Genomic DNA, 57,671 nt, shown 5'->3' on the forward strand with positions numbered 1-57,671 from the left:
TTGTGTTCATAAGTGTCGGTGACGGCAAACACAATGGCGAAGTCGGCATGGCCGGCATGGCTGATGAAGTGCTTGCTGCCATTGATCACGAAGTCATCGCCACTGCGCACGGCGCGGGTCTTGATGGCGTTGGCATCCGAGCCGGCACCCGGTTCGGTCAGGGCAAAGCAGTCGATTTTCTTGCCTTGCACGCATGGCAACAGGTAGTCGCCAATCTGCGCGCCGGTGCAAGCCATCAGGATCTTGGACGGGCGCGCGACAAACACATGCAGCGCCCACGAGACCTTGGACAACTCCCGCTCGATCAACGCCTGGGACAGGTAATCCAGGCCACCGCCCCCCACCTCTTCCGGCATGTTGAACGCGTAGAAACCCGCGGCGATGGCGGTGTCGCGAATCTGCGCGGCGAGTTCCGGGGGAACCGCGTCGGCACGGTCTACCGCCTCCTCGTGAGGCAATAATTCCCTGGCAACAAAACTGCGTACCGCGTCCACCAACATGTCTTGTTCTTGGCTGAGTTGGAAATTCATGGCGCTACCTGTTCGGGGTCTTGTTATTGGCCGCAGAAATTCGCCGGGCGTTTTTCCAGGGAGGCGCGCAAGGCTTCGGCACCATCGACACTGCGCCCACACAACAAGCCTGCCGCGCGTTCTGCCTGGAGTTGCTCGGGCAGGCTGCGGTGGGCGCCCTCACGGATCAACGTCTTGGTCAGGGCGAAGGCGAGGGTCGGGCCGTTGGCCAGACGCGTCGCCAGATCGAGGGTGCGGGCGTGCAGTTGATCGTCAGCGACCACTTCGCCCACCAGCCCTGCCGCCAGGGCGCGATCGGCGCTCCACAGCTCGTCGAGGAACAGCAGCCGCTTGGCTTGTTCGTTGCCAATCAGGCGCGGCAAGTGCCAGCTGGCACCGGCGTCCGGGGAGTAGGCCATGCTGGTGTAGCCGGCCTTGAAGCGCGCCGCTTGGCCGGCGATGCGCAGGTCGCAACACAGGGTCAGGTCCATGCCGGCGCCGACGGCGGTGCCGTTGATCGCGGCAATCGTAGGTTTGTCGAGGGTGTGCAGGCGGGTCATCAGGGCGTGGGCGGTTTCGGTCCAACCGTAGGTTTCCAGGGCGCCACGAGCATCTGCCTCGGCCCATTCGGCGAGGTCGGCGCCGGCGCAGAAGCTGCGACCGCTGCCGGTCAATACCACCGCGCGCACAGCCGGGTCGCGGTTGAAGCCGTCGAGCAAGGCCTGCAGGTATTTGAGCGTGGGGATATCCAATGCATTGCGCTGGGGACCCCGATTAAGGGTGATCCAGGCAATGCCGGCTTGCACTTGGGTGAGCACGGGCGCATCGGCAGTCATGGCTTCCTCGAATTATTTTAATTGGCTTGAGGGGTGCGACATGGGGCGATACTAAACGAGTGTTCAACAAGGTTGCAATTGGCAGGCTGTATAATTTTCCAAAGGCCAATACCGACCCGGACATTGCATCCAGGCGGCGCAAAAACTCAGGGTTTGAGCTGGTAGCGCTGGCGACCGGCGCCTTGCAGGCCGTCGACCCAGGCTTCACAGATCTGGATGCCCTGCTCCGGCGTGAAGGTGCCGGGGTTGAGCCCCGACTCCAGCCACAGCCCGTCAAGCAAGGCACTCAGGCCGATGGCCGCAAGGTCGGCGTCGAACGGCTCCCCCCCCTCCTCCCGGGCCATGTCGGCCAGGGCTGAACGCATGATGGTGCGGTACTCGGCATAGGAATGTTCGTGGGCCAGGTTGATGGCCGGCGCAGTCTTGACCGCGCCCCAGAACACCAGCCAGGCGTCGAGCAATTGCGGGTCGAGCAGCTCGGCGGAAAACGAGCCACGGAACAACGCCGACAACCGCTCACGGGGGCTGGACGGGGCCTTGGCCATGGTCTCGCGCAGCAGGTCCATGACCTGGCCGGTGACGGTGCGGTAGGCCTCGGCCACCAACTCATCCTTGCCGGAGTAGTGATGGCTGATCAGCCCCACCGATACCCCGGCCTCGGCGCTGATCTTGCGGATCGAAGCGCCCTGGAAACCATCGCGCTTGAGACAGGTGAGCGTGGCCTGGACCAGATGGGCCTTGCGCAACTCCGGGTCCATCCGGGAGAAACGGGTTTCCTGGGTCATGGGGGTATCCTTCGGTTGAGTCGGCCGCACGACTCTACATCAGTCGCGGTAGCCCGGCGACAGCCGATCCAGCGTGCGCAGCAACGCCGCCCACGCTTGTCGCCCAGGGCCACGGCTCACGCCCTTGCCCACCCATCCAACCGGAAATGCTGCATTCGTGACTTGCAGTCAAGACTCCTTTTCGGATTCAACGGTTTTTCCGAAGGAACGACGGGCGGATACTCGGCGCCATTGTTTACCCCCTTCAGGAGTCACTGATGTCTATCCCCACGCACACCGTACCCGCCTTCGGCCTCGGCACCTTCCGCCTGCAAGGCCAGGTGGTGATCGACTCGGTCAGCACCGGCCTTGAACTGGGCTATCGCGCCATCGACACCGCGCAAATCTACGAAAACGAAGCCGACGTCGGCCAGGCGATCGCCAACAGCGGCATCCCCCGTGAAGAGCTGTTCCTCACCAGCAAGATCTGGATCGCCAATTTCGCCGAAGGCCAGTTGATCCCGAGCCTCCAGGAGAGCCTGCGCAAGCTCAAGACCGATTATCTGGACCTGACATTGATCCACTGGCCATCGCCGGAAGACCAGGTACCCGTCGCCGAATTCATGGGCCAGTTGCTGGAAGCCAAGCGCCTGGGCCTGACGCGCCAGATCGGGATTTCCAACTTCACCATCGACTTGATGAAGCAGGCCATCGCGGCGGTCGGCGCCGACAACATCGCCACCAATCAAATTGAACTGCACCCCTACCTGCAAAACCGCAAGGTGGTGGCGTTCGCGACAGCCCAGGGTATCCCGCTCACCTCCTACATGACCCTGGCCTACGGCGAGGTGCTGAAAGACCCGGTGATCCAGCAGATCGCCGAACGCCACCATGCGACCCCGGCGCAAGTAACCCTGGCTTGGGCCATGCAGAGCGGCTATGCAGTGATCCCATCGTCGACCAAGCGCGCCAATCTGGAGAGCAACCTCAAGGCCCTGGAGCTGACCTTGAGCGATGCCGACATGGCACAGATTGCTGGGCTGGAGCGCGGCCATCGCCTGACCAGCCCCAAGGGCATCGCACCGAAGTGGGACTAGACCCCAGCCACCGGCACGCGGGACAACTCCCGCAGCCACGGCAATACCCGAAGGCCCGTAGTGGCCTCGGGTGGATCAATGATGTCCATGAAATGTTCAAGGTTGATGGGGTCCGGCACGCCGGGCAGGCGAACCAGCACCGCCGGTGTGGCGCCGGTCGGTTGGCCCAGGTCCTGGTGGTCGTAGACCAGCACATGGCGTACCTGGGGTTGCGGCTCGCTGGCATGGGCCGCCAGCCCCGCATTGATGATCAGCACATCAAAGGGCTCGGCCGGAATGGCGGTGAGAATCTTGACTTCTTCGAAGGTCTGCACCGGAACGATCCGGTGGTACCCCAGCTGATTGAGCATTTTTTCGATGTATAGGCGTTGCAGGTGCTGTTCATCGGCAATCAGGATAGTCAGTGCTTTATTCGGCATGGCGAACCCCTGGGAGGCAGTCAGTGCTCGTCAGTGAGCGCCGCCCATTTTCCAGACATATCCCGAAGACAAAATCAGGCATATTCCCTCTTCACGTAGGATTTCTCCCAAACCCACCGAGTGGCACTCAACCCCAGTCAAGGCTGATTGCAATAACGGCTCAGATGCTGATGCAAATCACCGATCGCTTCCCCGACCGCTTGCGTCGCCGCCTCCAGTGCAGTGTGATCGCGCTGCTCACACACCCTCTCCAGCGTCTCGCAGACCTCGATCAGCGCCTGTGCCTTGACCATCCGCGCGCCACCCTTGGCGCGGTGCGCAAGGTCGTGCAGCCCGGAAAAGTCAGCCTGGTGCTGCAGGGACGACAACCGTGCACGATCGGTTTCCAAACTCTCGAGTAATGGTATCAATAGCTCTTTCAGGGCGGCGTGATCATCGCCCGTCAAGGCGATCAGCGCGCTCAGATCAAACAGGGGTTCAGCCTCCGGCGGGGAAAAGCTGGCGCTGCGCACGGCCAACGCCGCGCGTAAATCTTCCAGACCGGTGGGCTTGAACAGGCATCCGTCCATGCCCGCCTGGCGACAACGCTCGACCTCCTCAGGCTGGGCATTGGCGGTAAACCCCAGCAGCAGGCACGGCACCAACCCACGCTCACGCTCTTGCGCACGAATATCCCGCGCCAATGTGTAACCGTCCTTCAGGGGCATATTGCAATCGGTGATCACTCCGTCGAAGTGACCGGTCTGCCACAGCGCAAGCCCCTGTACGCCGTCTTCCGCCGTGGTAATGCGATGCCCGAGGAAACTCAATTGCCGAGTCAGCAGCACGCGATTGGCCGGGTAGTCATCCACCACCAGGATGCTCAAGGCACACGCCGGCGGCAGGTGCGCGGCGGGTGCCAATCCCGGGGCCGGCATGGCGTCGGTGGTGACCAGTGGCAGGCTCACATCCACCCGTGTGCCCTGCCCCAGCACGCTGGTCAAGTGCAATTGCCCCCCCATCATTTCGCACAAGTTACGGCTGATCACCAACCCCAGGCCAGACCCGCTGCGCGCCGATTGCTCAGTGTTGCTACCTTGGATAAACGGGTTGAACAAGCGCTGCTGGTCTTCGGCACTGATACCGATACCGGTGTCCTGCACCCAGAGTTTGAGGGTCAGTTGCTCACCCGCTAACAGCCCTTGAGCGCCGAGCTGCACCTGGCCTTGGGCGGTGAACTTGATGGCATTGCTCAACAGGTTCGACACCACCTGCTTGAAGCGCAGCGGGTCGATCAGCACCGGGCGATCGAGCGCCGGATCGAGCTCCACTTTCAACGCCAGGCCCTTGGCTCGCGCCAGCCCTTCGAACACCCGCGCCACCGACGCCAGCAACTCATGCAGGTTGGCCGGTGCCTGGTCCAGGGACAGATGGCCGGACTCGATGCGGGCAATATCGAGAATGTCGCCAATCAACTCCAACATGCCGCGCGACGCCACCGACGCCACCTCCAGCGCATCACGGTCGGCCCGGCCCTGCTCAGCGTTTTTCAGAGCCAGCTCGATCATGCCGATCACTGCGTTCATCGGCGTGCGGATCTCATGGCTCATCGTTGCCAGGAAGGTGGTCTTGGCGCGGTTGGCGGCGTCGGCTTCGTCCTTGGCTTCCTGCAACTGGCCGAGCAGGCGCTGGCGTTCGCTCACGTCCACCCAGCCGGCGATCATGCCCACCACATGGTCGTCGCCATCACGATACGGCAACATCCATTGATAAATGGTCAGGACCTCACCACTGGGCACCCGGAGTATGCGGTCATGAATCTGCGGCTCGCCCCGCGCCATCAGCCGCAGGTAATCGTCATGATAGGACTGGGCTTGCGGCCGGTTACCCGTATCGGTTTCCACCACGGTCTTGCCGATCACGTCTTCCAGCTTGAAGCCGAATACCTCGAGGTAGGCGTTATTGCAGGCCATCAACCGCCCCTGGCGATCGCGCACATAAATCGGATGGGGCGTACCGTCGATCAATACACTCATAAAGCGCATCTGGTCGCTCAACGCCCGTTCGGCCTGGACCCGCTTGCGAATCAGATTGCGCAGGTACATGGCCCAGCCCAGGGTGACCAGCAACAACAATGCAGCCAGCCCGAACCCCTGGATGATTGCATTGCGATGGCGCAGCCAATAGCTGTCTTCGATGATCACTTCACTGCGCCAATGGTTGGTCAGTTCGTCCATTTCCTCGGGCGTGATGCTCAACAACGCCTTGTCGAGGATCGAGTACAGCTCCAACTGGCTACGGTTCACGCCAAAGGTGATGCGTGCCGGTTCGGCGCCGACCGTGCTGGTCACCCGCAGGCGGTCGCGGTAATAGCGCGCGATCATGTAGCGCGCGCTGATCAATGACAGCACAGTCGCGTCGGCGGCGCCGCTGGCCACCATCGCCATGGCTTGTTCAGGGTTCTCGGTGTCGACGAACTCGACACGCGGGAAGTCGCGGGCAATACGCTCGCCCAGCGTATTGCCTCCGATAAAGGCCAGGCGTTTTCCAGCCATGTCCTCCAGGGTGAGCGGGCTTTTTCCATCAAGACGGCTGACCAGCACATAGGGATTGGTCAGGTAAGGTCGGGTAAAACGGACCTTTTCGGCGCGCTCATTGCTGGGGGTGATCACCGCGATCATATCCACGTCGCCCATACTGGCCGCGTCGATCTGGCGAGGCAGCGAACTGCCTTTCACCACATCGAATTTCAAGCCGGTGCGCAGGCTGATCCGCGACAGCACTTCGGCGCTCAACCCCTCGAATTCGCCCTTGGCATTGAAAAACGACAGGGGCAGGAACTTGTCGAGCACCGCGACTTTCACTCGGGGATGTTTCTCCAGCCAGCGTTGCTCACCCCGGCTCAGGCGCAGCCGGTCGGCCTCCAGGAAACCACTGCTGCCCGCACTCCAGCGGCGCAGGATCTCCAGCTGCGTATTGACGGGGATGGTCGCCAGTGCCGCATTGAGGATGCGCAGCAATCGATCATCGCCCCTGGCCACGGCAAACGCGAACGGGTTGACCTCCAGGGCGGAAAAATCCGCCATGCGCACATTGTTGAGGTGGTTCTTGCTGATCAGATACCGGGTGCTGATGGCATCGCCCAGGTACACATCCGCTTGCTCGAAGGCTACGGCGCCAATGGCTTCGAAGGTCGAGGCAAACAGCTGCAGGTGGGCCCGAGGGTAAAACGCCTGCACGGCGGCGGGCTGCATGTAGTGATAGAGCATGGCCACGCGCTTGCCGGCCAGGTCGGCACTCAGGGCCTGGCTGTCCCCGGTACGCGTGACCAGGGTCGGCTGATCATTGGCATAGGAGCGCGACAGCACCAGTTGCGGGTCTGCGGCCTCGTAACCATTGGCCGAACCGAGGAAATCCACCTGGCCTTGCTTAAGGGCTTCGATCACCTCATCGCGCGTGTCATAGCGCCGTACCTCGACGGTGATATTCAGCGCCTGGGCCACCAGCGCCGCGTAATCGGCGGTGATCCCTTCCAGCTCGTCATTATTGTTGCTCAGGTCGAACGGCGCGTAGTCCGGCGCGGAGACGCCCATCAACACGCTGCGCCGCTCGCGCAGCCAGCGCCAATCGGCTTCGTCCAGCTCAACGCCGGGGTTTTCAAGGTGGGAGTGGCCCAGCAGCCGCAACGGGTGCGCTTCATCCAGGGCCACCGCGAACAGGGGCAACAGGGCCGCCAACAGAATGGCCGCGAGTCGGGCAAACGCGGAGGCGATCATTTCAAATCAGATGATTGCGCTGGGCAAATTTGGACAGGTGCACCACCGATGACATACGCAGTTTCTCCTTGAGACGCGTCTTGTAGGTGCTTATGGTCTTGTGGCTCAGCAGCATGTCTTCGGCGATTTCCTTGTTGCCCAGGCCCAGGGCCAGTTTCTGCAACACCGTCAACTCACGATCCGAGAGCGCCTCCACCATGGCTTGCTCGGTAGATTGCAAATCATCGCGCCGTACCGAACTGGTGGGCAAGCTGGGGAAGCAGCTGTAGTTGGACATCACCGCCTTGATAGCCTTCTGCAGTTCGTCCAGCTCGCCGGTCTTGGCGACAAACCCCATGGCCCCGGCGCGCATGCAGCGGGTGGAAAAAAACACCGCCAGGTAGGAGGTCAGCACAAGGATCTTGCACGGCAGGCCAAGCGCCTTGATCCGAGCGATCACCTCCAGCCCGCCCAGCTTCGGCATTGCCAGGTCGAGGATCACCAGATCCGGGCGCCCTTCCCTGGCCTTCTGCACAGCATCTGCACCGTTGCCCGCCTCATCGATCTCAGTAAAGCCTTCCTGCTTCAACAGATACCGGACCGTGGCCCGGATAAATGGATGATCATCGACAATTAACGCTTTACTCATATAACTCCCCTGGGAGGACAAAGTACGCTGACACATCACACGGGACTCGGGTACCTGTGAGAAATGACAGTTCCGACAAGCGGTACTGCCTTTCCCCTCAGGACGCCAGCCAGGCAGTGCCTGGTCCCTTCAATTGAAAAACACCTTGACCCTATAAAGCCGTACCTTTGCCGCCGGCCAGCCGCAAGCGCGCAACCTTAGCAATGAGGTGGCGTATTATTTGAAGGGATACTCCTGACTGAATGTAGGACTTTTCCTCACAAAAAAGCATAGCCCCGTGGGCCTGGCTATGCCTGGCGGGGGGTCAGTCAGTGGTACTCGGGCTCCAGAAGGCCTGTACCACCAGCGTCGAGGTGGAAATGCGCGCAACCAGGGCATCCAGCTCGTCGCCGTCTACCGAGGTGGCCACCAGCGTGGCCTCGATTTCCACTTCGTCGCTGCCGAACGGCCGGACGTCGACGTCGCTGGCCGGGTAGTTGCAGCGCGCCAATTCGGCCTCCAGCAAAACCATGACCGCCTGCTGCTGGCTACGCCGCGCAATGACATAGAGGATGTTGGTCACCTCCGCCGACACCACGTCCAACGGCTGGCGGTTGATGTTGTTCACGATCGGGCGCAGCAACGTGTTGGCCGCCAGTACAAACAGCGTCCCCAGCAGCGCTTCGAGGATCAGGTCGGCGCCGGCACATGCCCCCACCGCCGCCGAGGCCCAAAGCGTGGCGGCGGTGTTGAGCCCGCGCACATTGCCTTCTTCGCGCATGATCACGCCGGCACCCAGAAAGCCGATACCCGATACCACATACGCGACCACTCGCACCGCGCCCTCCGCGCCGCCCAGGCGGTTGGCCATGTCGACAAATATCGCTGCGCCCACCGCCACCAGCACATTGGTGCGTAAACCCGCCGTACGCTGGCGATATTGGCGCTCGAAGCCGATCAGCCCACCGAGGATAAACGCGGCGGTGAGGCTGATCAGGGTATCGATCAGGGAATTGAGGTTGATGTTGTTGATTGCCTGCATAAAAAACTCCATGAATGCCTGAGCAAATTGAAACCACCGTTGCTCCCGATGGAGGCCCGTCAGCCGTCCCTCACAAGGGCCAGGGGTGGTCGATACAGCGTGTTACTGCCAGCCAAACTTACGGATGCGGCCCCCCTTTACTGCCGGGGCCAGGCCCCTATACGCCAGCAGAATCAGCGGCAGGAACACAACGTACAGCGACGGCAGCGCCTGTAATGCCAGGCGACGGAAGTGCCGGGCGATATGCCGGGTCTCGCAGGAAGCCGGCGAAAAACGCTTTCACCAGAGTGAGGTTCATGGTGTGACTCCTGCGTGAGGAAAAAACCGTCATGCAGGTACTGCCCATCCGCGCCACGCCTGTCAGACAGGCATAGCCGGCGGGGCCCGCCTGCCGTAACAGGCAAGCGCGTCCGTAGCATCCCGAGTCAACTCAGGTGCAGGTCAGCGTCGATGAGAGGGATCAGGCAGGCGCCAGGACTGGCCGCTGCCGGGATGCCGCTTCTCGCTAGGTGGCGAGACAACGGCATCTGGAAAATGCGCGTTACCTTGCCAAGTATGGGCCGGTTACCGAGACCGGCTGACAACTGTCACTCGAACAAGTACCCACTGAGGGTCTCCGCTATTGATGAAAACGCGCGAAGCTTACGCGCCGATTACAGGAGAGTAAACCGTAGGAAATTTTCCGCATGGGGAATAAGAATATTCTTCAGGACGGGTTCAGGAAGCGATTTTCAACCCTCCCCAAAGCCCGCTCCCACAATGGAAGAGTGGACAACCATGGCTACTGCGCCTCGGCCCGATCCCGCGCCACGCGCCTCAAGTAATCATCGACCTGCCCACCGGCCAGCGCCTTCACCTGGATCGCCACGCGGTTCACCTGGCGCCCCATCCTGATCCCCTCCCGAGTCCGCACCGTCACGTACCCCAGCTTGGGCCAGAAGCGCTCAGCCTTGGCATTGCCAAGTACCACGGTCAGCCGTAGCCACTCGGCGCCCTGTGTCACCGCCCATGCTTCAAGATCCACATGCAGCCGCTGCGCCAGCCCTGTGCCGTGCAGGCGCGGGTCCACCAGCAGCAAGCCGATATGCCACACGCCCAACGCGAGCAGGTCCGCGGCGATATTGACCACGGCGACGAGTTGGCCTTGCCCATCACGGTAGCCCAGCCAGTACATCCGGCGGCAGCGCCAGCCTGGCGGCAACTGGCCCTGCAGTTCCTCGCGGGCCTCGTTGGGCGTGGCCGGTTCACCGTTGACCGCCAGGAAGTAATCCGGCGCCTGCGCAAAAAACCGTTGCAGCTCAGCCTCATCGCGGCCCCGCAATTCAACCACCCGAATGCCCTCGATGGAGCAACCCGGTAACGCCTGTGGATCAACGTCCCTGTTCATGGCCTTTCAATCATCGCGCGTCAGTACTTCCAGCAATTCAATCTCAAAGCGCAAATCGCTATGGGGTTTGATATGCGCGCCCATCGAGCGCTCGCCGTAGGCCAGGTGCGCCGGCACGAACAACTGGCGCACGCCCCCCACCTGCATGCCCATCAGGCCCTGGTCCCAGCCCTTGATCACCCGCCCGGTGCCAATCACGCACTGGAACGGCTTGCCGCGCGCCCAGGACGAATCGAACACCGTGCCATCGACCAGGGTGCCAGTGTATTGGGTGGTGATCAGCGCGCCCTTGACCACGGCCTTGCCGGTGCCTGGGCGGATATCGGTGACTTGGAGGGTGTCGTCGCTCATGGAGGCTCTCGTTGAATGCGCAAAGGCTGGGGTTTTCCCAGAATCAAACGCGTTTGGCAAGGCTGATCGCCAGCCGCCCACTGCGCGAACGATGCACCAGCAAGGTCTCCCGTGGATACAGGCACGCGCTGTAAATGCAGCGGCTCCACGCGGGCGGGCTGCTTCGGCAACAGCGGTGCAGCCTGCTCGAACAACTGTGGGCCGATCGCGCTCAGGTAACCCTCGACTTCACTGAACGAAGGCGCGGGGTCGATGGGTTGAACGTGCTCATGGCACTGGCTCCATGTTGATGAAAGAGGCATCAACATGGAGAGCGACAGGGGTTATTCGGTGTTAGACAGATAGCGTGGCAATGCGCCCTTCACGACACCAGACACTCCCCTCCTCAAGGCTCGAGCATGGCCAAAAAGGTCTTCGACTTTGCCAGCATCCCCAGGTCCTGCAGTACATCATTGACGGCATCGAGGGTCCCCAGGTCCTCTGGACTGCCGGCCCCATCGACCACATGTTTCAACGCGGTCAAAAACGCCACCCTGCCCGAATCCATGCGGTCTGACTTGGTCATCTTGGACGAGATTCGCTTACGGGCAGCAGCCATTTTTTCCTCTAGATGAACGCTAAACTCATTTTTTGTCATGGCCAGGCTCCTTACTCATCTATGCGGTGGACACATGCACCAGCCTACGGTGGGTGTAAGGGCTTGCCTACTGTCAGAGTTCACAGGTCCATACCAGTTGGTTTTTAGATACGTAGCGTCGTGAGCGACTACGTTAATTGATAATAACGTGTCGAACACATTCCGTTGTGGCAAGGAGGCTTACTATCAGGAGCATGTCACGCCAACTACCCTTAATTGAATGGCATGTTGGTCCAGCCCCTCATAACAAGGTGTAAATCCCACTCATAGCTTTGCTTCCCGACCGTGACTTTCAGATCAAGTAGTTTTCACCTACAAAACAACGCGACCTTCCTTAGCCAAAAATTACAACCTGCCTATTCCCGCCCCGCGAAATCACGTTCACGCTGTAAAAAGCCAATCAATTATTAATGGACAATACCAAAATGACTATCGGATCAGACTTCAATTACCCTGCAGACATCGCCACAAAACTCCATAGAAAAAAACGCTCTTCCAAAAGTAAGTGGACGGCAACCTTTCCAAACCCGCCAGATCTGTGTTTTGACTACCGCACTCTATTAGAACAAAAAAACGGAGTGGCACAAGCAACAGAGCCCCGTCATAAAATCTGTGTGATAGGCGCAGGAATTACAGGCCTAACAACCGCACGAGAATTACACAGGTGCGGGTTCACCAATATCACCCTGATTGAAAAATCAACGCGTATTGGCGGAAGACACCTTACGGCACTTGGAAGCAACAACACCAACACCCTTGGCAGACCCCCATTTGAAATGGGTGCAATGAGAATGCCTTTCTTCAACAAATCAAATGAACAACCAAAAGATGGGCGCTCGCTTATGGCGTATTACGCAAATGAGTTCGAACTGGCCCACTCAAATTTCCCGAACCCTGGTAGTCCATGGGTCCGATCAACTGGAATCTACCTCCAAGAAGGATGCATAGATGACAACGATCAACCAATAATGCTGATCTGGAAAAACACGGATGGAAGAACACCACCCCCAGGCAAGACCTTAGGGGTTGTCTTCGCAAAATGGACGGCATTCGCCGAGCACATGACATCAACAATCGCCCACTACTACGGCACTGACAAGTGGGAAGACTATTGGGCAGCTATCGTAAAGAGATACGAAGGCATTACATTTCGCGACCTTGTCAAAACACCAACGATTAACGCTTGGAACGCTAACGATCCTGGTAATTTTGGAGGTATGGGAATGACGGCAGAAGAATCAGCAATTTTTTACTCTATCGGAATCGGTGACGGTAGCTGGGGAGCATTCTATGACATATGTTCTCTTTATCCGATACGCACAGCCATATTCGGATTCAGCAGTCATCTCCAATTAATTCATGGGCGTGTAAATCCCGATGGCACGCCTATACCGTCCCCCTATTTGAATGCTCCTGAAGTTGTCGATTCAAAAGGACTAAAATTCAATAAGCCAAATTATATAGGCCTTGCATCTTTGGCAGAGTCTTTACTATTTATAAAACCGACCGAAACCCAGGAGTCTCTATACGAACACTTGATAAAACGAGAATCCGGATTACTCACCAGCAGTTCAGTAACGAAACTGGAAAAACTAAAAAACGGGCAAATCCGAGTTCACTACACCTGGCATCCCATTCAATCAAAAATCACAAACTCATATTTTATCGACTTCGACTCAGTGGTAATGACGCTACCTTCATGGATAATAGAGACGCAGATTCTTCTTGAAAACTTCAATCAGGACATGCTTCCATTTGAAATTATTGCAGCGTACAAAACCGCGCACTGGGAGACCAGTTGCAAGGTCTACGCCCCCCTCAAAAAAACGTTCCTATCAAATAACAAAAACATCCCACAAGCGATAGTTACCGACAGTTTCATACATGACGTATACACTTACCGCTACAACGAAAACAGCACCTATGATTGCATACTTCTCAGCTACACATGGGAAGACGACGCCACAAAATTGTCTTCATTCAGCGACAACGAACTCGTCGAAAAATGCATAGAAGAACTTGACAGAATCCTCCTGAAATCAACAAACATAAAAGAACGAATATCTCCCTACATAGGGCACAAACAAGCACTTGTTCAACGCTGGATGAAAGACAAGCACTCCTTGGGTTGCGCAAAACTCTATCGTGCGGGCACGTATTATGATGCTGTCAGCCTTATGAAATACAACAGAGACTTTTCATACACGTCGGGACTGTATCTTTGCGGCGAGTCATTTTCCGTTGACGCGGGCTGGACAGAGCCATGCTTCAGAGGCGCTATAGACACAGTGATAAATATTTGCAACAAAACCCACGCAAACTTCAACGGCGATTTCACAATGCAAGATTACCCCGAGTATATAAATAAAAATTAAAGACTCAACAGAATCAGACTACATCACGACAGGAATCATCTGACTTCCATTTAAACACTTCATCACTTCTTATAAACATTCAACCATCCCGGTTGCATAATAAGAGGTCACCCCCATGCAAGAACCGACAAGCCCTACCCGCGTTGCTGTTATTCAATTTGCTCCGCAAGTCGGCGTTTTCAATAGAGCCGAAAACCTGCGTCAGAGCCTCGAACTAGCAAACGAAGCAGTGAACGGTGGCGCCAACCTGATCGTTCTGCCCGAACTCTCCAACTGCGGGTATTTTTTCTGCAGTCGCAAAGACGCGTTCGATCACGCTGAAGCGATACCGGACGGGCCAAGCGTGCGGGCGTGGATTGATTTTGCATGCAGGCATCAGGTTTATCTGGTGGCAGGCCTGAGTGAGATTGAAGGGGTGCAGTTGTTCAACACTGCCGTGCTGTTGGGACCCGACGGATTCATAGGCAAATATCGGAAAGCACATTTGTGGAACCTGGAAAAGCTTTGGTTCACTCCTGGCGATACAGGCTTTCCGGTATTTGAAACCCCGATCGGCCGAATCGGTCTGCTGATTTGTTGGGATATCTGGTTCCCGGAGGTGCCGCGAATTCTCAGCCAACAGGGCGCCGATATCATTTGCAGCCTGAACAACTGGGTGTGGACGCCACCACCGCTTTTTGACGAGGCAGGCAAATGCATGGCGTCGTACCTGACCATGACTGCAGCCCATGTAAACAACGTGTTTATCGCCGCAGCCAGCCGCATCGGTGAAGAACGGGATGCTCGCTACCTCGGATGCTCGTTGATTGCTGGAACCAACGGTTGGCCGATTGGCGCCGTAGCTTCGGCCAATCGGCAGGAAATTCTGTTTGCCGACATTGACCTCACGAGTGCCCGTAGCGCCCCTATATGGAACAGCCTCAATGACCTGCAACGGGACCGGCGCAATGACTTATACGATCAGATGCTCGGGTATTCCCGACACCCAGCCCTGCCGCGCTGATCAGAGGGGACGTCATGGAAACTTCATTTACCAAGACAGCTCGCCCCCGTTCGTGGACAGATATAACAGTCCTTAGCCTCGCGTTGACCAGCATTCTATTGGTGATATGGGTTGTATTCAGTTATCGGGGGTCATGGCCTGGATACGATGAGATGGTCGTCAGCTTGCCGCATCCAGCAGCCTGGCTGCGCTGGGTGCTGGGAGATATCAGCGAGGTTGCCTTCTACAAGCATGAACTTGCTTCACTTGGTCTATTAGGCGGTGCTTACCTGGCTTGGTGGGCGAGCAAGCGCAATAAAGCCTGGCAGGGTTTTCCCATTTCCTATGGCACTGGATTGTGGCCTTGGCTTGTGACCAGCTCCCTGTTAGGGCTGCTGTTGAGCAATCTGCTATGGGGTTGGAGCATCACGGCAGAAACATGGCAACCGACGTTTGCAGCATTCGTTTCGTTGCCGGCAGCGATGGTGCTGATGTTTGGCGGTGGCTGGAAGGTCACACTCAACGCCGCGGTGCTTGGGGCATTGCTGGTTACGCCGATGTGCTTGTTGATCGTCAACTTTGTATGCGTGCCACTCGGCTTGCCGGTGGTCATCGGTAATGTGCTGGGCATGGCGGTGGGCAGCGTCATCGCGTTCATGCTGCTTCGCCGAGCCCCCTCAATAGTGCGCTCGGATTACGTCGCCCCAACCAAACCATTGCCGACCAGTCCACCCACTTATGGTGTCGTATGGAGTCTGCGCCGAGTACTAGCAGACTTCTCCGAAGCACCATTCTTTGGGAATGAACTTGCCAGTCTTGGTCTGTTGGCGGGAGTGTTGCTGGCCTATGCCCTGAACCCCATGAGCCCGGCGTACGGATCGGGACTGGTGTTGCACATGGTCGCCGCGCAGGCTCTGACGTCAGCGCTGGGTGTAGTGATATGGAGGCATCAATGGATCAAGCAAGGCTGGTATCCGACTTACGTTCCACTGGTCTCGGTGGTGCCTGCAGCAGTATTGACCCACGGCGGTAGCGGCGCCGTGATTGCCTTAAGTGCAACACTGGGTGCGTTAATCGCACCGCCGTTGGCGTGTGCTATCACCCAGCGGTTACCTGGACACTTTCACCCCTATATCGGCAATGTAATTTCAATGGCGATCAGTACGCTATTGGTTGTGCCTCTGATCGGTAAATTAATCACATAAGCTTGAGTGGTGAGGGGGTTCTACACCCCCCTCCCCTGAAATGGCGTAGATCCCCCCTGTCAGCAACCGACAGACCTTTACCGACCACATTGCCGAAGGTCCTGCTCGATCCTTTCCGCGCAATTGATCATTTGAGCCTGGCGAACAGCGTGCACGTCGTCCTCGCAAAAATGCACCACCCCCTCTAGTGCATTCGCACTCCGTGACGGGCAATTGATCTGCACTATCTTTAAGCCCGGGTGTCGTACTTCCCATGCGCCCCTCCCCCGCCCGGGACACGGATCGCCAACCACGGAGAAACCATGAGCCAGGACGTCTTAGCCAAAGAAACCAACCGCCGCCAACTGCAGCAGATCATTTCCGGTCTGTCCGACGGTGTGATACTGGCCGAGGTCGACCAGACCATCCTCTGGGCCAATGAAGCCGCGCTGACCATGCACGGTGTCAGCGACGTCCTGGCGCTGGGCGCCAACACCGAGCAGTACGCCAAGCGCTTCGCCCTGCGTTATCGCAACAACCACCCGCTGCCGCTGGACAGCTACCCGCTGAGCCGTGTGGCGGCCGGTGAAGAATTCAGTGATGTGGTGGTGGAAGTCACGCCCCTCGACGACGACCACCGCAGTTGGGTGCACCGCCTGCGCAGCCTGGTGCTGACCGATGCGCGCGGGGAGCCGGAGTTGCTGGTGCTGATCCTCAGCGATGCCACCGAATGGGCCAGTGCCGAACAACGCTTCGAGAAAACCTTCAACGCCAACCCGGCGCCCGCCGTAATCTGCCGCCTGAGCGACCTGCGCTATATCAAGGTCAATCAGGGGTTCCTGGAGATGACCGGCTACAACCGCGACCAGGTGATCGGCCGCTCGGTGTATGAACTGGATGTGCTGGAACAGGCCGAGCGCAAGGACCTGGCCATCCAACGCCTGAGCGAAGGGGCGACCATCCCGCAGATGCAAGCCGAACTGCGCCTGCCCGAAGGCGGCAGCAAGTTGGTGATCGTCGCTGGCCAGCCGTTGGACATGAATGAGGAAGACTGCATGCTGTTTTCCTTCACCGACCTGGAGCCACGACGCAAGGCGGAAATCGCCCTGCGCCAGAGTGAAGAACGCTTCGCCAAGTCGTTTCGACTGACCCCGGTGCCCACCCTGGTATGCAGCGCCGCCAACCGCCAGGTGGTGGATATCAACGAGGCGTTCATGAACATCACGGGCTACATCAGTGAAGAGTTGATCGGCAAGGCCATCGAAGACATCGACTTTATCGACAGCGCCCAGGCCTGCGCGCAGCTGTTCACTACCTTGGAAAAAGCCGGCAACCTCGATGGGCTGGACCTGAAGGTGCGCAAGAAAGGCGATGAGGTGATCGACTGCGTAGTCTCCGCCGACACCGTGATCATCCAGGACGTGCCCTGCTACCTGATGGTGTTGATGAACATCACCGAACGTAAACGCTCGGAGCTGGAACTGGTGGCGGCCATCGAAGAAGTGATGCAGGACGCTTCCTGGTTCAGCCAGACCCTGATCGAAAAACTGGCCAATGCCAAGAGCGTCAACAGCCCCAACCTGCCAAACGTTACCTTCACCGACCTCACTGCCCGCGAGCGCGATGTGCTCGGATTGATCTGCGAAGGCCTGGCCGACAAGGAGATCGCCTCACGCCTTAAACTGGCGCCGAATACCGTGCGTAACCATGTGGCGACGGTGTACTCCAAGCTGGGGGTGCACAGCCGTAGTGCAGCCATCGTCTGGGCCCGTGAACGCGGGTTGTTTGCCGGAGAAATGCGGGTCAAGAACAAGCGCTAAAAGTGCAAATGCACTAGTGAGGCTAGTGCGAATTCGCCTTATCGCGTGTCGTTGCAGTCCTTAACCTTTCAGGGTGAGCACAGGTCTTTGAACCTGTGCAGTCGCAAAACGACCCCCTTGAAGGAACCCACATGTTCACCCTCTCTCAACTGCGAAATTGCATCGAAGAAGGCCTGGCGCCGCTGACCTGCGAATTCACACTGTGCCGGGACGCATCGCTGACCCTCAAGGTCTACGACGCTCAAACCGGTCGGGTCGACCTGGTCGTGACCGGCATCAACACCAATCGGCTGCAGACCCCACAAGAAGTGGAAAAGATGGTCGAAGAGCTGCGCTACGAACTGCAAAGCAACAACATGGGCAAGCTCATGATCGATGACTTGCCTTCAACGACGAACCAATGAAATAGAACACCCCACCCGCGACGATAAACGCACCGAGCATGTAGAACATGTAGTGTGCCGGCAGGCTGGCCAGCACCAGCCCACACAATACCGGCCCCAGGGCGGCACCGAGGTTCGACAGGTTCTGCGCGCCGTAGTACATGCCCCGCAGGTGGTCCGGGGCAATCCGATCGATAAACATATACTCGGCCGGGAACACGATGATTTCCCCAATGGTGAACACCGCCATCGCCAGCACCCACCACCACACGCTGGTGGACAGCGCGAAACCGACCAAGCCCAGCATGAACATGCTCAGGCCGAAGATCAGCCAGCGGCTCAGGTGACGGTGGGAAATACGTCGGCCAATCACATACTGCAAGGCAATCACCAGCACGGCATTGGTGGTGAGTACGGCGCTGATCACGGTGTAGGTATATTCCGCCGTGGTGGTGGTCACCAGGTACTGCGACAGGTACGCGGTGAACTGGCCGAACACCACCGCACTGAGCAGGCCACCCAGGGTGAAGCACACCAGGCGATGGTCGCGCAGCAGCACGCCGCCAACGGCCAGGAATGACACCGGTTTTTGCATCGCATCGGCGGTAGCCAATGAGCGATCACCCCAGCGCCAGTACAGCAGGAAAAACCCCACCCCCAACAGGGCCGACAGAATGAACGGCAGGCTGATATCCAGCTTGGCCACCATCGCGCCAAACCACGGCCCCACCGCATAGCCGATATTGGTCAGGGTGTACTTGATGGAAAACACTTCACTGCGCGCCTCTTCCGGCAACAGGCTGGCGAAACCGGCCTTGACGGCAATGTCGATCACCGCATAAGCAAGGTTGATCAGGATCAGGCAGCTGTAGAACGTCCAGATATTCTGCGCGAGTACCGTGCCGACAAAGCCCAGCGCAAATAGCACGCTCAACCCGAGCAGCAGCCGATAGCTGTTGATGCGATCGACCAGAAACCCGCCATAGACGCTGAGCAGCGAACCGACAATCAGCGAACTGCCGATGACCAGGCCGACCTGGCTGATGTCCAGTGCAAAGTGGCTGGTCAGGTAGATCACGAGGTAGGGGAAGGTGATGGCTTTGGCCAGCGTCAGCATCAAGGTAGCCGACAGCAGCAGGTTCACGGTGCGGGGGTAGTTTCTTATTGTGGCAAGCATCCTGCTCTTTTCCTTGAAGGTAACGCGACCATTTCAGCCGGTTACCTTAACCCAGGAATCTCGAAAAAAGCAGGTGCTGCCACCGGCTTATTTCTTGACTGGGGTGATCTCGAGAATGGTGCCGTTGGTGGTTTTGAGCAGCACGAACTTGTCACCCACCCGTGCCCACTGGCTGTCTTCTTCGGGTTGCTTGAGGCCGCGCTTTTTCCAGTCGCTGACGGCCGACTCCTTGCGCATCAGGATATCCGGAGCGCGGTCGCCCTCTTTCAAGTCGCGGGTGTTGATGTTGGACGGCTGCACAGTTTCCTGCGGGGTATCTCCAGCCTGCACGACAAAGCTGGCGGTGGACAGGCTGGCGGCGACCAGCAGGCAAGCAGCGAGTGTTCTGGACTTCATGGGGGCTCCTTCAATGAATGACGCGTACCCAGGTTCCGACCGCAGGCACGGGGAATCATTCAGCCAGAAGTGAGCAGCACGAACTCCTGGCGCCGTCGAGGGCGAACAAACACGGCTCCGACTGCATGGGCATTGCCTGCGTGAAATTAATCCTGTAATTTTTCATGAAATTATTCGACATAAATTTCATGAGCCAACAAGAAGAACTCGCCACCCTGGCTGCGCTGATCCACGACCTGCGTAAGCACAAGAAGCTCACCCTCGCCCAATTGGCGCGAAAAATCGAGCGTTCGGTGGGCTTCCTGTCCCAAGTTGAGCGTGGCCTGTCGCGCCCGACCGTGGCGGATCTGACCGCCATCAGCCACGCCCTCGATGTGCCAACCACTTACTTCTACAGCCGGCCCAAACCCAAGGCCGTGGACTGGGTGACCCGCCCGAATGAGCGGCGCACGGTGTATTACGCCAATGGCATCACCGACATCCTCGTCTCGCCCAGCATGAACGGCGCGTTCTCGATGCTCGACAGCCTGCTGGCCCCCGGCGCCAACAGCGGCGAACAGAGCATGAGCGACCGCGCCGAGCAGGCCGGTTTTGTACTGGAAGGCGAGTTGACGCTGTGGGTGGAAGGCGAAGCCGAATCGGTGACCCTGGGCCCCGGCGACAGCTTCCACTTGGCCAGTTACGCCCATTGTCGCTATGCCAACCTGACCGATCTGCCCGCCCGCGTGCTGTGGGTCTACAACTAGGAGCAACACCCGTGAAAAGCCATGCCTCCACGTTACTGGCCGAAGTACGGACCTTTCGCCAGAACCATCCCGACGTGCGTTACGTCGACCTGATCGCCCTGGACATCCCCGGGCATTTCTACGGCAAGCGCTACCCGGTGGAGATGCTGGAAAAAGTCGCCGCCGGCGGCCCATTGAAATTGCCGCAAAATGCCGTGCTGCTGGGAACTCAGGGCGGGCTGTTCAAGATCGGCGACTACTGCTTCAACGACGGCGACCCCGACGCCAACCGCCGCCTGGTGCCAGGCACGCTCAAGCCAGTGAGCTGGGAGAGCCAGCCCCTGGGGCAGATGCTGATCACCTCGGACGGCACCGAGGCGCCCATCGAATTCGAGCCTCGGGAAGTGTTGGCCAAGGTGCTGGAGCGTCTGCACCACAAAGGCATTCACCCGGTGGTCGCGTTTGAGCTGGAGTTCTACCTGTTCGACCGCAAGCTCGACAATGGCCTGCCGCAATATGCCCGTGACCCGTTGAGCGACGACGCCGATGACCAGCCCAACCTGCATATCGAACGGCTGTCACGTTTCTCGCAAGTGCTCGACGATATGGCGCAAACCGCCAAGGACCAGGGCATCGACATCACGGTGATCACCGCCGAACTCGGCCCTGGCCAGTTCGAGATCAACTTCGGCCACTTGGACGATGGCCTGCGTGCCGCCGACTGGGCCGCCCTGTTCTGCCGCAGCACCCGTGGCGTCGCGCTCAAGCATGGCTACCGCGCCAGCTTCATGGCCAAGCCCTACCTGCAATTTCCCGGCAGCGGCATGCATGTGCATGTCAGCCTCTATGACGGCGCCGGCAATAACTTGCTCGCGGCGCACCAGCAGCAACCCCTGCGCCATGCCGTTGCCGGCTGCCTGGAGTTACTGCCGCACTGCATGCCGATATTCTCACCGAACCACAACGCCTTTCGCCGCCTGGGCGGTACGGTCAACGCGGCAACCCGTGCGAGCTGGGGCTTTGAAGACCGCGATGCGTGCGTGCGCATTCCCGAGTCCGACCCACGCAACCTGCGCATCGAACACCGCCTGGCCAGCGCCGATGCCAACCCGTACCTGGTGCTGGCGGCGATCCTGGCCGGGCTGGAACATGGGCTGGAGGCCAAGCGCGAACCCATCACACCGCTGAACGAGGACCGCACCAGCGGCGCCGACTTCCCCCTGGAAATGCTCGACGCCGTGCGCGCCATGCAACATCACCCCGTGGTACGCGATAAGCTGGGGGCGGAATTTGTCGACGTGTACTGCGAAAACAAGCGTCAGGATCACTTGGCGTTTCAGCAAGAGATCAACGCGCGGGAGTACCGCTGGTTTCTCTAACCCCCACAGGAATCACCGATGACCGACCAAAGCGCCCCGGCCCTCAAGGAAATCTTCAACGTCGAACGCCTGCAACACATCGCCACCGAAATGAGCGCGGTGTATCCGGCGTTCGACGCCAAGGGTTTCCTCAAGCATGCGAAGGCCGGGTTGGCCGAGTTGTCGGTGATGCAGCGCATGGCGCGGGTCAGCGAGAGCCTGCACGCGGTAATCGCGCTGGATTACCCGCAGACCCTGAAATTGCTCTACGCCTTGGCGCCGCGCCTGAACAGCGGGTTTGTCAGCCTGTTCCTGCCGCACTACGTGGCGAGTTACGGCCGGGATGACTTCAAGCGCTCCATGGCCGCGCTCAAATACTTCACCACGTTCGGTTCGGCCGAATTCGCTATCCGGCACTTCCTGTTGCACGATTTCCACCGCACCCTGGCGGTGATGCAACAGTGGTCGCGGGATACCAACGAACACGTACGTCGCCTCGCCAGCGAGGGCTCGCGGCCACGCCTGCCCTGGTCGTTTCGCCTGGCCGAAGTGCAGGCCAACCCCGAGCTGTGCGCGTCGATCCTAGACAACCTCAAGGCCGACAGCAGCCTCTACGTGCGCAAGTCCGTGGCCAACCATCTCAACGACATCACCAAGGACCACCCGGACTGGGTGCTCAGCCTGATTGAAGGCTGGAACCTCGACAACCCCCACACCGCCTGGATTGCCCGCCATGCACTGCGCAGCCTGATCAAGCAAGGCAACACCCGGGCACTGACGATCATGGGCGCAGGGGCCAAGGCCGAGGTGAAGATTCATCATTTGAACGTCTCCCCGGCGGTCATCAAACTGGGCGAGCGCATCAACCTGTCGTTCAGCCTGGAGTCCACCGCCGCCACCGCGCAAAAGCTGGTGGTGGACTACGCCATCGACTATGTCAAAAGCGCCGGCCACAGCGCGGCCAAGGTGTTCAAGCTCAAGGCCTTCACGCTGGCGGCGGGTGAACATCAACGCATCAGCCGCGAGCAGCACATCCGCGAACTGACCACGCGTAAGCACTACCCTGGCAGGCATAAGGTGCATGTGCTGGTGAATGGGGAGCGATTGGGCAGTGCGGAATTCGTATTGCGCGATTGACTCGATTCAACCAACGCCACCCATCAAAGTGGGAGGGGGGCTTGCCCATGACCGAATTTTTGTGGCGAACGGGCTTGTTGTGGCGAGCGGGCTTGCCCCGCGTTGGGCTGCGAAGCAGCCCCAATAAAGCAGAATGCGGTGTATCAGATATTGCCGGGGCGGCTGGTCTTGGGGCTGCTTCGCAGCCCAACGCGGGGCAAGCCCGCTCGCCACAACAAGCCTACTAGCCACAACAAGCCCGCTTGCCACAATAAGCCTGCTAGCCACAACAAGCCCGCTTGCCACAATAAGCCCGCTCGCCACAGGGGCTCCAGTTTGCTGCGCGACAGCGCCAAGTTGGAGATTTAGCGGAGCCTCCCACATTGTTGATCCGGTTTCTTCAGTTGGATTCGCCGAGCAGCAGCGGCTGCTCCCGCGCGCACAACTCCACCACGTAATCCCACAACACCCGCAGCCGCACCGACTTGTGCAACTCCCTGCGCGAGCTGATCCAGTAGCTGCGCTGAATCCCCTCCCCCGGCAGCAACGGCACCAGGTCGGGGTCGCCGGCGGCCATGAAGCACGGCAACACGGCAATCCCCAACCCCGAGCGTGCCGCCTGGTGCTGGGCGATCACACTGGTGCTGTGGAACACCACCTTGGGGTTACGGCAGAAACTGCTAAGGAACTTCAATTCCTGGCTGAACAGCAGGTCGTCGACATAATCGATCCATGAATGGGCCGCGAGGTCTTCGCGTTTTTCAATCGGTGGCGTGCGCGCCAGGTAGGCGCGGCTGGCGTAGAGGGCCAGGCGGTAGTCGGTGAGCTTGCGCGTTACCAGTTGGTCGACGCTGGGGCGTTCGAGGTGAATACTGATTTCCGCTTCGCGGTTGAGAATGCTGACAAAGCGCGGCACCGCCACCAGCTCGACTTCCAACCCTGGGTAGCGCTCGAACAGCCCGCCCATGCGGCTGGCGAGGAACATCACGCCCAGGCCCTCGGCCACGCCCAGGCGGATCTTGCCTAGCGGGGCGGCGCTGTGGGTGAGTTCGTCTTCGGCCAGCAGCGCGACGTTTTCCATGGCTTCGGCGTGCTTGAGCAAGGCTTCGCCAGCAGGCGTCAGCTCGTAGCCCTGGGCGTGCTGCACAAACAACGCCGTACCCAGGCTTTTCTCGATGGCCTCGATATGCCGCGCCACCGTGGCGTGGGTAGTTTTCAGGCGCTGTGCGGCAGTCAGCAGGCGGCCGCTGCGCTGCAACTCCAGGAAATACCGCAGGTCATTCCAGTCGAACATGTCGCCTTTCTCCCTTGGGCATAAATAATGACTTAAGCCTCGCCACAACAAGCTCGTTCGCCAAAGGGGCTGGCGCCTACCGGCAGCGCTGTTTAAAAACGCACAGCAGCTGGGTAAAAACTAACATTTTTAAGACGAAAACTAACAACTAGGATGGAGCCAATAAGAAAAACAAGCGAGACCTCAGATGCCCATTGCAGCTGCGCAATACGATTACGTGGTAGTAGGCGCCGGCCCCGCGGGTTGCCTGCTGGCCAATCGACTGTCCGCCAACCCCGCCCACCGCGTGCTGCTGCTCGAAGCCGGTGGTCGCGACAATTACCCCTGGATCCATATCCCCGTCGGCTACCTGTTCTGTATCGGTAACCCGCGCACCGACTGGTGCTTCAAGACCGAAGCCCAGGAGGGCCTGCAAGGCCGCGCCCTGAGTTATCCACGCGGCAAGGTGCTGGGGGGCTGTTCCTCCATCAACGGCATGATCTACATGCGCGGCCAGGCCCAGGACTATGACGGCTGGGCGGCGGCAGGCAACGCCGGCTGGGCCTGGAAAGACGTGCTGCCGCTGTTCAAGCAGAGCGAAAACCATTTTGCCGGCGGCTCGGAATTCCACAGCGATGGCGGCGAATGGCGGGTAGAACAACAACGATTGTCGTGGCCGATCCTGGATGCGTTTCGCGACGCCGCGGCGCAGAGCGGCATTGCCAACATCAGCGACTTCAACCAAGGCGATAACGAAGGCTGCGGCTACTTTCAGGTCAATCAGAAGGCCGGGGTACGCTGGAATGCGGCCAAGGCATTTCTCAAGCCGATCCGCCAACGGCCTAACCTGACCGTGCTGACCGAGGTGGAGGTCGACCGTGTGCTGCTGGAGAACGGCCGCGCCTCCAAGGTACTCGGGCGCCAGCACGGCCAGCAGGTCAGTTGGGAAGCCCGCAAGGAGATCGTGCTATGCGCCGGCTCCGTCGGTTCGCCGGGTATCCTGCAACGCTCGGGAATCGGCCCCGCCCATGTGCTCAAGCCGCTGGGCATTGACGTGGTGCATGAACTGCCGGGTGTCGGCGGCAACCTGCAAGACCACTTGCAACTGCGGCTGATCTACAAGCTGGAAAACGCCCGCACCTTGAACCAGATCGCCGGCACCGTGTGGGGCAAGATGGGCATGGGCCTGCGCTACCTGTATGACCGCAGCGGCCCGCTGTCGATGGCGCCCAGCCAGCTCGGTGCGTTTGCCCGCTCCGGCCCGGAACAGACCTCGGCCAACCTTGAATACCATGTACAGCCGCTGTCCCTGGAGCGTTTTGGCGAGCCGCTGCATGCCTTCCCGGCCTTTACCGCGTCGGTCTGCGACCTGCGCCCGCACAGCCGTGGCCGCATCGATATCCGCTCAGCCAACCCGGCGGATGCACCGCTGATCCAGCCCAATTACCTCAGCCATCCGGAAGACTTGCGCGTCGCTGCCGATGCCATTCGCCTGACCCGGCGCATTGTGGCGGCGCCGGCCCTCAGCCAGTTCAAACCCGTGGAGTACCTGCCCGGCGATGCGTTGCAAACCGAAGAGCAACTGCACGAAGCCGCCGCGCGCATCGGAACGACTATCTTCCATCCCGTGGGCACCTGCCGCATGGGCGATGACAAGGACGCGGTGGTCGACGCGCAACTGCGCGTGCATGGCGTGCCCGGCCTGCGCATCGCCGATGCCTCGATCATGCCGCGCATTACATCCGGCAATACCTGTTCACCGACGCTGATGATCGCCGAGAAAGCCGCGCAGTTGATCCTTTCACCGAATACTGCAGGAGCCAGCAGCCAACTCGAGAAAAATGCAAAGGCGCCACGTTCAGCCAGGTTTCCCGCGTAATCGTTGACGATTTTCGCGAGCAAGTCCGCTCCTGCTGAGGAACGGAAAACAGACCGGCGCCGAGGTTGGCGCCGACAGTGGAACAACAATAAATAATCACTGTGAGGGATACCCGATGTCAGAACATGCTCAAGTCCTGGGCTCGGCGGTCAGCCCGAGTACCGCCAGCGAATCAAGGAAAGTCATTTTCGCCTCGTCCCTGGGGACGGTGTTCGAGTGGTATGACTTCTTCCTCTACGGCGCCCTGGCGGCGGTGATCAGCAAACAGTTCTTTGCCGGGGTCAACGACACCACGGCGTTTATCTTTGCCCTGATGGCCTTTGCTGCCGGCTTTGTCGTACGACCGTTCGGCGCCCTGGTATTCGGTCGCCTGGGCGACATGATCGGACGCAAATACACCTTTCTCGTCACCATCATCCTGATGGGCGTCGCGACCTTTTGCGTCGGGCTGTTGCCCACTTACGCCAGCATCGGCATCGCGGCGCCGATCATCCTGATCGTGCTGCGCATGCTGCAAGGCCTGGCGCTGGGTGGTGAATATGGCGGTGCGGCCACCTATGTCGCCGAACATGCGCCGGTCGGCAAACGCGGTCTCCACACCAGCTGGATTCAATCCACTGCCACCCTCGGCCTGCTGCTCTCGCTGCTGGTGGTGCTGGCATGCCGTTACTTCACCGGTGACCAGTTCGAAGTCTGGGGCTGGCGCATTCCGTTCCTGTTTTCCATCGTACTGCTGGGCATTTCCACCTGGATCCGCATGAGCCTGCATGAGTCACCCGCCTTCCTGAAGATGAAAGAGGAAGGCAAGGCGAGCAAGGCGCCGATCCGTGAGTCCTTCGGCAAATGGGAAAACCTCAAGGTGGTGCTGATTGCGCTGTTCAGCATCAACGGCGGGCAAGCGGTGACCTTCTACGCGGCGCAGTTTTATGTGCTGTTCTTCCTCACGCAGTTCCTGAAGATGGACCCGGCCCTGGCCAACATGCTGTTGATCATCAGCGTCGTGATCGGGGCGCCGTTCTTTATCTTCTTTGGCTGGCTCTCGGACAAGGTTGGACGCAAGCCGGTGCTGATGCTCGGCCTACTGCTGGCCACCGCGTTGTACTTCCCGATCTTCAAGAGCCTGGCGCACTACACCAACCCGGCGATGGACCAGGCCAGCCACCAGGCGCCAATCACCGTACTGGCCGACCCGGCCACCTGCACCTTCCAGTTCGACCCGGTAGGCAAGGCGCGTTTCGACAGCCCCTGCGACAAGGTCAAGACCTTCCTGGTCAAGCAAGGCCTGCCCTACAGCAGCGCCGCCGCCCCGGCCGGCAGCCCGGTGCAAGTGAGCGTGGGTGAAGTGCGTATCGATGGTTTTGACGAAGCCGCCCTGCGTGGCGCGGTGGCGCTGGCGGGTTATCCGACTTCGGCGGATGTGGCCCAGGTCAACAAGGTGATGGTGGTGGTGCTGATCGTCGCGCTGATCCTGATCGCAGCCATGTGCTACGGCCCGCTGGCGGCACTGATGGTGGAACTGTTCCCGACGCGCATCCGCTACACCTCGATGTCCCTGCCTTACCACATCGGTAACGGCTGGTTTGGTGGGTTCCTGCCAACCGTGTCGTTTGCCCTGGTGGTGTACACCGGCGATATCTTCTATGGCCTGTGGTACCCGGTAGCGGTGACTGGCGTTAGCCTGATCGTGGGGATGTTCTGCCTCAAGGAAACGCGGCATGTGGATATCGATAACAACTAAACCGATCTTCTGAACACAGGAGATCCCCTGTGGGAGGCTGCCCCTCCCACATTTTTTCCAGCGCCACACAAATAGCTGTATATCCATCCATATAAAGGTTGATCATTTCCCGTCTTTTGCCCATCCTGCTCCCCATTCAACTCTGTATCGAATGGGCTGACCATGCGGCTGTTCCTCTGTGAAAAACCCTCCCAGGCCAAGGATATCGCGGCCGTGCTCGGCGCCAGTCGCCGTGGCGACGGTTGCTGGCTGGGCAGCGGAGTCACCGTCACCTGGTGCATCGGCCACCTGCTGGAAACCGCCCCGCCCGACGCCTACGACGCCAAGTACAAACGCTGGGTGCTCGCCGATCTGCCGATCGTCCCGCAAACATGGAAAATGCGGGTCAAGCCCAAGACCGCCAGCCAATTCAAGGCGGTCAAGCGCCTGCTGGGGGAAGCCCAGGAACTGGTGATCGCCACCGACGCCGACCGTGAAGGCGAAATGATCGCCCGGGAACTGGTGGAACATTGCCGTTATCGCGGGCCGATCCAGCGGCTATGGTTGTCGGCGCTGGACGACGCCTCCATTCGCAAGGCCCTGGCCGCACTCAAGCCCGGTGCCGAGACCTTCAGCCTGTATCACTCGGCGTTGGGCCGCTCCCGCGCCGACTGGCTGATCGGCATGAACATGAGCCGCCTGTTTACCTTGCTCGGCCGTCAATCCGGCTACCAAGGCGTGCTGCCAGTGGGGCGCGTGCAAACCCCGACGTTGCGCCTGGTGGTGGACCGCGACCGCAGCATCGCCGACTTCGTGCCGGTGGCGTACTGGGCGATCGATGTCGACCTGCGTCATGAGCACATGACGTTCACCGCCCAATGGCGCGCCGCCGAGGACGCCTGTGACGACCAGGGCCGCTGCCTCAACCCGCAACTCGCCCGGGACGCCGCCGACGCCATGACCCAGGCCGCCCGCGCACAGTTGGTGAAGTTGCGCACCGAACGCATGCGCGAAGTGGCCCCCCTGCCCTTCGACCTGGGCACCCTGCAGGAAATCTGCTCGAAGAAGCTCGGGCTCGGCGCCCAGGAAACCCTGGATATCGCCCAATCCCTCTACGAAACCTACAAGGTCATCACCTACCCGCGCAGTGACTGCGGCTACCTGCCATTGAGCCAGCACAGCGAAGCGCCGAAGATTCTCGCCGCGCTGGGCCGCGCGGATGCGGCAGTGAACGAGTTGATGCCGCATATCGACCCCCAGCGCCGCTCACGAGCCTGGAATGATGCCAAGGTCAGCGCCCACCACGGCATCATTCCCACCGGGGCAGGCAAGGACGTTGGCCAACTCACCGGCAAGCACCGCGCGGTCTACACCCTTATTCGCGCGCGCTACCTGGCGCAGTTTCTGTCCAACCACGAATACGATCGCACCCAGGCGGATTTCGACTGCGCGGGCCAGGCGTTACGCGCGGTGGGCAAAGTCGTGATCGAAGCGGGGTGGAAACGGGCCTTGCCCGAAGCCCTCGCACCGGCCAAGGGGCGCGAAGCCCCGGCCCCCCAGGCCTTGCCAACACTGGTGCAAGGCCAGGAATACGCAGTGGCCAAGGTCAACCTGAAGGACCTGTGGACCCAACCGCCCAAGCCCTTCACCGAAGGCGACCTGATCAAGGCGATGAAAAACGTCGCGAAACTGGTGGAAGACCCACTGCTCAAACAAAAACTCAAGGACACCACCGGCATCGGCACCGAGGCCACCCGCGCCGGCATTATCCAAGGGTTGCTCGACCGGGGTTACCTGGTGAAGAACGGCAAGGCACTGTCGGCAACCCCGGCAGCCTTCAGCCTGATCGACGCGGTACCCCGCGCCATCGCCGACCCCGGCACCACCGCGATCTGGGAGCAGGCGTTGGACATGGTGCAAAGCGGCGAGATGAGCCTGGAAGAATTCGTCGCCAAACAGGCGGCCTGGATGAGCAAGCAGGTGGCGCGCTGCAACGGCATGCGCATGACCATCATGGGGCCGGCCAGCCCGGCGGGCCGAGGCGCCGCACCGTGGAAAAAGAAGCGCAAGGCCGCACCCCGCAAGACCGCCGGCAGCCCCAAGCGCGGCAAAAAGCCGGCGAATGCGGGATGAAAGGTAAAAAAAACCGGCGAATGACGTTTTTCGACGGGTTTAACGCCGCTTTGGACCTTGCCGCCGCGCGGGCCGTCTAGGATTCTGTAGGGGGAGCCAGACTAACTAAAAAAAACCGGAGTGGTCGCCATGAAAACCGTTGCACAAGTGCTCAAAGCCAAGGACCAGAAAAACCAGGAAGTCCATGTCATCAAACACGACCACACCGTGTTTGAAGCACTGGTCCGGATGTCGGAGAAAAACGTCGGGGCCTTGCCGGTCGTTGAGGATGGCGTGGTGGTAGGCATCATCAGCGAACGTGATTACGCGCGCAAAATCATGCTCAAGGGTCTGTCGTCGGTCACTACAAAGGTCCATGAGGTGATGAGCTCTCCGGTGATCACCGTCGACACCCATAAAAAGGTCGATGAGTGCATGAACATCATGACCGACAGTCACCTGCGCCACCTGCCGGTTGTCGAAGACGGCAAACTGCTGGGCCTGCTCTCCATCGGTGACTTGGTAAAAGAAGCCATTGCCGACCAGGCCGACCTGATCAAACAGCTGGAGCAATACATCCGCGGCGAATAGGGGACCCCATGCTCGACACGCTGGAACATCAAGAGGATCACCTCGACACCCTGCACCGGGCCCTGGCCGAACGGCGCTTTCTGGTGTTGACCGGTGCAGGGATCAGTACGTCGTCGGGGATACCCGATTACCGTGACAGCGAAGGCGTACGCCGGGGCAAGGCGCCGATGATGTACCAGGAGTTCCTGGCCACACCGCAAGCGCGACGCCGTTACTGGGCGCGGGCAATGCTGGGTTGGCCGCGAGTACGTATCGCCCAACCGAACAACGCCCACCGCGCGCTGGCGACCCTGCAGCAACGCCAGCGCATCAGTGGCCTGATCACGCAAAACGTCGACACCTTGCATGATCAGGCCGGTAGCCACGATGTCATCGAACTGCATGGCAGCCTGCATCGAGTACTGTGCCTGGATTGCCAGCTACGCAGCCCCCGCGATGGCGTTCAGCGGCAAATGGAAATCGCCAATCCCTACCTGGCGCAGGTGCATGCCGTCCAGGCGCCTGATGGCGACACCTTGCTTGACCCGACCTTCGAAGAGCAGTTCCAGGTACCCCACTGCCCCCATTGCGATGGCGAACGACTGAAGCCGGATGTGGTGTTTTTTGGCGAGAACGTCGCGCCGGCCACGGCGGCCAGGGCGATGGCCGCAGTGGCGCAGGCCGAGGGCTTGCTGGTGGTAGGCTCTTCGCTGATGGCCTATTCGGCATTTCGCCTGTGCAAGGCGATGGTCGAACAGGGCAAGCCGGTGATCGCCATTAACCTGGGCAAGACCCGAGGGGATGAGCTCTTGCAGGTGAAAATCCAAGCCTCTTGTGAGCGGTTGTTGCCTTTGCTGGCCGAGCGGCTGGGAGCCTAAAGACACCACAGATCAACCCGTCGAAGGGGGCGGTGCGACGATTCGACTTACCCCCTCCCACCAGGGTCAAGTGCTGAATGGCCACTTGGCGCCGGCGACTAATCAGCACAAAAAATGACGCCCAAGTCACCTTCTCCTGCATCCTCCCGTCCCCACGGCGATTTATGTAGTGATCGAAAATAATCACTACATAACCGTTGACGTAACCTTTTTGTCCTTGCATGATCTAGACGTCTCCCGGATCGGGAGCGTTGGCAACAAGCGTTTTGAACAAGCTCGTCTGACCGCCGAGCTGTTTTTTCCGGATGTGCACTGCCCACAAGGCAGATTGATGAAGCTGACCGGCCCGAAAGGATCGGTACAAGGAGCTCAAACGCTGCTTGTCTTCGTTATGAAACCATTGCGTAGCAGTTCATCAGCAAGACTACATGCATCAGGTTCAAGACCCTGCCCGTATTCGGCAGACAGTCGCTGACGCCCGGTTTTCGGAACCGGAGACAACTTAAACGTGTATTAACGAATCAATTGATAGATCGCCAACTGGTCAAGGGGCTTACACATGAATCTGAACAACCAACCAACTATCGATGAATTGGCTGATATGTTCGCAGCGCAGAAAGACAAACTCGACGACCATATCCTGTGGATTGGTAAATCGGGCGAAGTCAAAATTGACTGCCTGGCGCCCCACACCGAAGAAGCGGAGTTCGACCGCAATAACCGTGAACTGGCGGCGCGCCTGCGGATGTACCGCCGCGGCCAGGGTTATGTCGGTAAAAAAGCGGCTGCCGATCGTAACTTTATCGAGCAGGTGTTCCATACACTTAATACCGAATGGCAGAACATCAAGGGCCAATCGCAAGTTAAAGTGATTGATAAATACTGCTGATAAAAAATCATTACAACATTAAGTCCGCCCGGTTAGCCGAGCGGACTTTTTTATGCGCGCGATTATTTTTTATTCATATAAACCGGCGCTGACGCAAGCGTCACAGCGGGAACCGGCCCTTCCCCGCCTCATCGCGAAAGATGTCAAACAACGCCTGCGCGGCGGCTGACAGTTCATACCCCGGCTTGGTCAACACCCCAATCGGCCGCTCTATCACCGGGTCGGTCAAGGTAATGCAATGGGCTCCCGCCTCCCGCATCTGCTGCGCACATAACGCCGGTACCGCGCTGACGCCCAAGCCGCTGGCAACCATCTTGCCCACGGTTGCCAATTGGTGGCTCTCCAATGCCACCGGTAGCTTGCGTTTTAAAGCGCCCAGGTGTTCTTCGAGCATCACCCGTACCGTAGAGGGCCGCTGCAAGGTAATAAACGGTTGCTCCAGCAGGGTTTGCCAATCGATCTCGGCGTACTGCGCCAACGGTGAATCGCCAGGCACCACGGCAATGAAGCGGTCCAGGTACAGCGGGGTAAAGACCAGTGACGAGCCTTCCGCCGGCTCAAACGCCACGCCCAGCTCCACCTGGCGGTCGCGCACCATTTCCAGCACCTGTTCGTTGATCAGGTCGTGTACCGTCACATTCACCTGGGGGTAACGTGCGCGGAATATCTTCAGGATCGGCGGCAACAGGTTACCGGCGAACGACGGCATCGCGGCCACCGTTACCCGCCCCCGCTGCAGGGTGAACAACTGGCGCAGTTCGTCCTCGGCATTGTCCCAGTCAGCCATCAGCCGGCGTGCCAGGGGCAGCAGGGATTCGCCCTCGGGTGTCAGCGCGACATTGCGTGTATTACGGCTGAACAAGCGCCCGCCCAGCCCTTCTTCCAGGCCCTTGATGGTCAGGCTCAAGGCCGATTGGGAGAGGTGCAGGCGTTCGCAGGCAGCGGCAAAACTCAGGCTCTGGGCCACGGCAAGAAAGGCACGCATCTGTTTAACTGTCATGAGGCTACTCCGTAGACGGCTCGACTATGCTGTTTTCTAAATCAATCAACCTTAAAAAACAACTTAACAAATCAATCCGTCGGCGCAACACTTCGTTCAATGGCTGGACCACAAACAATAAAAGAGGTGCATATGGCAGGTTTCGATAAACGCGTGGCGTCCTATGAAGAAGCGCTGGCAGGCCTGGAAGACGGCATGACCGTGCTCGCGGGTGGTTTTGGCCTGTGCGGCATTCCGGAAAACCTCATCGCCGAAATCAAGCGCAAAGGCACCCGCGACCTGACCGTGGTTTCCAATAACTGCGGTGTCGACGGTTTCGGCCTGGGCGTGCTGCTGGAAGAAAAACAGATCCGCAAAGTGATCGCCTCCTACGTCGGTGAAAACGCGCTGTTCGAGAAGCAATTGCTCAGCGGCGAAATCGAAGTGGTGCTGACTCCCCAAGGCACCCTGGCGGAAAAAATGCGCGCAGGCGGTGCTGGCATCCCAGCGTTCTTCACTGCCACCGGTGTCGGCACGCCCGTCGCAGAAGGCAAGGAAACCCGTGAATTCAATGGCCGCCCCTACCTGATGGAAGAGTCCATCACCGGTGATTTTGCCATCGTCAAGGGATGGAAAGCCGACCACTTCGGCAACGTCATCTACCGCCACACGGCCCAGAACTTCAACCCGCTGGCCGCCACCGCCGGCAAGATCACGGTGGTCGAAGTCGAGGAAATCGTCGAACCGGGCGAGCTGGAACCGTCGCAGATCCACACCCCTGGCATCTACGTCGACCGGATCATCTGCGGCACCTTCGAGAAGCGCATCGAACAGCGCACCGTCCGCAAATAATCCACGTCCAGAACAATAAGAGGAAGTCACCATGGCTCTCACCCGCGAACAAATGGCTCAACGCGTCGCCCGCGAAATGCAGGATGGTTTTTACGTCAACCTCGGCATCGGCATTCCGACCCTGGTGGCCAACTACATCCCCGAAGGCATGGAAGTGATGCTGCAATCGGAAAACGGCCTGCTTGGCATGGGCCCGTTTCCCACCGAAGAAACCATTGATGCCGACATGATCAACGCCGGCAAGCAAACCGTGACCGCGCGTATCGGCGCCTCGATCTTCTCCTCCGCCGAGTCCTTTGCAATGATTCGCGGCGGCCACGTCGACCTGACCGTGCTGGGTGCGTTTGAAGTCGACGTCCACGGCAACATCGCCTCGTGGATGATCCCCGGCAAGCTGGTCAAAGGCATGGGCGGCGCCATGGACCTGGTGGCCGGCGCAGAAAACATCATCGTGATCATGACCCACGCGTCCAAGGACGGTGAGTCCAAGCTGCTCAGCCAATGCAGCCTGCCGCTGACCGGTGCGAACTGCATCAAGCGTGTACTGACGGACCTGGCCTACCTGGAAATCGAAAATGGCGCTTTTGTCCTCAAGGAACGCGCACCTGGCGTCAGCGTTGAAGAGATTGTGAGCAAGACCGCCGGTAAACTGATCGTCCCGGACAACGTTCCAGAAATGCACTTCCAGTGAGGACTGATTCCATGCAAGACGTCGTGATTGTCGCTGCCACCCGCACCGCCGTGGGCAGCTTTCAAGGTTCGCTGGCCAGCATCCCGGCACCGGAACTGGGCGCTGCCGTGATCCGTCGCCTGCTGGAGCAGACCGGCCTGGACCCGGCCGAAGTCGATGAAGTGATCCTCGGCCAGGTGCTCACCGCCGGCTCAGGCCAGAACCCGGCGCGCCAGGCCTCGATCCTGGCCGGCCTGCCCCATGCCGTACCCGCCCTGACCCTGAACAAGGTCTGCGGTTCGGGCCTCAAGGCCCTGCACCTGGGCGCCCAGGCCATCCGCTGCGGGGACGCCGAGGTGATCATCGCTGGCGGCATGGAGAACATGAGCCTTGCTCCCTACGTGTTGCCTGCTGCGCGCACCGGCTTGCGCATGGGCCACGCCAAGATGATCGACAGCATGATCACCGATGGCTTGTGGGATGCGTTCAATGACTACCACATGGGCATCACCGCCGAAAACCTGGTGGACAAATACGGTATCAGCCGTGAAGCCCAGGACGCCTTCGCCGCCGCGTCCCAGCAAAAAGCCGCGGCCGCCATTGAAGCCGGGCGCTTTGCCGATGAGATCACGCCGATCCTGATTCCCCAGCGCAAGGGCGACCCGATTGCCTTTGCAGTGGATGAACAGCCGCGCGCCGGCACCACCGCCGAATCCCTGGCCAAGCTCAAGCCGGCGTTCAAGAAAGACGGCAGTGTCACCGCCGGCAACGCCTCCAGCCTCAACGACGGCGCTGCTGCGGTGCTGCTGATGAGCGCGGACAAAGCCAAGGCCCTGGGCCTGCCGGTGCTGGCCCGTATCGCCAGCTACGCCAATGCTGGCGTCGACCCGGCAATCATGGGCATCGGCCCGGTCTCGGCGACCCGTCGTTGCCTGGACAAGGCCGGCTGGAAACTGGGCGACCTGGACCTGATCGAAGCCAACGAGGCCTTCGCCGCACAATCCCTGGCGGTGGGCAAAGAGCTGGAATGGGACGCCGACAAGGTCAACGTCAACGGCGGCGCCATCGCCATCGGCCACCCGATCGGTGCTTCAGGCTGCCGCGTACTGGTGACCCTGCTGCATGAAATGATCAAGCGCGACGCCAAGAAAGGCCTGGCGACGCTGTGCATCGGTGGCGGCCAAGGCGTGGCCCTGGCACTCGAACGCAGCTGATAAAAGAGCAACACTGAAAAGGCCCGGCTCCACGAAAAGCCAGGCCTTTTCTTTACGCGGCTTCCCTGAAAAAACACAGTCCTACTGTGGAAGGGGGCTTGCTCCCGATAGCAGTGGGTCAGCTACAGATGTATTAACTGACCCACCCTCATCGGGGGCAAGCCCCCTCCCACATCAGCTCTTCATTGCCTGTCAGATTGAGGCACGGCAAACACCGCATTAGCCCGTGCGACTACCTTCTCCCCCACCCGCAAACCCACGGTGGCAAACGCCATCTGCCGCCCCCGCTTGTGATGCTCCAAGCGCACGGTGATCCACTCCCCCACCTGTACCGCTCCCAGGTAATCAACCGTCATGCTCGCCGTAATCAACGGCAACGGCGGCTCACTGGAAAACGCCATGGCATACCCCATGCCGATATCCGCCAGCGTCGCCAACACCCCGCCATGCACCGTGCCGCGTCCATTGGCGTGACGGTTGTCGGCACGCAAGCCGATCTCCAGTTGCAGGCCCTCTCCCCGGCAATACGCCGGGCCCAGCAGGTCAAGGAGTGGACTGCTTCGGGGCAGCGAGACAAAACCTTCAGGCACAGCGTGAGCGATCATGGCGAGTACGTCCCTGGAATAAGGCTTGAGGTGTACGCCGGGTCCGAAACGACGGCCATCACCATCAGCGCTGCAAATCCCCTGGGATGCTTTGCGTTAATTGGCCAGACCCGTTTTAATCGCCGCCAATGTCTCCTGCACACCTCAAGGAATCGCAATGCGCCACCTGGACGGCAACTCCCACCCGCTCCGCATGCCTCTGATGATCTTGTTCGCCGGCCTCGCCCTGGCCGGCTGTTCGCCCAAGGACCACTCCCGCGCCACGGTGATCAGCGGCGAACAAGGCCGGGCCGGCGCGCAACTGGCCTATGAACATGAGTTGACCCTGGCCCTGCCTGGCGCCTTGCTCGCACCACGCATGCAGGCCACTCGCGAAGCCTGCGAGTCCGCGCGGTTTGGCGCCTGCAATATCCTCGGCATCACCGAAGACGGTAATGGCGGCGAGATCATCCTGCGCATCGCGCCTGGCGGCGTGGAACCGATGGTCACCCTGGCTGCCGAAGGCGGCAAACTCGGACAGCGCATCACCCGCGCCGAAGACCTGGCCGATGCGGTCGCCGATGTGCGCCGTCGCCAGGATCGGCTGCAAGCCCAGCAGCAACGCCTCGACGAACTGGCCAAGCGCAAAGACATCACCGTCAGCGACCTGATCGCCTTGAGCAAGGAGCAAGCGGGCATCGAAAACGAGTTGCAGGCATTGGCCCAGGTCGCTGCCGGCCAGCAACATCGCCTCGATACCAACCGTGTAACGCTGAACTTCCGCTCCTCCGACGGCGCGAATCCAGCGTCACGCTTCAGCCGGATGCTCAGCAACCTGGGCACGAACCTGGTGGACGGCACCGCAGACGCCCTGGAGCGCGCCAGCTACGTGCTGCCGTTCGTGATCCTGGCGTTTCCGGTGGTGTGGTTGTGGGTGTGGCTATGGCGCAGATTCGTTGTGTCGCACAGGCTTGCTGTGGCGAGCGGGCTTGCCCCGCGTCGGGCCGCGAAGCAGCCCCGGAATCAGGAGCCAAAAGATACCTGATACACCGCATTCTGCTTTATTGGGGCTGCTTCGCAGCCCGACGCGGGGCAAGCCCGCTCGCCACGACAAGCCTACTAGCCAGAGCAAGCCTACTGGCCAGAGCAAGCCCGCTCGCCACAGTGATTCGGTGTCAGCGCTTCATACAACGCTGATACCGCTCATCCACGCGCTTGGCAAACCACGCCGTGGTCAGGTTACGGGTGATCTTCGGGCTCTTGAGCACAATGCCCGGCAGGATCGCCCGGGGCAGCGGCTTGCCAGCAGCTTTGTCGGCCAGGGCAAACACCCGTGTGTAGAGGGTTGTTTCTTCAAAATCCAGCTGCTCACCCTGCTCCAGTTGGCTACGGATGCTGGGGTTGCGCATGTCCAGCTTCGCGCCCAATGAGCGCACCGCCAGTTCGGTGGTGCCGGGCAACAAGGAACCGTAGTTGATCAGGTCGCCATCCAGCGCCAGTTCTTTACCCGAGACACGGCTGACCGCAGCCTGGAACGCCGCATTACGGCTGGCGTACCAACCCGCATTGAAGTCGGCGAAGCGATACAGCGGCTGCTCGTAGCTCACCGGATACCCCAGTAAATGGGCGATACCGAAATACAGGCCGCCACGCCGGGTAAAGACCTCGCGGCGAATCGTCCCCTCCACCGTGTAGGGATAACCCCGCGCGTGTTTTTGCGCAAAATCGATGCTGACCTGCATGGGCCCAGCAGTGTGCACTGGGTTGAAACCGCCAAACAGCGTGTTGCCCAAAGGCACCATGCTGATGAAATCGTCGAAAATACCGCTGAGGTCTTTCTCTGTGCGCGCGGCGTTCAAGCGATCGGCGTAGGACTTGCCGGTGGGTGAACGCAATTGCAGCGCACTGCGTACGACAAATGCCGGCACATGGACCTTACCGGCACGGCGCAGGATTTCATCCTGGGCGATCTTGCCCATGCCGGGTACTGCCGGGTCGACCTGGTAGGTGGACTCTTGCTCGGTCACCGCCAACACAGCGCAGATATTTTCAGTACTGGGGTAGATATTCTGGGTGTCGAAGGCCGTGTAAATGTCTTGGGCCCACCCATTCCGGTCCGCCACCGTTGAGGGCAGCAGTCGCACGATCTGCGCTTTCACCTCAGCCTCGCTGCGCTCCGGCTGTTGCGGGGCCCGCGATGTAGAGCAGCCGGCCAGCACCAGCAAGGGGGTGAGGCACAGGATCAGGCAGCGTACGGACATGGGGCTTCCTTGAAAGACAATGGTCAGGCATTGCGGGGTTCGACCGGTAAGTCTAACGCGGGTTCGCCAATCGCCCCTCTCGCCCTCCCAGGTCGAACGTGACAGGATCTATCAACGACCATTCCTACACGGAGTTTGAATGCCATGCTTAGCCTGAACTTTTTCGTCACCTGCCTGATTGTCGTGCTGATTCCCGGCACCGGCGTGATCTTCACCGTGTCCACAGGCCTCACGGCCGGCAAGCGCGCCAGCGTCTTCGCCGCCCTGGGCTGCACGGCGGGCATCCTTCCCCACCTGCTGGCGTCGGTGCTTGGCCTGTCCGCGCTGCTGCACACCAGTGCGCTGGCCTTCGAAGCGTTGAAGTACGCCGGCGTCGCCTACCTGTTGTACCTGGCGTATGCCACCTGGCGGGATCGCTCGGCCTTCGCCATGAACGACGCGCCAACGGTCGCGACTGCACACAGTTTGATGGTCCGCGGTTTCCTGCTGAATATTCTCAACCCCAAGCTGACCATTTTCTTCCTGGCCTTCCTGCCCCAGTTCGTCACCCCAGGCAGCACCGCGCCCGCCCTGCAAATGCTGGTGCTGAGCGGCGTGTTCATGGCGATGACCTTTGCGGTGTTTGTGGTCTATGGCCTGCTGGCCAACGGGTTCCGCCGTACGGTGGTCGAGTCGCCACGGGTGCAGAACTGGTTGCGGCGCAGTTTTGCGGCGGCGTTTGCGGGGTTGGGGCTGAACCTGGCATTTGCGCAGCGTTGAAAGCTTACATTCGCCGGGCCGCCAAGCCCTTTCGAGCTGGGCCGAAAGAAGACGAAACGTCCCACCCAATCGCCGGATAACCTCTACTCCCCTTCCCTGAGAACATCTGCAAAGTCCCTCGCCTGAATACACAGTGCGAGGGATTGCAGATGGCGTTTTTTATTGAGGCCCCGATGGCGGGGGCTGCCGCTTGAACCCGGCCATTGGCAGGTTAGTCCTGACCCCAATGGACGTGAAGACGGTCGACGTTGAAGGCGTCTTCCGCGACTTTCGTGAATGCCTCAACACCTTTGACACCTGGGCGGCGAGCTTCTGGAGCTTTTCGGCACTCGATGTCGAGCAGGTATTCAAGGTAGGGGATGAGGTGGCGCTGGTCGCACCGACGACCCGTTCCCTCAATCCGAGCAGCACCGTCGCCACATGCCGGGCCGATGGCACGCTGACGCTGGTGCATATGTTCCAGAGCACGCGCTTCGTCCCCATCGGCAATACACCGGTGGTGCTGCAACGCGTTGATCCAAACGGCGGCCCGCTGGGTGAGCCGATCCAGCACACCATCGGCCCAAGCGGCATCCTCGAAATCACCGAGTGCGATCGCAACCAGCAGTACCAAATCACCTTCTATCCCAACGTTTCCAAGGATCACGTCAAAGCGCTGTATGCGTCTTATCAGTCGGTGATCGCCGAGCTGGAAGCGCGCCTGCGTGAAGAGTGGGCCGGCGCTTTCCAAGCTCAGTGGCAAGGCTATACGGACGCCAGCCCACTGGACCGGCGCAGGCTGCTGGAGACCGCGTTCCTAAGTGGTATCGGCAAAGCGCTCTACAGCCTGTGGGACAACATTACGCAGCTGTATGAGCTGCTGAAAGACATCAAGCCCAACAGCGAAAAGCTGCTGCAATACCTCTCCCAGGCCGAGCTCGATGAGCTGTTGAAGCTGGGCAACGACAAGATCGCCCATGGCCTGCTGATGCTCAGCGATGAGCCGCTGCTGTTCATCTATGTGTCGGCGATGGTCAGTTGGATGCGCCTGCTGCCGCCCCCGCAAATGCATGAACTGTGGGGCGAGATCACCGGTGAGGTGCTGATCAACCTGCTGCTGATTTGGGCGACGGCCGGGATGGGGGTTGCGGTGCGCCTGGGCTCCCAGGTGCTGAGCCAGGTCAAGTCCGGACGGGCGCGGGAGCTGCTGCAGTTGCTCGCCAAGCAGGTTGCAGGACCGACGTTGGAGCCCCATGTGGCAGCGGCGAAACCGTTGTTGCTCGGCGGCTCGATGATCTCGAAGTCTGTACCTGTTGCACCGCTGAAGGCGGGTGAGAACCTGGTTTCAAACTCGGTGCCGGCAGTTCGAAACAAGAGCCAGCAAACGGTATTGGTCCGGCAAGAGCACGTGGATGATGCGCCTGTTTCGGGGAAAAACCCTGCGGGGGATGCTGCCGCGTCTTCGGATAAAACCGTAACCAACGGCTGCCCGGTGTCGATGGTTACCGGCGAGGAGCTGCTCACCCTCACCGATGGCACGCTGGACGGGATCTTGCCGTTCGAGTGGACCCGGTTGTACCGCACCAGTGCGGTGGAAGTGGATTGCGGGTTGGGGTTTGGCTGGAGTCACATTCAGGAAACACGCGTTATCGTTGACGTTTTTCGCGAGCAAGAACTAGGCGTCCCCCTCGCTCCTACAGAAGGCGATGTCCGCTTAACTGAACGGCATTAGGGCAAGCCCGCTCGCCACAGGGAGATTGGTCGGGGGATGAGCACATCAAGGCGTCGTCCCCACCCAACGTCCGCGGCGCCCTAGGACTTGAACCGGCCCACCAGCCCATTCAACTCCGCCGACAAGCCGGCCAGCCGCCCCGAGTCATCCTGCGCAGAATTGGCCAGGCTCTCCACCAGCCGTGCCTCGTCGTAGATCTGCTGGATATGCCGGTTGATCTCTTCGGCCACGCTGTGCTGTTCCTCGGCGGCGGCCGATATCTGCAGGTTCTGGTCGCGAATCTCGTTGACCGACAACTGGATGCCTTCAAAACTGTCCCGCGCGCTTTCGATGGACGACACACTGGCGCGGGACAGGTCCAGGCAACTGCTCATCTTCTGCGTCACTTCCTCGGTCTTGCTGCCGAGGGTACCGAGCAGTTGTTCGATCTCGCCGGTGGAGTCGGAAGTGCGCTTGGCCAGCGCCCGCACTTCATCCGCCACCACCGCAAAGCCGCGGCCTTGATCACCCGCCCGGGCGGCTTCAATGGCCGCGTTGAGCGCCAGCAGGTTGGTCTGTTCGGCAATCGCACGGATAGTGCCAATGATCTGGTTGATGCTGCGGCTGCCGGCCTCCAGCTCGACCATGGCTTCGGACGACTCGGTCAAGCGGCGGCCGAGCCGGTTGACGTTGTCCGTGGTCATTTCGATCTGCTGCTTGCCCTCGGCCACGCGGCGATGGCCGTTCTCGGCGGACTCCGCTGCGCCGCTGCACGACCGCGCCACTTCATTGGCGGTGGCCACCATTTCATTGAATGCCGTGGACACCAGTTCGACCGCTTCCCGCTGGCGCCCGGCGGCTTCGTTCATGTTGTGCGCCACTTCGCTGTTGACCCGTGAAGCGTCCTGCAAGTTGGTCGACGCCGCGCCAATATGCTGGATCAGCTGGCGGATCGCCGCGAGGAACTTGTTGAACCAACCGGCCAGTTCAGCGGTTTCATCCTTGCCCTGCACCCGCAGTTCGTGGCGCAGGTCTCCTTCGCCCTGGGCGATGGATTGCAAGCCGGTGCTGACCTGACCGATCGGCTTGACGATCACCTTGGAGAACGCCGCGGCGATCAGGCCAAAGATCAGGACCAGCACCGCCACGATGATTGTGGTCAGGTAGGTCATGCGCGTGGCGGCGGCCATCACTTCGTTGTATTCGATCAACCCCACATAACGCCAGCCCAGGCCGGGGGAGGTCCAGATATTGGCCATGTAGCGCACGCCATCGATCACCACTTCGGTCGATCCCTGGGCGGTCTCGGCCAAATGTGCGTACGGCGCGCCAAGGTCCTTGAGCGGCTTGAAACTGTGCTTGGCATCGCGAGGGTCAACCAGGACCACGCCGTCTTCGATCAGCATCACATAGCCGCTTTCGCCCAGCTTGATACTCTTGACCAGCTCGGTGAGGTTCTTCAGCGACACACTCACCACGAATACGCCCTTGGCCTTGCCGGCGTTATCCAGTAGCGCCCGCGCGGTGCCGACCAGCGCGACGTCATCCTTGTCGTAATAGTAAGCCGGGGTGCGCACGGTCTTGCCGGGGCTGGCCATCGCCGCCTTGTACCAGGGGCGCGTGCGCGGGTCGTACTTGGCCAGTTGCGGGTCGTCGGGCCATTTGACGTAAGTGCCGTCTTCCAGGCCGATGGACAGGATCGCCGCAGAAGGATGGGTCGCGCCAAAACGCGCGAACCGTTCGATCACCTGCTGGGCCTGCGCCGGCATGGGCTGGCTGGCGGCGTTGTCGGGTCGATAATCCTTGAGGGTGTTCACGGACGTGTATACAGGATCTGCCGCCATTTGATCGACGTTCTGCAGCGTACCCTCGAAGAATTGCCGGATATTGCCATCGATCTGGCGTATCTCACGGGTACTGCCATCGATGAACTGATCGACTGCCTGGGTTCGCGTATTCATCACGGAGATCACCGCGACCAGGCTAACCGGGATAAACGCGACAGATACAAACGCAAGGACCAGCTTATTCTTTATTTTCATCGAGACGACCATCAGCGGAGAGGGCGGCCAAATCGCCGAGACACTGCGATTTGCTTTCACCGATGTTTCGGCTCGCTTGGGTTAAAGCTTTAGGGTTTTTTGTACACAATACAATTCTGGATTGTTCTGTATCCAATTGGCAGGCGATGCGCCGAACAACGCTGCGCATCACCTGGGATATCGACGCACAAGGGACCGCTTCAGTCCGCGATGGCGTTCAACGCAGCCAGCGCCTCGTCCGGCACAGCCCATTCGCCCACCGCAAGGTTTTCATGCAAATGGGCCACCGAGGAGGTGCCCGGAATCAACAGGATATTGGGCGAGCGCCGCAACAACCACGCCAGCGCCAATTGCTTCGGTGTTACGCCCAGCCCCTGCGCAACGCTGGATAAGGTCGAAGACTGAACCGGAGTAAATCCACCCAGCGGGAAGAACGGCACATAGGCAATGCCTTCCTCAGCCAGGGTGTCGATCAAGGCGTTGTCGTGTTGATGGGCGATGTTGTACAGGTTCTGCACGCAAACGAACTTGACGATGCGGCGTGCCTCGGCCACTTGGGTCGGCGTGACATTGCTGATGCCAATATGGCGTATCAACCCCTGGTGTTGCAGTTCAGCGAGGGTGTCCAACGCGGCGGCGTTCGAGCCTTCGCACGGGCCCATTGTGGAATGCATCGAGCGGAAGTTGACCACGTCCAGCACCTCCAGCCCCAGGTTGCGCAAGTTGTCATGCACCGCCTGCGTCAGTTCTTCCGGGGTGGACGCCGCCAGCCATCCACCTTCAGCGTCACGACGGGCGCCGATCTTGGTGACTATCGTGAGGTCGTGCCGATAGGGATGCAGGGCCTCGTGAATCAGTTGGTTGGTGATATGCGGCCCATAAAAATCGCTGGTATCGATATGGTTGACGCCGCAGGCGACCGCCTCACGCAGCACGGCCAACGCGGCGTCGCGGTCCTTGGGAGGGCCAAATACGCCAGGGCCTGCCAATTGCATCGCGCCGTAACCCATGCGGTTGACCTCGCGGTCGCCCAGTATGAATGTCTTGCTGTTTTTCAAACCTGTCATCGGGGTCGCCCTTGCTTCAGCGGAGTAAGGCTCTAATATGAAGGATCCTTCAGATATTGGAATTCGCATTCCGTGAGCACCCTCAAAGCGTCCTTGAAGCCAAGAAAAACAGCGGTTCAGGCGCGCTCAGCCGCGACTGTCGAGGCCTTGCACACGGCAACCCTTCAGGTTTTGACCCAGCAGGGCCTGATCCGCTGCACAACCACCCGGGTGGCCGAGCGTGCCGGCATGTCGGTGGGCAGCCTCTACCAGTACTACCCGAATCGCGACGCGCTGCTCGCCGCCGTGCTGGCAAAACACCTGGAGTGGGTGGCCGAGGCGGTGGAGCAGGCATGCGCTCGCCATCGGCAGGTGCCGGTGGCTGAGATGGCCGCCGGCCTGGTCACGGCATTGGTGGCCGCCAAGTTACGCGACCAGGGCGCGTCCAAGGCGTTGTATGCCATCGCGGGCGAGCGGGGTGGTGCGGAGCTGGTCGCCCGCATCAATACGCGCATGGTGGCGGCCATCGCCGCGATGCTGGAGACCGCCCCCGATGCGCATTTCGAAGACCCGATCCTGACCGCCGGGATTTCGCTCAGCGCGATCGTCGGCCCGGTCAGGACGTTGCTCGAAGGCAATGCCTCGCCTACGTTCGAAGCCGGTCTTGAACAGCAGACCACGCTGCTGTTGCGGGCTTATCTGCAAGTCCATGGGGGGCCCGCTGCACTTAAGGCGTAGGGCAAGCGTGAACGTGATTACGCACGGTCAGTCCGTTTGCAACGGGGCGGCCGCGGCCAGGATTTCAGCTGTCTCGATCACCCTGGCGTAGTCCATCGCCAGATTGCTCAGCGACAATGCATGCACGTCCTCCGCCGGCCACAGGCGCCCGGCCAAGTCGGTTTGATCGAACGTGTAGCAGGCGTCCGCCGCCACGATTACCTCGAAGCCGAGGTTGCCGCCGGATCGCGCCGTGGCTTCAACCGAGTTGTTGGTGATCACCCCAACGATCACCAACTGCTTGATCGAGCGCACATGCAGCCAACGCTCCAGGCCCGTGGTGGTGAACGCATCCGGGACGTTCTTTTCCAGTACCTGCTCATGCGCCAACGGGCACAAGGCCGGCTGGAATTCACAGCCAGGCTGACCCGGCCAAAAGACCGAGTCGGGAGAGCGAGACATATGTCGGACATGGACAATGGGCCGCTGGGATCGCCGCCACGCGTTGAGCAGGTGCTGCATCTGCAACTCGGCGTGCGGGTTGTTGCGTCGCCCAAGCCTGGGATGGTTCATGCCCTGCTGCATGTCGATGATCAACAAGGCGGCGTTTGTCGCTAACGGTTCCATGGCAGCTCCTTTGACTGGCGAGAAGCGCAACATATCAGTCGATACATGGGCCATGGCAGGGATTTATTCGAAGCCCGCAGCATTTCCCATTACACTGCGGCGCAAAATTTCAGCAAGGATGCTTTGGATGCGTGTGTTATTGAGCGGTGCGTTCCTTTCCATGACCCTCACGGCTCCCGTGATGGCCGAGCCGCGCTCATTCTCGGTCAATGACCCCAGCGGTCAATACCTGGTGGAGGTGTTGTTTCCAGAGGTGCCGCAAGACCTCCGCCAGCCGGCCCGTGCCCTGGTTACCGTGCGTGACCGGGCCACCCTCCAAACCCTGCAACAGCTGCAAACCCCTGCCGCCAATGTGCCGCTGGATCGCAATGGCAAGACAGACAGCGACCATCTGGTGGGTGCCTACGGTGTGTTGTATTTCGCCGATATCAACGCCGACGGCCGCCAGGACCTGGCTATCCGCAATGGCGAGGACGCCGAGGAGAGCCTGCAGTACCACTACGATGTGTACCTGCAAGACCCGCACAAGCCCCAATGGGTGCTGAACCGGCCATTGACGGAGCTGGCGAACGAAACCTTCGGCGGCATGTTTTCGGTGGACAAGGACGGCATCATCCATTCGCAAACCGACCGTGGCTGCTGCTGGACGCGCTCCAGCCGCCTGCAAATGCGCGAGGGTGAGTTGGTGCGACTGGATGCCTATACCCAGGAACAAGTGCCGCCCACCGAATACGGTGAAAACTCCAGCATGCCCAGCGGCTACATGCTGCGCACCACCGGTGTATTGAAGGACGGCAAGTGGCAGGAAACACCGCGCCTGGAAGGTCCCGTCAACGAAGATCCGCAGTATCTGGCCGGCACCCTCGACGGCAAGATCCCGGTGGCGCTCTGGTATCAGCAACAGGGCGCCGTGTTGATCGGTGAGCTGCGCTACACCAAGAGTGGCAGCGGCAAGCCGATCAAGTTGGTTGGCGACCAAAGCGACTATGACGACAAGCCTTTCGTCTACCTGCACGAATATACCGATGATGGTCATCAGACCGGCATTTGGCGGATCACCCGGGAAACCGTCGAGCCTTATCACTACAGCGGCACCTGGGTCAGTTCCGCCAAGGGGCAGCCGCGTGAACTGGCCATCCAGTTGCGCCCGGAAGACCGTGAACCCGAGTACGAAAAACTCAGTGACGTCGCCCGTGACCAGCGCAGCGGCCACTACCAGATGCGCGATGACTTCCTGGGCCGCGACGGTGATCTGGACCTGGAGATCCTGCCCGAGCGTGATGCCCAGGGCCGGGAGCTTGCACGATTGACCCTGACACTCAACGCCGCTGGAACCTCAAAAACCATCGCCAGCGCGCATCACACGGTTGCGATGGAAACCGAAAACCTGATTATCGTGCCGGAACCCCTGGCGTCTCGGCGCGTTGGCCCGTACCACATCCAACTGGTGAAAAACTTCGCGGTGATCGAACACAACTCGGCGCCGGATAGCCAGGATTACTTCACCGGGATGTACCGCAAGCAGCCTTGACCCGCGCGTCTTCCACCTTTTGAGGCTCAGTGACACCCAATGCCACTACACATTCGCCTGGCGCGACTGGATGACGCGCCGTTATTGCCCGCCATCGAGCATTCTGCCGCCCAAGCCTTTCAACTGATCGATGGCTTGGGCTGGCTGGCCAGCGCAGGCACCTTGACCGTCGAGCGTCATCGGCAGTGGATCGCGCTGTCGACCTGTTGGGTGGCGGTCGATGCCAACGATCAACCTCAAGGATTTCTGTGCGCAGAACGCCAGGGCGACGACCTGCATATCCATGAGGTGTCGGTCGCTCGGTCGCTGCACGGCCAGGGCTGGGGGCGCAAGCTGGTTGAGGCGGCGATGGACGCTGCGCGCTCACAGGCACTGCGCGCAGTGACCCTGACGACGTTCAGGCAGGTGCCGTGGAATGCACCGTTCTACCGTCGCCTGGGGTTTGAGCTGCAAGCCGAGGCGTCATTGGATCAGCGCTTGGCCGGGATGTTGGCAGACGAGTATGCACACGGCTTTGAGCCCGGCAGCCGCTGCGCCATGGTGTGGCGGGTGGCCAGAGCTTGACCACCCGACGACCTTTCAGCCCGGCCCCCGACTTTGCTGGATGCGGTGGGTCGCCTGTCAGCGATTGAAACGTTCAACCAATGCATATTGGGTGGACGCGGTGCGGGTCAGCTCCTTGCTCAGGTCGGTGGATTGATGCGCCTGGACCGAGGTCTGGTCGGCCAGTGTGGCAATGGTTGTGATGTTGCGGCTGATCTCCTCGGCCACGGCGCTCTGTTCCTCGGTGGCGGCGGCGATCTGGGTGGTCATGTCGGTGATGTGGGACACCGCTTCGCTGATGCCCACCAATGCCTGGTCGGCCTCAAGCACCCAAGCCACGCCTTCCTGGGCCTGGCGATGGCCGTTCTCCATGCTTTGCACGGCATTGTTGGACGACGCCTGGAGCTTGGTGATCAGCCCGTGGATCTGGGTGGTGGATTGCGAGGTGCGTTGTGCCAGCTGTCGGACTTCGTCGGCGACCACGGCAAATCCGCGCCCCATCTCGCCGGCACGGGCCGCTTCGATGGCCGCGTTGAGGGCCAGCAGGTTGGTCTGGTCGGCGATGCCTTTGATCACATCGACGACGGTGCCGATTTCATCGCTGTCCCTGGCCAGCTGCGCCACGGTGACACCCGTTTCGCCGACCACCGCGGAAAGCCGCTCGATGGCTTCGCGGGTATCCCGCGCCACCTCACGGCCGCGCCCGGTCAGCAAGTTGGCTTGCTGGGTGGCATCGGCGGTGCGCTGCACATGGCTGGCGACTTCCTGGGTGGTCGCGGCCATCTGGTTGACGGCGGCCGAGACCTGCTCGGTTTCGACGCGCTGGCGGTCCAGGCCGGTGGAGCTGGCCGTGGCCAGTCGGTCGGATTGCCCGGCCAGCGCACTGAGTTGCTCGGCGCTGTCCTGCAAACGGGTCAGGCAAGTCTTCAGGCGCGCGTTCTGGCTGAGGAACGCGGTTTCCAGGCGTGCCTGGGGACCGGCTTCATCGCTGTACATCTGTGCGATCAAGGCATCGGAGGTGGATGGCTCGACGCCGACCAGCAAGCGCAGGGTCGCGCGCTGGCGCCACTGTGAGCAGAGCAGCGCCACCGGAACCGCGACGCCCACCGCCACGGCAATGGCCAGCGGCGCGCTGAGGAACAGCCCACCCACCGCGCCGGCAAGGCCGGTGGCGATATACGGCACGCAGCTCATCAAGGCCGGCGCCCAGGTGTCCAGGGCGGCCACGGCGGCTTTACCCTGGCTCAGACGCCGATACAGCGCCTGGGCACGCCGGATCTCATCGGCGGTCGGCTTGACCCTGACCGACTCGAAACCCACCACGCGGTTGCCCTCGAAAATCGGCGTGACATAGGCGTTGACCCAATAATGATCGCCGTTTTTCGAGCGATTCTTGACGATGCCCATCCACGGCAGCCCCTGCTTGAGCGCACGCCACATATGGGCAAACACGGCGGGAGGCACGTCGGGATGGCGCACGATATTCTGCGGCGCCCCGATCAGGTCGGCGCGTTCAAAACCGCTGATATCGACAAAAGCATCGTTGCAGTAAGTGATCATCCCATCCACATCGGTGGCGGAAATGAGCTTCTGCGAAGGCGCGAGGGAAATCTCGCGTTGTGTCACTGGCTGGTTATTGCGCATTCGACTACTCCCTGAATTGCTAGCAGGTCATCGGCAACCGTACAGATAAGTTGATGGTATTTCGTCTGACAAGTGCTCTGGCGTGGCTTTATACCGGCGTCGATAGCGAATCAGCCTTGCCTGTCGGCGGCCGAATGGCGAAAGCACAAGACTTAAAACGCAAATCCCGGATAATGGCGGCCAATTTGAAGTTCGCTATTTTGGTAATCCCGCATGGAAATTAAGGTCAACTTTCTCGACAACCTTCGACTTGAAGCCAAGTTCGATGACTTCACGGTGATCGCCGATCAACCGATTCGCTATAAAGGCGACGGGTCGGCGCCGGGGCCATTCGATTACTTCCTGGCCTCGTCAGCGTTGTGTGCGGCGTATTTTGTGAAGCTGTACTGCCAGACGCGCAATATCCCCACGGAAAATATCCGCCTGTCGCAGAACAACATCGTTGATCCGGAAAACCGCTACAACCAGATCTTCAAGATCCAGGTCGAGCTGCCTGCGGACATTTCCGAGAAGGACCGCCAGGGTATCCTGCGTTCCATCGACCGTTGCACCGTGAAGAAAGTGGTGCAGGCCGGGCCGGAATTCGTCATCGAAGAAGTGGACAACCTCGACGCCGATGCCCAGGCCTTGTTGATGCCCGGCAGCCCATCCGACGCGGGCACTTATATCGCGGGCAAGGACCTGCCGCTGGAGCAGACGATCGCCAATATGTCCGGGATCCTGGCCGGCCTGGGCATGAAGATCGAGATCGCCTCGTGGCGCAATATCGTGCCCAACGTCTGGTCCCTGCATATCCGTGATGCGCACTCGCCGATGTGCTTTACCAACGGCAAAGGCGCGACCAAGGAAGGCGCCCTGGCGTCGGCGTTGGGCGAGTTTATCGAGCGGCTCAACTGCAACTTCTTCTACAACGATCAGTTCTGGGGCGAGGAATTGGCCAACGCGCCGTTCGTGCATTACCCCGATGAGCGTTGGTTCCAGCCGGGGCGCAAGGATGAACTGCCGCCGGAAATCCTCGACGCCTACTGCCTGAAGATCTACAACCGCGACGGTGAGCTGCGCGGTTCCCACCTGTTCGACACCAATTCCGGTAACGAAGAACGTGGCATTGTCTCGCTGCCGTTTGTGCGCCAGTCCGATGGCGAGGTGGTGTATTTCCCGTCCAACCTGATCGAAAACCTCTACCTGAGCAATGGCATGAGTGCCGGCAATACCTTGGCCGAAGCCCAGGTGCAGTGCCTGTCGGAAATCTTCGAGCGCGCGGTCAAGCGTGAAATCATCGAAGGCGAGTTCGCGCTGCCGGACGTGCCGGCCGAGGTGCTGGCGAAGTACCCCGGTATCCTGGCCGGTATCGAAGGCCTGGAAGCCCAGGGCTTCCCGGTGCTGGTCAAGGATGCGTCGCTGGGCGGTGAATTCCCGGTGATGTGCGTGACCTTGATGAACCCGCGTACCGGAGGCGTATTCGCCTCATTCGGCGCGCACCCGAGTATGGAAGTGGCCCTGGAGCGCAGCCTCACCGAACTGCTGCAAGGCCGCAGCTTCGAAGGCTTGAACGATTTGCCGCAGCCAACCTTTGAAGGCCATGCAGTCACCGAGCCGAACAACTTTGTCGAACACTTCATTGACTCCAGCGGTGTGGTGTCGTGGCGCTTCTTCAGTGCCCAGTCGGATTACGAATTCGTCGAGTGGGACTTCTCGGGCCAGGGTGAAAACTCCAACGCCGAAGAGGCCGCGACCCTGTTCGGCATCCTCGACAACATGGGCAAGGAGTCGTACATGGCGGTGTACGAGCACCTTGGCGCCACGGCCTGCCGCATCCTGGTGCCGGACTACTCGGAAATCTACCCGGTGGACGACCTGATCTGGGATAACACCAACAAGGCCCTGTTTTTCCGCGCCGACATCCTCAACCTGCACAGCCTCAGCGATGCCGAGCTCAAGGCCCTGGCCGAGCGCCTGGTGGAGAGCGAGCTGGACGACTACACCGATATCACCACCTTGATCGGCATCGAGTTCGACGACAACACCGCCTGGGGCCAGTTGACCATCCTGGAATTGAAGCTGCTGATCTACCTCGCGTTGCAGCAGTACGAAGACGCCAAGGAACTGGTGGAAATGTTCCTGCAGTACAACGACAACACCGTCGAGCGCGGCCTGTTCTACCAGGCGGTGAACGCGGTGCTGGAGATGGAACTGGACGAAGACCTGGAACTGGCGGACTACGAGGCCAACTTCCGACGGATGTTCGGTAACGAGCGGATGGACGCCGTGATCGGCTCGGTGAATGGCAGCGTGCGTTTCTATGGCTTGACGCCGACCAGCACCAAGCTGGAAGGGCTGGATCGGCATCTACGCTTGATCGAGAGCTACAAGAAACTGCACGGCGCGCGGGCCAATATCACCTCGGCCTGACGCACTGACCCGTGTGGGAGGCGCCACTACCTCTTCGAGATAGTGTTGTCGCGCATGCCTATGCCGTTCAGTTAAGTGCACATCGCCTTCTGTAGGAGCGAGCTTGCTCGCGAAAAACGTCAACGATAACGCGTGTTTCCTGAATCAACGCGGCGCCTGTGAGTTCTTCGCGAGCAAGCTCGCTCCTACAAAAAAAGCCTTAACTGAACGGCATTGGGGCTTGCCCCTCCCACCTGGGATTCATGGGGGCTGGAGGATTTATATCCGGGCCAAGGCTTGCGCCAGGTCCGCCCGCAGATCCTCGACATCCTCAACCCCCACCGACAACCGCACCAACCCATCGCCAATACCCAATTGCGCGCGCGTGGCGGCGGGGATGCTTGCGTGGGTCATGATTGCCGGGTGTTCGATCAGGCTTTCCACGCCCCCCAGGCTTTCGGCCAAAGCGAAGATTCTGACGTTTTCCAGGAAGCGCCGGGCGCCGGCCAGGTCGCTGTTCAAATCCAGCGAAATCATCCCGCCAAACCCGCGCATCTGTCGACGCGCCAGTGCGTGCTGGGGATGGGACGCCAGGCCGGGATAGTGAACCCGCGACACTTGCGGTTGTTGTTCCAGCCAGGTCGCCAATTCCAGTGCATTGCTGCAATGGCGCTCCATGCGCAGGGCCAGGGTTTTCACGCCGCGCAGGGTCAGGAAGGCATCGAAGGGCCCGGCAATCGCGCCGACCGAGTTTTGCAGGAAGCCCAGGCGTTCGGCCAGTTCCGGGTTGTCGCCAACGATGGCGATGCCGCCGATCACGTCGGAGTGGCCATTGAGGTACTTGGTGGTGGAGTGCACCACGATGTCGAAACCCAGCTCCAGCGGGCGCTGGATCCACGGGCTGGCGAATGTGTTGTCGGCCACGCAGAGGATGCCGCGGTCACGGCAGATGCGCGCGATGGCGCTGAGGTCGGTCAGGCGCAGCAACGGGTTGCTTGGGGTTTCAACCCAGACCATGCGCGTGTCGTCTTGCAACGACGCTTCAAACGCCGCGCCATCGCTCAGGTCGACAAAGCTGAAACGGTGCCCCGCACTGCGCTGGCGCACCTTGTCGAACAGACGAAATGTGCCGCCGTACAGGTCGTTGCCGGAGACGATATGGGCGCCTGCATCGAGTAATTCCAATACGGTGGAAATCGCCGCCAGCCCCGAGGCGAAGGCAAACGCCTGGCTGCCGCCTTCGAGGTCGGCCACGCAGCGTTCCAGGGCAAAGCGCGTGGGGTTATGGGAGCGGCCGTAGTCGAACCCCTTGTGTACACCGGGGCTGTCTTGCAGGTAGGTGGAGTTGGCGTAGATCGGCGGCATCAGCGCGCCCGTGGTCGGGTCGGGTGATTGCCCGGCGTGGATCACGCGGGTGGCAAACGCGCTTTTATCGGGCTGACTCATGCAAGGGACCTCCGTAGGTGATTGAGCAGGTCGACTCGGGTGATCAGGCCGTGGAAGCCCGAGGCGTCGGCGATGATGGCGACCAGGCCGCGATCCAGTTCCGCCTGCAATTCGGCCAGGCTGGCGCTGGGGGCCAGGGTTTGCACTTTATCGGTCATGGCGCTGGCGACGATCATCGAGAAATCCGCGGCGTCATGGTGCAGGCCCAGCAGGATGTCGGATTCGTCGATCACCCCCACCAATGTCTGTCCGTCCACCAGCACCGGCAGTTGCGAGACATCGGCCAGGCGCATGCGCTGGAAGGCGGTGAGCAGGGTGTCGTCGGGGCTCACGCTGATCACGCGGCCATCTTCGAAGCGGCGGGCGATCAGGTCGCGCAGGTCGCCGTAGTGCTTGTATTGCAGCAGGCCCGCATCCTTCATCCATTGGTCGTTGTAGACCTTTGACAGGTAGCGCGTGCCGGTGTCGCAGACGAACGTGACCACGCGCTTGGGCTCGGTCTGCGCACGGCAATAGCGCAGCGCGGCGGCGAACAGGGTACCGGTGGAGGAACCGCCGAGAATGCCCTCGGCCTTGAGCAGTTGGCGGGCGTGGTCGAAGCTTTCTTCATCGCTGATGGAATAGGCTTGGCGCACGCTGGAGAGGTCGGCGATCGACGGAATGAAATCCTCGCCAATGCCTTCCACCGCCCACGAGCCTGGCGTTTCCAGGCGGCCACTGCGGCTGTATTCCGCCATTACCGAGCCCACCGGGTCGGCCAGCACCATGGCCAGGTCGGGTTGTACGCGCTTGAAAAAGCGGGTCAGGCCGGTGAGGGTGCCCGCTGAGCCGACCCCCACCACAATCGCGTCCACGTCGTGCTGGGTTTGCGCCCAGATTTCCGGGGCAGTGCTGGTTTCATGAGCCAGGGGGTTGGCCGGGTTGTTGAACTGGTCGGCGAAGAACGCGTCGGGAATGCCCTTGGCCAGGCGCGCGGCCACGTCCTGGTAATACTCGGGGTGGCCCTTGCCCACATCGGAGCGGGTGATATGCACTTCGGCGCCCATGGCCTTGAGGTGCAGCACTTTTTCCGTGGACATCTTGTCGGGCACTACCAGCACGACCCGGTAGCCCTTGGCCCGGCCTACCAGCGCCAGGCCCAGACCGGTGTTGCCGGCGGTGGCTTCGATAATGGTGCCGCCAGGGCGCAGGCGGCCGTCGCGTTCGGCGGCGTCGATCATGGCCAGGCCGATGCGGTCCTTGATGGAACCACCGGGGTTTTGCGATTCGAGCTTGAGAAACAGGGTGCAGAGGCCGGTATCGAAACGGCTGACGCGTACCAGCGGCGTGTTGCCGATCAGTTCGAGGACGGCGGGGCGGGAAGGCGTAGGCATGTCGTCACCTGGTTACGGGATGGGCGTAGGGTGGGGGACAGCAAAAGGAAAAGCATGGCTTGGAACATAGGCCGGTATCGGGCGGCTCGCAACCGAGCGGTCGGCTGGGTGTCTTTTTTTGGCGCATGGGCGACGCTCGGGTGCGCCATCAACGAGCAGGCCCGAGCACCTGGATGGGCACGCGAGCCCGCTCATCACAGCGTTTCGGCCTTTGGCCTGGGGTTTGCTTTAAGACAGGTCAACTTGGATACAAGATGGGAATCCCTATGCAGAGCGTTATCGGCTGGACCCTTGGCGAATGGCACGCGGCCTATCGCAGCGGGGCGATGACCCCCGACCGGTTGTTGAGCCTGGCGGCGCAATACAGCGCGGATGACAGCGCCTGGATTGCCCGCGCACAACCTGAGCAATTGGCCATGCAACTGGCGCAATTGAACGACAGGCTGGACGCGGTGGGCGGCGATATCGACAAGTTGCCGCTGTACGGCGTGCCATTCGCCATCAAGGACAACATTGACGCGGCGGGCTGGGACACCACGGCAGCCTGCCCGGAATTCGCCTACAGCCCAACGTCGGACGCGACCGTAGTCGCCAAACTGCGAGCGGCAGGTGCGATTCTGATGGGCAAGACCAACCTGGATCAATTCGCCACTGGCCTGGTGGGCACGCGCTCGCCGTATGGTGCGGTGGGTAACAGTTTCAATGCCGATTACGTCAGCGGCGGTTCCAGCTCCGGCTCGGCGTCGGTGGTTGCCCGCGGGCTGGTGGCGTTTGCGCTGGGCACCGACACCGCAGGCTCGGGCCGAGTACCGGCAGGGTTCAACAATATCGTCGGATTGAAACCGACCAAGGGCCGGTTTTCGAATACGGGCCTGGTGTCGGCCTGTCGCACGTTGGATTGCATCTCGGTGTTCGCCCTGACCGTGGAGGATGCCGCCGCGGTGGCGCAGGTCGCACAGGGCTATGACGCCAGCGACGCATACTCGCGTAGCAACCCCTACACGGCGCCGGTGAGCGTGGGTGCCTCGATCAAGCTGGCAATACCGGCGAGCCTGGAGTTCTTCGGCGATACGCAGAACCAGGCGGTGTTCGAGCAGGCGGTCGAGCACTTCAAGGCGTTGGGCGCGGTGATCAGCGAGGTGGATTTCAGTGCGTTCAAGGCCCTGGCCGACCAGTTGTATTCGGGTCCCTGGGTCGCAGAACGCACGGTGGCCCTGGAAGGCATGCTCGAACACCAGCCGCAGGCCATCAACCCGGTGGTGCGCGGCATTGTCGAAAATGGCCTCCAGTACAGCGCCTGCGATGCCTACAAGGCCGAATACCTGCGGGCCGAACTCAGTCGCCGCATCAACGACACCTTGGCGGGGTTCGACGCCTTGCTGGTGCCGACCTCGCCGACGATTCGCACGCGCGCCGACATGGTGCTGGAGCCGGTGCGCTACAACGCGCAATTCGGCTACTACACCAACTTCACCAACCTGGCGGACCTGTCGGCGCTGGCGCTGCCGGCGGGCCTGCGAGCGGACGGTCTACCGTGCGGCATTACCCTGCTCGCACCGGCCTGGCATGACAGCGCCCTGGCGCACCTGGGCCAGCGCTGGCAGGCCAGCCTTGAGTTGCCGCTCGGCGCAACCGAACGCCAACTGCCGGCACCCGCTGCTGCCCAACAGGCACCCGGTACCGTGCGCGTGGCGGTGGTGGGCGCCCACCTGAGCGGCATGCCGTTGAACTTCCAACTGACCACACGCAACGCCGTGCTGGTGGAGCAGACCCTCACGGCCAGCACTTATCGTTTGTATGCGCTGCCCGGCACTGTGCCGCCCAAGCCGGGGCTGGCCAGGGCGGAAGGTGGCCGATCGATCATCGTCGAGCTGTGGGACATGCCTATCGCCCGTTTTGGCGAGTTCGTCGCCGAAATTCCCGCACCGCTGGGGATCGGCACCCTGATGCTGGCGGATGGACGCAGTGTCAAAGGCTTTATCTGCGAACCCTGGGCCCTGGCGGATGCGCTGGATGTCACTGAGTTTGGCGGCTGGCGCGCCTATGTCACCAGCAAGGGGTAAGCATGCCGCTTTCAACGCTGAAAAAACCGCGCGAGCGCCCGGACAGCCTGGCCGAGCAGATCTATGCGCAACTCAAGGCGGATATCTTCGACTTTCGCCTGTTGCCTGGCGACCGTTTCAGCGAGGGCGAAGTGGCCGAGCGCATGAGTGTCAGCCGTACACCCGTGCGCCAGGCGCTGTACCGCCTGGAACGGGAAGGCTACCTGGCGGTGTACTTCCGCAGCGGCTGGCAGGTGAAACCGTTCGACTTCACCTATTTCGAAGAGCTGTATGACGTGCGGATCGTGCTGGAACTGGCCGCTGTCAGCCGTTTATGCGCGATGGAGCAACCGAACCCGATCTTGCAAGGGCTGCAGGCGACCTGGCTGGTGGAGGAATGTGAGCGCCTGCAGGACAGTCAGGCGGTGTCGGCGCTGGATGAACACTTTCACTGCGCCCTGGTGCAAGCCACCGGCAACCGTGAGATGGCACACATGCACTACGCCCTTACGGAAAAGATCCGCATCATCCGGCGCCTCGACTTTACCCAGGCTTCACGCATTGCGGCGACGTACGAGGAGCATGGGCAAATACTCACCGCGATCCTGCAACGGCGTGTCGATCAGGCGCAGCACTTGCTCAAGCGGCATATCGAACTGAGCAAGCAGGCAGTGCGCGAGATCACCTTGCATCGGTTGCAGATGGCCAAGCCGCGCACGCCTTGAGCAAGCCCGTAGGCGCGAGCTTGCTCGCTCCTACACAGGCATCATTGTGCCAGGGCGGAGAGCGGCTGCACCCGTGCAATCAGCGCCGCGCTGGCCCGCTGCATGGGTGCGCGCAATTCGCTGCCGATCAAGCCCTGCAATGCCAACGCCGCTTTCACCGGTGCCGGGTTGGGCTCCATGAACAACGTCTGGATCAGCGGCAGCAGCTGGAAAAACGTCTGCCGCGCTTCGGCCAACTGGTTATCCCGCACCTGCTGCCACAGCGCCACAAACTGTTCGGTATGCACGTGGGCCGAC

General features: G+C 60.6%; 49 protein-coding genes and 3 pseudogenes (2 of these 52 cut by a window edge). 27 read left to right on the top strand and 25 right to left on the bottom strand.

The genetic code is table 11. The annotated features are described in order from the left end of the window. The 3 genes from A7317_RS15390 to A7317_RS15400 form a co-directional block, all read right to left on the bottom strand. Positions 1-530, bottom strand: the 5' portion of a protein-coding gene (locus A7317_RS15390; protein ID WP_069076231.1) for an acyl-CoA dehydrogenase family protein. Its footprint begins 631 nt before the window's first position; 530 of the gene's 1,161 nt are visible here — the first part of the coding sequence; the start codon lies at positions 528-530; its stop codon lies off the left edge, out of view. A gap of 23 nt (positions 531-553) precedes the next feature. Next, a complete protein-coding gene (locus A7317_RS15395; protein ID WP_069076232.1) occupies positions 554-1,345 on the bottom strand; it encodes an enoyl-CoA hydratase/isomerase family protein in 792 nt (263 codons plus the stop codon). 146 nt (positions 1,346-1,491) lie between these two features. Continuing rightward, positions 1,492-2,130, bottom strand: coding sequence for a TetR family transcriptional regulator C-terminal domain-containing protein (locus tag A7317_RS15400; protein WP_069076233.1), 639 nt, complete (start codon positions 2,128-2,130; stop codon positions 1,492-1,494). A gap of 257 nt (positions 2,131-2,387) precedes the next feature. On the opposite strand from A7317_RS15400, the gene dkgB reads away from it, so the two are divergent. Continuing rightward, positions 2,388-3,206 (top strand): 2,5-didehydrogluconate reductase DkgB, encoded by an 819-nt coding sequence (gene dkgB / locus A7317_RS15405; protein ID WP_024074529.1) that lies wholly within the window; start codon positions 2,388-2,390, stop codon positions 3,204-3,206. Here dkgB and A7317_RS15410 read toward each other — a convergent pair. The 7 genes from A7317_RS15410 to A7317_RS15440 form a co-directional block, all read right to left on the bottom strand. Beyond that, a complete protein-coding gene (locus tag A7317_RS15410) occupies positions 3,203-3,625 on the bottom strand; it encodes a hypothetical protein (RefSeq protein WP_024074528.1) in 423 nt (140 codons plus the stop codon). The genes dkgB and A7317_RS15410 overlap by 4 nt on opposite strands. Positions 3,626-3,762: 137 nt before the next feature. Next, on the bottom strand, positions 3,763-7,380 hold the full coding sequence (locus A7317_RS15415) for a transporter substrate-binding domain-containing protein (RefSeq protein WP_069076234.1): 3,618 nt from the start codon (positions 7,378-7,380) through the stop codon (positions 3,763-3,765). 1 nt (position 7,381) lies between these two features. Then, positions 7,382-8,008: a response regulator transcription factor gene (locus A7317_RS15420; protein WP_024074526.1), complete on the bottom strand. Its 627-nt coding sequence runs from the start codon at positions 8,006-8,008 to the stop codon at positions 7,382-7,384. Between the two features lie 304 nt (positions 8,009-8,312). After that, positions 8,313-9,029, bottom strand: coding sequence for an MgtC/SapB family protein (locus A7317_RS15425; protein WP_069076235.1), 717 nt, complete (start codon positions 9,027-9,029; stop codon positions 8,313-8,315). A gap of 781 nt (positions 9,030-9,810) precedes the next feature. Beyond that, positions 9,811-10,416, bottom strand: a complete 606-nt coding sequence (locus tag A7317_RS15430; RefSeq protein WP_069076236.1) for a GNAT family N-acetyltransferase — start codon at positions 10,414-10,416, stop codon at positions 9,811-9,813. Between the two features lie 6 nt (positions 10,417-10,422). Further along, on the bottom strand, positions 10,423-10,767 hold the full coding sequence (locus A7317_RS15435) for an FKBP-type peptidyl-prolyl cis-trans isomerase (protein WP_069076237.1): 345 nt from the start codon (positions 10,765-10,767) through the stop codon (positions 10,423-10,425). Between the two features lie 385 nt (positions 10,768-11,152). After that, positions 11,153-11,404, bottom strand: coding sequence for a hypothetical protein (locus A7317_RS15440; protein ID WP_069076238.1), 252 nt, complete (start codon positions 11,402-11,404; stop codon positions 11,153-11,155). 425 nt (positions 11,405-11,829) lie between these two features. Between A7317_RS15440 and A7317_RS15445 the strand changes: the two genes are divergently transcribed. The 5 genes from A7317_RS15445 to A7317_RS15465 all read left to right on the top strand — a co-directional run bounded on the left by A7317_RS15445 (position 11,830) and on the right by A7317_RS15465 (position 18,169). Continuing rightward, complete coding sequence (locus tag A7317_RS15445) at positions 11,830-13,779, top strand: flavin monoamine oxidase family protein (protein WP_069076239.1); 1,950 nt, start codon at positions 11,830-11,832, stop codon at positions 13,777-13,779. Positions 13,780-13,894: 115 nt separating this feature from the next. Beyond that, positions 13,895-14,782 (top strand): nitrilase family protein, encoded by an 888-nt coding sequence (locus A7317_RS15450; protein ID WP_024074520.1) that lies wholly within the window; start codon positions 13,895-13,897, stop codon positions 14,780-14,782. Between the two features lie 14 nt (positions 14,783-14,796). Then, positions 14,797-15,966: a hypothetical protein gene (locus tag A7317_RS15455; protein ID WP_172831351.1), complete on the top strand. Its 1,170-nt coding sequence runs from the start codon at positions 14,797-14,799 to the stop codon at positions 15,964-15,966. 302 nt (positions 15,967-16,268) lie between these two features. Further along, on the top strand, positions 16,269-17,765 hold the full coding sequence (locus A7317_RS15460) for a PAS domain S-box protein (protein WP_024074518.1): 1,497 nt from the start codon (positions 16,269-16,271) through the stop codon (positions 17,763-17,765). A 131-nt stretch (positions 17,766-17,896) separates the two neighbouring features. Then, complete coding sequence (locus A7317_RS15465) at positions 17,897-18,169, top strand: DUF1652 domain-containing protein (protein ID WP_024074517.1); 273 nt, start codon at positions 17,897-17,899, stop codon at positions 18,167-18,169. Here A7317_RS15465 and A7317_RS15470 read toward each other — a convergent pair. Together A7317_RS15470 and A7317_RS15475 are read right to left on the bottom strand one after the other, a co-directional pair. After that, on the bottom strand, positions 18,132-19,325 hold the full coding sequence (locus A7317_RS15470) for an MFS transporter (RefSeq protein WP_069076240.1): 1,194 nt from the start codon (positions 19,323-19,325) through the stop codon (positions 18,132-18,134). The genes A7317_RS15465 and A7317_RS15470 overlap by 38 nt on opposite strands. An 87-nt stretch (positions 19,326-19,412) precedes the next feature. Beyond that, positions 19,413-19,721, bottom strand: a complete 309-nt coding sequence (locus A7317_RS15475; protein WP_024074515.1) for an RcnB family protein — start codon at positions 19,719-19,721, stop codon at positions 19,413-19,415. A 188-nt stretch (positions 19,722-19,909) separates the two neighbouring features. Here A7317_RS15475 and A7317_RS15480 point away from each other — a divergent pair, with 188 nt between their 5' ends. The 3 genes from A7317_RS15480 to A7317_RS15490 are packed head-to-tail and all read left to right on the top strand — an operon-like array spanning position 19,910 to position 22,941. After that, a complete protein-coding gene (locus A7317_RS15480; RefSeq protein WP_041160891.1) occupies positions 19,910-20,467 on the top strand; it encodes a helix-turn-helix domain-containing protein in 558 nt (185 codons plus the stop codon). 11 nt (positions 20,468-20,478) lie between these two features. After that, a complete protein-coding gene (locus A7317_RS15485; protein ID WP_024074513.1) occupies positions 20,479-21,825 on the top strand; it encodes a glutamine synthetase family protein in 1,347 nt (448 codons plus the stop codon). 18 nt (positions 21,826-21,843) lie between these two features. Then, positions 21,844-22,941 carry a DNA alkylation repair protein gene (locus A7317_RS15490; RefSeq protein WP_024074512.1) on the top strand — a complete coding sequence of 366 codons (1,098 nt, stop codon included), beginning with the start codon at positions 21,844-21,846 and terminating at the stop codon, positions 22,939-22,941. 379 nt (positions 22,942-23,320) lie between these two features. Here A7317_RS15490 and A7317_RS15495 read toward each other — a convergent pair whose 3' ends face one another. Continuing rightward, on the bottom strand, positions 23,321-24,214 hold the full coding sequence (locus tag A7317_RS15495) for a LysR family transcriptional regulator (protein ID WP_069076241.1): 894 nt from the start codon (positions 24,212-24,214) through the stop codon (positions 23,321-23,323). 187 nt (positions 24,215-24,401) lie between these two features. Between A7317_RS15495 and A7317_RS15500 the strand changes: the two genes are divergently transcribed. The 6 genes from A7317_RS15500 to A7317_RS15525 all read left to right on the top strand — a co-directional run bounded on the left by A7317_RS15500 (position 24,402) and on the right by A7317_RS15525 (position 32,238). Continuing rightward, the gene (locus tag A7317_RS15500; RefSeq protein ID WP_069076242.1) at positions 24,402-26,072 is read left to right on the top strand and encodes a GMC family oxidoreductase; all 1,671 of its coding nucleotides are present in this window, start codon (positions 24,402-24,404) and stop codon (positions 26,070-26,072) included. Between the two features lie 115 nt (positions 26,073-26,187). Continuing rightward, a complete protein-coding gene (locus A7317_RS15505; RefSeq protein WP_024074509.1) occupies positions 26,188-27,810 on the top strand; it encodes an MFS transporter in 1,623 nt (540 codons plus the stop codon). Positions 27,811-27,972: 162 nt separating this feature from the next. Beyond that, a complete protein-coding gene (locus A7317_RS15510; protein ID WP_069076243.1) occupies positions 27,973-29,922 on the top strand; it encodes a DNA topoisomerase III in 1,950 nt (649 codons plus the stop codon). A gap of 129 nt (positions 29,923-30,051) precedes the next feature. After that, a complete protein-coding gene (locus A7317_RS15515; protein ID WP_069076244.1) occupies positions 30,052-30,492 on the top strand; it encodes a CBS domain-containing protein in 441 nt (146 codons plus the stop codon). Between the two features lie 8 nt (positions 30,493-30,500). Then, the gene (locus A7317_RS15520; RefSeq protein WP_069076245.1) at positions 30,501-31,349 is read left to right on the top strand and encodes an NAD-dependent protein deacetylase; all 849 of its coding nucleotides are present in this window, start codon (positions 30,501-30,503) and stop codon (positions 31,347-31,349) included. A gap of 559 nt (positions 31,350-31,908) precedes the next feature. Next, positions 31,909-32,238, top strand: a complete 330-nt coding sequence (locus A7317_RS15525; protein ID WP_069076246.1) for a hypothetical protein — start codon at positions 31,909-31,911, stop codon at positions 32,236-32,238. 100 nt (positions 32,239-32,338) lie between these two features. Here A7317_RS15525 and A7317_RS15530 read toward each other — a convergent pair whose 3' ends face one another. Beyond that, positions 32,339-33,238: a LysR family transcriptional regulator gene (locus tag A7317_RS15530; protein ID WP_069076247.1), complete on the bottom strand. Its 900-nt coding sequence runs from the start codon at positions 33,236-33,238 to the stop codon at positions 32,339-32,341. 132 nt (positions 33,239-33,370) lie between these two features. Here A7317_RS15530 and A7317_RS15535 point away from each other — a divergent pair, with 132 nt between their 5' ends. Genes A7317_RS15535 through A7317_RS15545 form a run of 3 tightly spaced genes read left to right on the top strand, consistent with a single transcriptional unit; the run spans position 33,371 to position 35,953 of the window. Further along, a complete protein-coding gene (locus A7317_RS15535) occupies positions 33,371-34,069 on the top strand; it encodes a CoA transferase subunit A (RefSeq protein ID WP_010566044.1) in 699 nt (232 codons plus the stop codon). Positions 34,070-34,100: 31 nt separating this feature from the next. After that, positions 34,101-34,760, top strand: coding sequence for a CoA transferase subunit B (locus A7317_RS15540; RefSeq protein WP_024074503.1), 660 nt, complete (start codon positions 34,101-34,103; stop codon positions 34,758-34,760). 11 nt (positions 34,761-34,771) lie between these two features. Next, on the top strand, positions 34,772-35,953 hold the full coding sequence (locus A7317_RS15545; RefSeq protein WP_024074502.1) for an acetyl-CoA C-acetyltransferase: 1,182 nt from the start codon (positions 34,772-34,774) through the stop codon (positions 35,951-35,953). A 182-nt stretch (positions 35,954-36,135) separates the two neighbouring features. Here A7317_RS15545 and A7317_RS15550 read toward each other — a convergent pair whose 3' ends face one another. Continuing rightward, positions 36,136-36,558 carry a PaaI family thioesterase gene (locus tag A7317_RS15550; RefSeq protein WP_024074501.1) on the bottom strand — a complete coding sequence of 141 codons (423 nt, stop codon included), beginning with the start codon at positions 36,556-36,558 and terminating at the stop codon, positions 36,136-36,138. Between the two features lie 157 nt (positions 36,559-36,715). On the opposite strand from A7317_RS15550, the gene A7317_RS15555 reads away from it, so the two are divergent. Then, positions 36,716-37,582 carry a DUF4349 domain-containing protein gene (locus A7317_RS15555; protein ID WP_069076248.1) on the top strand — a complete coding sequence of 289 codons (867 nt, stop codon included), beginning with the start codon at positions 36,716-36,718 and terminating at the stop codon, positions 37,580-37,582. Between the two features lie 130 nt (positions 37,583-37,712). Here the strand turns inward: A7317_RS15555 and A7317_RS15560 are convergent, their stop codons facing one another. Beyond that, positions 37,713-38,798: a DUF1615 domain-containing protein gene (locus A7317_RS15560; protein WP_069076249.1), complete on the bottom strand. Its 1,086-nt coding sequence runs from the start codon at positions 38,796-38,798 to the stop codon at positions 37,713-37,715. Between the two features lie 144 nt (positions 38,799-38,942). Here A7317_RS15560 and A7317_RS15565 point away from each other — a divergent pair, with 144 nt between their 5' ends. Further along, entirely contained in the window at positions 38,943-39,557 is a 615-nt protein-coding gene (locus tag A7317_RS15565) for a LysE family translocator (RefSeq protein WP_024074498.1), read from the top strand. 226 nt (positions 39,558-39,783) lie between these two features. After that, positions 39,784-41,190, top strand: a pseudogene (locus A7317_RS15570) (DUF6531 domain-containing protein); the annotation flags it as partial. A gap of 158 nt (positions 41,191-41,348) precedes the next feature. Here A7317_RS15570 and A7317_RS31620 read toward each other — a convergent pair. The 3 genes and pseudogenes from A7317_RS31620 to A7317_RS15580 form a co-directional block, all read right to left on the bottom strand. Then, positions 41,349-42,116 carry a methyl-accepting chemotaxis protein gene (locus A7317_RS31620; RefSeq protein WP_370531127.1) on the bottom strand — a complete coding sequence of 256 codons (768 nt, stop codon included), beginning with the start codon at positions 42,114-42,116 and terminating at the stop codon, positions 41,349-41,351. An 87-nt stretch (positions 42,117-42,203) separates the two neighbouring features. Then, a pseudogene (locus A7317_RS31625) lies at positions 42,204-43,301 on the bottom strand (cache domain-containing protein); the annotation flags it as partial. A gap of 188 nt (positions 43,302-43,489) precedes the next feature. Then, entirely contained in the window at positions 43,490-44,356 is an 867-nt protein-coding gene (locus tag A7317_RS15580) for an aldo/keto reductase family oxidoreductase (RefSeq protein ID WP_069076251.1), read from the bottom strand. A 72-nt stretch (positions 44,357-44,428) separates the two neighbouring features. Here A7317_RS15580 and A7317_RS15585 point away from each other — a divergent pair, with 72 nt between their 5' ends. Continuing rightward, the gene (locus A7317_RS15585; RefSeq protein ID WP_081329220.1) at positions 44,429-45,073 is read left to right on the top strand and encodes a TetR/AcrR family transcriptional regulator; all 645 of its coding nucleotides are present in this window, start codon (positions 44,429-44,431) and stop codon (positions 45,071-45,073) included. A 27-nt stretch (positions 45,074-45,100) separates the two neighbouring features. Here the strand turns inward: A7317_RS15585 and A7317_RS15590 are convergent, their stop codons facing one another. Then, entirely contained in the window at positions 45,101-45,679 is a 579-nt protein-coding gene (locus A7317_RS15590) for a cysteine hydrolase family protein (protein WP_024075789.1), read from the bottom strand. A 127-nt stretch (positions 45,680-45,806) separates the two neighbouring features. Here A7317_RS15590 and A7317_RS15595 point away from each other — a divergent pair, with 127 nt between their 5' ends. Further along, positions 45,807-47,210, top strand: coding sequence for an XAC2610-related protein (locus tag A7317_RS15595; protein ID WP_069076252.1), 1,404 nt, complete (start codon positions 45,807-45,809; stop codon positions 47,208-47,210). A 39-nt stretch (positions 47,211-47,249) separates the two neighbouring features. Then, entirely contained in the window at positions 47,250-47,774 is a 525-nt protein-coding gene (locus A7317_RS15600) for a GNAT family N-acetyltransferase (RefSeq protein WP_069076253.1), read from the top strand. 57 nt (positions 47,775-47,831) lie between these two features. On the opposite strand, the gene A7317_RS15605 is transcribed toward A7317_RS15600, so the two are convergent. Together A7317_RS15605 and A7317_RS31630 are read right to left on the bottom strand one after the other, a co-directional pair. Beyond that, entirely contained in the window at positions 47,832-48,929 is a 1,098-nt protein-coding gene (locus A7317_RS15605; protein ID WP_410524631.1) for a methyl-accepting chemotaxis protein, read from the bottom strand. Positions 48,930-49,124: 195 nt separating this feature from the next. Beyond that, positions 49,125-49,397: pseudogene (locus A7317_RS31630) on the bottom strand (PAS domain-containing protein); the annotation flags it as partial. A gap of 213 nt (positions 49,398-49,610) precedes the next feature. Between A7317_RS31630 and A7317_RS15610 the strand changes: the two are divergent. Next, positions 49,611-51,809: an OsmC domain/YcaO domain-containing protein gene (locus A7317_RS15610; RefSeq protein ID WP_069076254.1), complete on the top strand. Its 2,199-nt coding sequence runs from the start codon at positions 49,611-49,613 to the stop codon at positions 51,807-51,809. Positions 51,810-52,067: 258 nt separating this feature from the next. Here A7317_RS15610 and A7317_RS15615 read toward each other — a convergent pair whose 3' ends face one another. Together A7317_RS15615 and A7317_RS15620 are read right to left on the bottom strand one after the other, a co-directional pair. Next, the gene (locus A7317_RS15615) at positions 52,068-53,234 is read right to left on the bottom strand and encodes a cystathionine gamma-synthase (protein ID WP_069076255.1); all 1,167 of its coding nucleotides are present in this window, start codon (positions 53,232-53,234) and stop codon (positions 52,068-52,070) included. Continuing rightward, a complete protein-coding gene (locus A7317_RS15620; protein WP_069076256.1) occupies positions 53,231-54,607 on the bottom strand; it encodes a pyridoxal-phosphate dependent enzyme in 1,377 nt (458 codons plus the stop codon). The genes A7317_RS15615 and A7317_RS15620 overlap by 4 nt, the downstream gene beginning before the upstream one ends. 266 nt (positions 54,608-54,873) lie before the next feature. Between A7317_RS15620 and atzF the strand changes: the two genes are divergently transcribed. Beyond that, positions 54,874-56,670 (top strand): allophanate hydrolase, encoded by a 1,797-nt coding sequence (gene atzF, locus A7317_RS15625; RefSeq protein ID WP_155766406.1) that lies wholly within the window; start codon positions 54,874-54,876, stop codon positions 56,668-56,670. 2 nt (positions 56,671-56,672) lie between these two features. Then, positions 56,673-57,374 carry a GntR family transcriptional regulator gene (locus A7317_RS15630; protein WP_024075781.1) on the top strand — a complete coding sequence of 234 codons (702 nt, stop codon included), beginning with the start codon at positions 56,673-56,675 and terminating at the stop codon, positions 57,372-57,374. A gap of 41 nt (positions 57,375-57,415) precedes the next feature. Here the strand turns inward: A7317_RS15630 and dapA are convergent, their stop codons facing one another. Next, positions 57,416-57,671, bottom strand: the end of a protein-coding gene (dapA, locus tag A7317_RS15635; protein ID WP_024075780.1) for a 4-hydroxy-tetrahydrodipicolinate synthase. 608 nt of this gene lie beyond the right edge of the window; the window shows 256 of its 864 coding nt (coding positions 609-864); its start codon lies off the right edge, out of view; it ends in the stop codon at positions 57,416-57,418.

The organism is Pseudomonas fluorescens (assembly GCF_001708445.1).
In the GTDB taxonomy this organism is placed as follows: domain Bacteria; phylum Pseudomonadota; class Gammaproteobacteria; order Pseudomonadales; family Pseudomonadaceae; genus Aquipseudomonas; species Aquipseudomonas gorinensis.

Excerpts from the sequence above, each read along its gene's own strand:
- A7317_RS15515 (WP_069076244.1), top strand. The coding sequence starts at position 30,052 with ATGAAAACCGTTGCACAAGTGCTCAAAGCCAAGGACCAGAAAAACCAG.
- A7317_RS15460 (WP_024074518.1), top strand. The coding sequence starts at position 16,269 with ATGAGCCAGGACGTCTTAGCCAAAGAAACCAACCGCCGCCAACTGCAG.
- A7317_RS15560 (WP_069076249.1), bottom strand. The coding sequence starts at position 38,798 with ATGTCCGTACGCTGCCTGATCCTGTGCCTCACCCCCTTGCTGGTGCTG.
- dkgB (WP_024074529.1), top strand. The coding sequence starts at position 2,388 with ATGTCTATCCCCACGCACACCGTACCCGCCTTCGGCCTCGGCACCTTC.
- A7317_RS15545 (WP_024074502.1), top strand. The coding sequence starts at position 34,772 with ATGCAAGACGTCGTGATTGTCGCTGCCACCCGCACCGCCGTGGGCAGC.
- A7317_RS15465 (WP_024074517.1), top strand. The coding sequence starts at position 17,897 with ATGTTCACCCTCTCTCAACTGCGAAATTGCATCGAAGAAGGCCTGGCG.
- A7317_RS15565 (WP_024074498.1), top strand. The coding sequence starts at position 38,943 with ATGCTTAGCCTGAACTTTTTCGTCACCTGCCTGATTGTCGTGCTGATT.
- atzF (WP_155766406.1), top strand. The coding sequence starts at position 54,874 with ATGCAGAGCGTTATCGGCTGGACCCTTGGCGAATGGCACGCGGCCTAT.
- A7317_RS15430 (WP_069076236.1), bottom strand. The coding sequence starts at position 10,416 with ATGAACAGGGACGTTGATCCACAGGCGTTACCGGGTTGCTCCATCGAG.
- A7317_RS15440 (WP_069076238.1), bottom strand. The coding sequence starts at position 11,404 with ATGACAAAAAATGAGTTTAGCGTTCATCTAGAGGAAAAAATGGCTGCT.
- A7317_RS15425 (WP_069076235.1), bottom strand. The coding sequence starts at position 9,029 with ATGCAGGCAATCAACAACATCAACCTCAATTCCCTGATCGATACCCTG.
- A7317_RS15540 (WP_024074503.1), top strand. The coding sequence starts at position 34,101 with ATGGCTCTCACCCGCGAACAAATGGCTCAACGCGTCGCCCGCGAAATG.
- A7317_RS15520 (WP_069076245.1), top strand. The coding sequence starts at position 30,501 with ATGCTCGACACGCTGGAACATCAAGAGGATCACCTCGACACCCTGCAC.
- A7317_RS15595 (WP_069076252.1), top strand. The coding sequence starts at position 45,807 with ATGCGTGTGTTATTGAGCGGTGCGTTCCTTTCCATGACCCTCACGGCT.
- A7317_RS31620 (WP_370531127.1), bottom strand. The coding sequence starts at position 42,116 with ATGAACGAAGCCGCCGGGCGCCAGCGGGAAGCGGTCGAACTGGTGTCC.
- A7317_RS15400 (WP_069076233.1), bottom strand. The coding sequence starts at position 2,130 with ATGACCCAGGAAACCCGTTTCTCCCGGATGGACCCGGAGTTGCGCAAG.
- A7317_RS15470 (WP_069076240.1), bottom strand. The coding sequence starts at position 19,325 with ATGCTTGCCACAATAAGAAACTACCCCCGCACCGTGAACCTGCTGCTG.
- A7317_RS15420 (WP_024074526.1), bottom strand. The coding sequence starts at position 8,008 with ATGAGTAAAGCGTTAATTGTCGATGATCATCCATTTATCCGGGCCACG.
- A7317_RS15530 (WP_069076247.1), bottom strand. The coding sequence starts at position 33,238 with ATGACAGTTAAACAGATGCGTGCCTTTCTTGCCGTGGCCCAGAGCCTG.
- A7317_RS15535 (WP_010566044.1), top strand. The coding sequence starts at position 33,371 with ATGGCAGGTTTCGATAAACGCGTGGCGTCCTATGAAGAAGCGCTGGCA.
- A7317_RS15510 (WP_069076243.1), top strand. The coding sequence starts at position 27,973 with ATGCGGCTGTTCCTCTGTGAAAAACCCTCCCAGGCCAAGGATATCGCG.
- A7317_RS15475 (WP_024074515.1), bottom strand. The coding sequence starts at position 19,721 with ATGAAGTCCAGAACACTCGCTGCTTGCCTGCTGGTCGCCGCCAGCCTG.
- A7317_RS15600 (WP_069076253.1), top strand. The coding sequence starts at position 47,250 with ATGCCACTACACATTCGCCTGGCGCGACTGGATGACGCGCCGTTATTG.
- A7317_RS15610 (WP_069076254.1), top strand. The coding sequence starts at position 49,611 with ATGGAAATTAAGGTCAACTTTCTCGACAACCTTCGACTTGAAGCCAAG.
- A7317_RS15395 (WP_069076232.1), bottom strand. The coding sequence starts at position 1,345 with ATGACTGCCGATGCGCCCGTGCTCACCCAAGTGCAAGCCGGCATTGCC.
- A7317_RS15615 (WP_069076255.1), bottom strand. The coding sequence starts at position 53,234 with ATGAGTCAGCCCGATAAAAGCGCGTTTGCCACCCGCGTGATCCACGCC.
- A7317_RS15455 (WP_172831351.1), top strand. The coding sequence starts at position 14,797 with ATGGAAACTTCATTTACCAAGACAGCTCGCCCCCGTTCGTGGACAGAT.
- A7317_RS15620 (WP_069076256.1), bottom strand. The coding sequence starts at position 54,607 with ATGCCTACGCCTTCCCGCCCCGCCGTCCTCGAACTGATCGGCAACACG.
- A7317_RS15435 (WP_069076237.1), bottom strand. The coding sequence starts at position 10,767 with ATGAGCGACGACACCCTCCAAGTCACCGATATCCGCCCAGGCACCGGC.
- A7317_RS15415 (WP_069076234.1), bottom strand. The coding sequence starts at position 7,380 with ATGATCGCCTCCGCGTTTGCCCGACTCGCGGCCATTCTGTTGGCGGCC.
- A7317_RS15450 (WP_024074520.1), top strand. The coding sequence starts at position 13,895 with ATGCAAGAACCGACAAGCCCTACCCGCGTTGCTGTTATTCAATTTGCT.
- A7317_RS15555 (WP_069076248.1), top strand. The coding sequence starts at position 36,716 with ATGCGCCACCTGGACGGCAACTCCCACCCGCTCCGCATGCCTCTGATG.
- A7317_RS15410 (WP_024074528.1), bottom strand. The coding sequence starts at position 3,625 with ATGCCGAATAAAGCACTGACTATCCTGATTGCCGATGAACAGCACCTG.
- A7317_RS15630 (WP_024075781.1), top strand. The coding sequence starts at position 56,673 with ATGCCGCTTTCAACGCTGAAAAAACCGCGCGAGCGCCCGGACAGCCTG.
- A7317_RS15490 (WP_024074512.1), top strand. The coding sequence starts at position 21,844 with ATGACCGACCAAAGCGCCCCGGCCCTCAAGGAAATCTTCAACGTCGAA.
- A7317_RS15495 (WP_069076241.1), bottom strand. The coding sequence starts at position 24,214 with ATGTTCGACTGGAATGACCTGCGGTATTTCCTGGAGTTGCAGCGCAGC.
- A7317_RS15505 (WP_024074509.1), top strand. The coding sequence starts at position 26,188 with ATGTCAGAACATGCTCAAGTCCTGGGCTCGGCGGTCAGCCCGAGTACC.
- A7317_RS15525 (WP_069076246.1), top strand. The coding sequence starts at position 31,909 with ATGAATCTGAACAACCAACCAACTATCGATGAATTGGCTGATATGTTC.
- A7317_RS15590 (WP_024075789.1), bottom strand. The coding sequence starts at position 45,679 with ATGGAACCGTTAGCGACAAACGCCGCCTTGTTGATCATCGACATGCAG.
- A7317_RS15445 (WP_069076239.1), top strand. The coding sequence starts at position 11,830 with ATGACTATCGGATCAGACTTCAATTACCCTGCAGACATCGCCACAAAA.
- A7317_RS15480 (WP_041160891.1), top strand. The coding sequence starts at position 19,910 with ATGAGCCAACAAGAAGAACTCGCCACCCTGGCTGCGCTGATCCACGAC.
- A7317_RS15500 (WP_069076242.1), top strand. The coding sequence starts at position 24,402 with ATGCCCATTGCAGCTGCGCAATACGATTACGTGGTAGTAGGCGCCGGC.
- A7317_RS15580 (WP_069076251.1), bottom strand. The coding sequence starts at position 44,356 with ATGACAGGTTTGAAAAACAGCAAGACATTCATACTGGGCGACCGCGAG.
- A7317_RS15550 (WP_024074501.1), bottom strand. The coding sequence starts at position 36,558 with ATGATCGCTCACGCTGTGCCTGAAGGTTTTGTCTCGCTGCCCCGAAGC.